Below are 56,494 nucleotides of genomic sequence, written 5' to 3'. Positions count from 1 at the left end.
CCAGACGATCCACGTCCACAGCCACCACAGGCTGCCCGCCTGGTTCATCAGCCATAGCACGACGAACAGCAGCGGCAGGCCGAACGCGGCGCCGAGCAGGACGCCCTTGAGACGGTCGAGGAAGAAAATACCCTTGCTCATGCGGTTGAAGCCGAAGCGTTGCTCGACCACGAATTGCCGGTAGTACTCGAACGGCAGATCGATCACGCTGGTGATCGCGATCACCGCCGCGACCAGCGCGATCTGACCGGCGTAGCCGCGGCCCAGCCAGTCGGAGATCGCCAGATCGAGCGCCTGCACGCCGCCCAGCAGCGTGAGCCCAATCAGCACTGCCGCGCCGACGACGATCTCGATCATGGTGAGGCGTGTGCGTTCGACGGTGTAGTCGGCGGCGCGCTGGTGCGCGGTGAGCGCGATGGTGCCGGCAAACTGGCTCGGCACCTGCTCGCGATGGCCGGCGACGAAGCGGATCTGCCGCGACGCGAGCCACAGCTTGGTGCCGACCATCGCCACGACGGCGACGACGAACAGAACAGTGAAGTACAGGGTAGGCATCCGGGGATTCCGTGGTATCTATGCGAGAATTATATGTTTCTTCCCGCCTGGCGGCGGGGGGATAAGATCAAACCCGGCTTTAACCAATCTCATACGAACATTCGCCGCGGCAAGCGCGCTTCCGGAGAAGCCGTCTGCGCGGCCATCAGGGCTGCCTTCATGACTGACATCCTCGCCTCCACCGAACAGCCGCCGCTCGTGCGCAGCGACATGAATCTCGTCTGGCTGGACATGGAAATGACCGGGCTCGAGCCGGACACCGACCGCATCATCGAAATCGCGGTGGTCGTGACGAATTCGACGCTCGACCGCCTGATCGAAGGGCCGGTGCTGGCGATTCATCAGAGCGACGAAACGCTCGCCAAAATGGATCAGTGGAACCAGAACACGCATGGCCGCTCGGGGCTGATCGACCGCGTGAAGGCGTCGACGGTGAGCGAGGCCGACGCTACCGAACAGATTCGCGAATTTCTTGGCGCTTATGTTCCGCCGGGCAAATCGCCGATGTGCGGCAACTCGATCTGCCAGGACCGCCGCTTCATGGCGCGCTGGATGCCGGATCTGGAACGCTTCTTCCATTACCGCAATCTCGACGTCAGCACGCTGAAGGAATTGTGCCGCCGCTGGCAGCCGGCGATCTACAAGGGTTTCCAGAAACGCGCCATGCACACGGCGCTGGCCGACATCCATGAATCGATCGACGAGCTGAAGTACTACCGCGAGCACTTCCTGATTCCGACGGCGCCGGAAGCGCCGGCGGCGGAGTAACGCAGCTGTGGCTGCGGCGGCGGTTGCGCTGTTAGTGGAGTAACATCGCCGCGGCTTTGAACTCAACCCTGCCGGGGGGCGCGCACCGCGTTCTTCGGCCGGAACGCCTTCACCACGTCGGCGTTCGTTTCCACATACGGGCCGCCGATCAGGTCGACGCAGTAAGGCACCGCGGCGAAAATCCCCGGCACCTTCACGGCGCCCCCCGCGTCTGCGTCACGCAAACCTTCCAGCGTTTCCTTGATCGACTTCGGCTGCCCCGGCAGGTTGACGATCAGCGCCGCGTGATCCGCGGTTTCGCGGATCACCGCCACCTGGCGCGACAGAATCGCGGTCGGCACGAAATTCAGGCTGATTTGCCGCATCTGCTCGCCGAAACCCGGCATTTCCTTGGTCGCTACCGCCAAAGTCGCTTCTGGCGTCACGTCGCGGCGCGACGGGCCGGTGCCACCGGTGGTCAGCACCAGATCGCAAGCCACTTCGTCGACCAGTTCGATCAGCGTGGCGGAAATGGTGGGCGCATCGTCCTGAATCAGGCGGGTGACCACCTGGAACGGCGAGGTCAGGGCGGCGCCGAGCCATTCCTGCAGCGCCGGAATGCCTTTGTCCTCGTAGACGCCCGTCGACGCACGATCGCTGATCGACACGAGACCGATCACGATTTCGTCCGGATGATTACGGACCAGATTGCGCGTTGCCTTATTCGTCGCGGTCGTCATCGTCGTCTTCCAGCGCGTCTTCTGCATCGGAATCGGTGTCGGCAGACGGGCCGTCGGCGTTCTTGATCCACTGGAACAGCTCGCGGAAGTAGCGCGGCGGCTTGCTTTGCTGCGCTTCCTTGCGGGCGTTGCGGATCAGCGTGCGGCCTTGCTGCGGATCGGCGTTCGGGTGCTGGCGGATGAATTCGGTCAGCGCGGCGTCGTCGGCGAGCAGCTTTTCGCGGGTGCGCTCGATCCAGTGCAGCTTGGCCGTTTCCGCCTTGTTGACGCCGTTATAGGTGTCGAGCGCGGTGCGCAGGGCGGCGGTTTCCTCGTCCAGCAGCGAGCGCATCACGCGCCCGACGTACTGCACCTGGCGGCGCTTGCCTTCGTGATCGGTGATGCGGCGCGCTTCGCGCACGGCGTCGTCGAGCTTTTCGGGCATCGGCATGCGTTTGAGCGCATCTTTCGGCAGGGCGATCAGCGCCGCGCCCAGTTCCTGCAGCTCGTGCATTTCGCGCTTGAGCTGGGACTTGCTGGGGCGGTCGTAGCCGTTCTCGTCGACTTCCGGCTCGGCGGATTCGATGGGTTGAATGCGGGTTTTGCGTGTCATACCGATATTGTAGCGTGCCGCGCACGCCGGACCCGCCGTGCTGCTGTGCACAAGTGCGCTCGCCGGCTCCGGCGGACGCGGCGAATGCCAGGTACGGCTTCGCAACCCTTGCTATGATCGCGGGATGCGTGACTACGCAAACGCGCACGCAAATGCACCAGCAAATGCGCACGCAGGTGCGTGGCATGGGCGAACACACAGGGCCGCTCGGCCCCGAACAGGACGGCAACGACAATGGCAGCAGACATGGACGTCAAGCAGCGCTTTTTTCCGCATACCCAGGATGAACTGAAGGAAATCGCCTCGGACATCCTTCGTCACGCGAAGTCGCTCGGCGGCACCGACGCGGCGACCGAGATCTCCGAAGGCGACGGCCTGTCCGTCTCCGTGCGGCGCGGCGAAGTCGAGACGATCGAACACAACCGCGACAAGATGGTCGGCGTGACGGTGTTCATCGGCAACAAGCGCGGCAACGCGAGCACCTCGGATTTTTCGTCGCAGGCCTTGAAGGACACGGTCGCGGCGGCGTACAACATCGCCCGCTTCACCGCGGAAGACGACTGCGCGGGTCTCGCCGAAGCAGACCTGCTCGAAACCGCGCCGCGCGATCTCGATCTGTATCACCCGTGGAATCTGACGGCCGACGAAGCGGTGGAAATCGCCCGTCGCTCGGAAGACGCCGCGTTCGCCACCGATCCGCAGATCAAGAACTCGGAAGGCGCGAGCGTCTCGGCGCAGCACTCGCAGTTCGTGCTGGCTACGTCGCGCGGCTTCCTTGCCGGCTATCCGTACTCGCGCCACTACATCGCCTGCGCGCCGATCGCCGGCAGCGCGCGCAACATGCAGCGCGACGACTGGTACACGTCGACACGCAGCGCGGCCGACCTCGCCGATCCGGAAGCGGTGGGCCGCTACGCCGCGCAACGGGCGCTGTCGCGCATCGGCGCGCGCGGGCTCGACACCCGCAAGGTGCCGGTGCTGTTCGAAGCGCCGCTCGCGGCCGGCATTCTCGGCGCGTTCGTCCAGGCCACGAGCGGCGGCGCGCTGTACCGCAAGACCTCGTTCCTCGTCGATAGCCTCGGCAAGCCGGTGTTCGCGCCGCACGTCCAGGTGGTCGAAGATCCGCACGTCGCGCGTGCAATGGGTAGCGCGCCGTTCGACGAAGAAGGGGTGCGCACGAAACAACGTTCGGTGGTGAAGGACGGCGTGGTGGAAGGCTACTTCCTGTCCACTTACTCGGCGCGCAAGCTCGGCATGCAGACAACCGGTAACGCCGGCGGCTCGCACAATCTGTCGCTGCGCAGCTCGAAGACGCGCCCGGGGGACGACTTCGAAGAAATGCTAAAGAAGCTCGGCACGGGCCTGTTGCTGACCGAACTGATGGGGCAGGGCGTGAACTATGTGACGGGAGACTATTCGCGCGGCGCGTCGGGCTTCTGGGTCGAGAACGGCAAGATCCAGTATCCGGTCGAGGAAATCACGGTGGCGAGCACCTTGCAGGAGATGTTCCGCCATATCGTCGCGATCGGCGCGGATACGATTACGCGCGGCACCAAGGAAACGGGCTCGGTGCTGATCGAACGGATGACGATCGCCGGGCAGTAAGCGGGTCGATCAAGCGCTGGCCGGCTGCACAACGGCGCTGCAAACAGAAACGCCACGCAAGCAATTGCGTGGCGTTTTTTTATGCGTGCACGATGAGTAGCGGCGAAAGACGAATGGCAAATGCGCGAAGCGAACCGCAGACCCTCAGTCAGTCCCGCTGCAACACCCTCAAATGCCCTTGCGCTTATACGTCACGAACGCGTAATCGAAGTCATTCGGCGCGTCGGCGCGATGCGTTTCATGCGCGACTTCTTCCCACTCGCTTTCGTCGAGTTCGGGGAAGGTGGCGTCGCCTTCGAAGTCGGCGGAGATCTCGGTGATGATCAGCTTGTCCGCCTGACGCAAACCTTCCGCATACAACTGCGCGCCGCCGATCAGAAACGCTTCCGGCGCCTGATCCTGGGCGGCCAGCTTCAGCGCGTCTTCGAGCGTGGTGGCCGCGTCGCAGCCCTGAAAGCGCCGTGCGGCATCCCGTGTCACGACAATGTTGCGCCGTCCCGGCAGCGGCCGACCGATCGATTCATGCGTCTTGCGGCCCATGATGATGGGCGCGCCCATCGTGGTGCGCTTGAAGAACGCGAGGTCTTCGGGAAGTCGCCAGGGCAACTGGTTGTCGCGGCCGATCACGCCGTTATTGGCGCGAGCGACGATCAAGGTGAGCGTCGTCATCGAATGGAAAGGGGAACGTAACCAGGATGATTCTACCTGAGGTGCAACGCCGTGCCGCCATGCAAGTCGGCGGAGCACCGGCCGGGCAGCCGGTACCCCGCCAGGCGCCGCATCATTCGTGAGCAGCCTCGTCGGCGACGCTCGGTTCAAACGACGCTTTGTCATCAACGGCGACCAATTCCCGCAGTCCATGGTGACCCATCAGCCGGTACAGCGTGACGCGCGAAATATTCAGATCGATCGCCGCCTCGTTCAAGCGATGACGATGCCGCAGCAGCGCAGCTTCGATCGCGCGTTTCTCGGCGGCTTCGCGCGCCTGCGAGAGACTCATGGTCTCCTGCTCGGTGAACTGCGCAAGGTCGAGGTCTTCGGCGGAAATCAGCTTGTTTTCCGCCATCACGATCGCGCGGCGCACCCGGTTGATCAGTTCGCGCACATTGCCGGGCCAGCCGTAGTTGTACATTGCCTCGATCGCCGATGGCGTAAAGCCGCGGATCTTGCGCGCGCTGTCGGTCTTAAACTTGTGCATGATGTGATGCGCAAGAATCTCGATGTCCTTGCCGCGGGCGCGCAGCGGCGGCTCGTCGACACGCAGCACGCACAGGCGGTGGAACAGGTCGGCGCGGAACCGGCCGTCGCGCATCGCGATCTCGAGATCCACGTGGGTAGCGGAGATGATTCGCACGTCCACGGGAATCGATTCGCGGCCGCCGAGCCGGTCGATCTTGCCTTCCTGCAAAAAGCGCAGCAGGCTCGCCTGGCTTTCCATCGGCAGGTCGCCGATTTCGTCGAGCAGCAGGGTGCCGCCGTCCGCGGCCTCGACCCGGCCGATCTTGCGCTGGTTCGCGCCGGTGAACGCGCCGCGTTCGTAGCCGAATAGTTCGGATTGCAGCAGATGGTGCGGAATCGCGCCGCAGTTGATGGCGATGAACGGCGCCTTGCGACGCGGCGAGCGTTCGTGGATCGCCAGCGCCGTGAGTTCCTTGCCGGTGCCGGATTCACCTGAGATGAACACGCTGGCGTCGGTGTTGGCGACTTTGCGAATCGTGCGGAAGAGTTGCTGCATCGCTTCGCAGGTGCCGACCATTTCATCTTCGTCGTCGGCAGCGGGCGCGGCAGGCGGAATCTCATCGGCATCGCACAGCGTCACCATGCCGAATGCGTGACTGGCGAGGTAGTCGATCGTGGCGTTGGCCACCGGTGTCTTGACGTAGTCGAAGCAGTAGTGGCGGATTAGGCGCCGCACGTTGGCGTCGGCGAGGCGTTCCGAAGTGGCGAGCGCAATCCAGCCGATCTGCTGTTGACGCAGGCTCGCTTCGAGCCCGCCAAGATCGCGCGGCGCAAAGCTGGCCAGGTCGACGATGCCGGCGCATATCACGTCGGGCTTGAGCAGGCGCGAGACCTCATGCGCTGAGCGGGCCACCATCACATGCCAGCCGCGGCTCTTCAGATGAGCGGCGAGCGCCTCGTCCGGCGTGCGCGCGACGTACAGCAGCGACCGATCGGTCCGCGCATGCAGCAGACCGCTCCCATTCGCGGCAGGGGACGCCTCGTGCAAGCGTCCCACAGCGGCTTCCTGAGGTCGCGCCAAAGAGACTTCCGACGGCCGTCCCACGAGGACTTCCGCTGCCCGTGTCACAGAAACATCCGACGCTCGGGCAATCGACAGATGAGTGCCGGAGGGCGGTGTAACGCTGCTCAAATGGGGTGATTCGCGCACGATCAACCTCGTATCGTTGACACGTCAAAAAGTGTAGGGAAAACGCACACCGATCACGAAGTTCGGCGTGTCGGGCGTGAGGCCGACCGATACCGAACCGTTGATCGTCAAGTGCTTGTTCACTACGTGATTCAAGCCGAAGGTCAGTGCGGCAGCGGTGGTCTCGCTGCCCGGCACCTTCGAATAGGTTCCGCCTGGCGACTTGGTCTGCGACTCGGGTTCCAGCGCCATGGTGTACGAAATGCTGGCGGAATCCTTGTCTGAGAACGCGAGCGCCACGCCGCCGCCGAATTGCACGACGTCGCCGATCTTGACCGTCGCCGGTTCGGTCTGACCGATGACCGACGAGATGTCCTGGAACGAGCGGGCAATGTTGTAGGTGTACGAAACGCTGCCGAACAGCACGACCGGATCGTAGGTCTTCAACAACGACAGGCCCGCCGTGATGTTCCAGAAGCCGGTGCCGGTGGGCAGCTTGGTGGGGGCGACGAGGTTGGTGTTGTTGGCATCGACCTGCGCCAGCTTGATGCCGAACGGCGACGTACCGGTCGGCGCCTTGATGCGCAGGCTGCCGACCACATCCGGCAGATTGTTGGTTTCCTTCAGGAACTGGTAGTAGATCCCGAAATTGACGTCGCCAATATTGCTCGAATTTGCCGAGGCATCCGAGACCGTATTCGCCGCTCCGCCGGCTCCGCCGACGATGAAATTGCTGTGCCGGTAGACATAGGGCACGTCGACGTCGACGCTGATGCGGTCGGTCAGACCGTAGCGCGTGTCGAGGTCGGCCATCACCTGGTGCGACTTGGTCTCGCCGAGGTTGATGTTGCCGAGGAAAATCGCGTCGAGCGCGAGGAAGCCGGACAGTTGCAACTGGCGGCGATCGTAGTAGGTATCGTTGATACCCCAGTCGAGGGTCAGCTTGTGCTCGAACAGCGGCGTGTGCTGCTGGCTTTGCACCACTGCGTCTTCCGATTGGGTGCGCACCGGTTGCGCGGCCTTCTGCGTCTGGCCGATCGCGCCGCTGCCGTCGGTCGCGGCCGGCAGGCCGCCACCACCACCGCTGCCTTCCGGCACGGGCGGCGTGACCGGCACACCTGTCGCGGTACCCGTGGCGCCCCCCGGCGCGGGAGTACCCGGGTTCACCTGGGCAAGCGGTGGCAACGGCACAGGCAGGCCGTCTGCGCCAGGCTGCTCGGCGACCGCCGCGCTGCCGGCCTGCTCACCGTAACCCGGTGCGCCGCGGCCGCGCTGCGACATTTCGAGGTTCGTGACCTGCCGTTCGAGTGAGATGATCTGCTTTTGCTGCTCGCTGACAACACGCATGAGCGTGTTCAGCCGTTCTTCAACCGATTGATCGGCGAGCGCTTGCGCGCTGGCCCCCTGCGATAGCGCAAACAGCATGACGGCGGCTGGAATAGCCGCTAACGCCATGCGCGGCGCCCCGTTCTTTGAGAATCTGATCATTTTTGTTCCCCCGGTATTCTGACTGCGCGTCGCATGTCTCCTTGTGCATCACGCGGTCGTTTGGTACTTCGGTCTCCTTCCTGGTCGGGTGGCGGCCCGTGTTATCTCCTTACCGTGTTTTGCAGGGCTTGTAGGACGCCAATCTGGCGCAGCATCGAGGCCGACATCGGCTGCGTCTGCAAATGCAGTTGCAACTGGTTGGCGACTTGCTGGTTATTGCCTGCGATCTGCAAGAGTTGGGCAATCTTGCCGGCCTGCAGCGCACTGGACGGCGCGATGGTTTGGGTCGCGATACCGCTGGGCGTCTGCAACGAAATCGAAATGCCGCCGTTGGCGAGACTGACGGAGGCTTTCACCGAGCCGTTCGAATTGCTTGCGGCGGCCGACGTTGCGTTGTTATAGGACCCGCCCGCCAGGCTGCCAGGCGAGGCGTCGAAATCGATCAGCGCCTGGTTCGTCCCGAGGTTGCCGTTGCCGGCCACCTGGGTAATCTGCGAGACGCCGTTGACGCTGACGTTCTGCCCGCCGGTTGCGCTGGCGTTGCGGTTGGCGCCGCTGCCGCCGCCCATGTTCGGACCGGTCACGGAGGCCGTTGAATTGAACTGGACGTTCGGCTGGTTGGGCGTGTTTGTACCGATGGCGAGCGAGCCCGAGGCGACAGCGGTGGCGCCGTTCGGCAACTGCCATTGCGACAGCAGGGTGATAACGACACCCGAAATGATGTCCCCAACGATGCCTTTGCCGGTCTGGTTGGCGAGGATGGCGTCGTCGACAGGTTGGAGCTTGAGCGCGCCGACGTCTTCAAACACCGTAGATGTCTGCTCGGCAGCGTGTGCGACTGATGCGAGGCCGCACGTTGTGAAACACAACGCACAGCCAATGGTGAGTAAGTTTCGGTCCATGATGAGTCAGAACAACTCTGCCTTGATCAAACCGTATTCAACAAAGGGAGTCGCAGCCGTGCCGTTTTCCAGTGCACGTTCACGCAGCTTGAGCGCGAGCGACTCGTTGCCTTGCAAGAGCGGAGAATCCTCCATAAATGGCTTGCCGACGACCGCGAATACGAGGCCGTTCCATTTCTTGACGAAGTCGTCTTCCATGACGATGCGGTTGCCGAGCGCCGGGTCGGCAATGAAGACGCGGCTGTCTTCCGCGTGCTTGACGATCACGAAGTGCTCGTAGCCGTCGCTGTTCATCAGCACGAGCACAGGAATCTGCAGGTGATAGAGCGCTTCAGGGGTCACGCGGAAACCCCGGCCACGCAGGCCGATCGTTTCGACGAACTTCTTCATGTCAAGCATCGAGAAACCGTTCTTGACCACCACCTCTGGTGTCGAAAACACCATCATGCGTTGGATCATTTCGGGTTCGGGAATGTCGATGCCGTAGCCGTACTTCAGCAACGTGGCCAGAGCGGCCGAGCCGCAGCTGTAGTCGTAACGCTGCGAAACGATGTGGTTGTAGCGGATCTCGCGGATCGAACGCACGTTCACGTCGAACGGCACGCCCGCTGCTGCGTTCATGGAAAGGGCACTCTGCGCGTGAACCGTCTGCGAAAGCACGAGTCCAGCGAAGAGTGTCAGGAAAAAGCCGTGCGTTACCCTGCTCACCCCGAACATGGTATGTCCCCCCCTGCGGAGACAGCCGGCCAGCACGAGGCTGACCGGTGTCTTCCTGCGATACTGCTTTAGTTACTGATGCGACACGCTGGCGACTGCAAGGCCGTTGTGTTGCAGGTTGCCTACACCCGACGCGATATTCACCCCAATGTTGCCGCTTGCATTGGACAGAGCGCCTGCACCGAGCATCGACGAACCGGTGAAGTTGCCGCTGACGCTTGCTCCTGCGGTCTGGCAGTTCTGGTCGGATGCGATGACTTCGCCGCCGTCCTTGCCGCCCTTATGACCCCAGCCCATGCCGCTGCTGCTGCTATCCGTGGTGGCCGAGGCGGCGAGGCTGTTGTTTTGCACGTTGCCGACACCCGACGCCACGTTCACCCCGATGTTGCCGGTCGCGCCCTTCAGCACGTCGGCTCCGACGCTGGCGGTGAAGTTGAAGTCACCAATCCGCGCCTTGCCGTCCGACGATTGCGTCGAGTAGATCTGCGCAGTGCCGAACACGGGGCCGACGTCCATGTTGGACAGGGCGGCATCATTGGATTGCGCGTTGTCGACACCGGTGGCCATGTTGACGCCGATATTGCCGTTCGCGGTTTGCAATGCGCCGTCGCCGATCGCAGCAGACATCACCGTCGGTTTTTCGGTGTTGATGTGCTCGGTGATGCTGCCGTAGACATTCACTGTGCCTGCGCTGATGCTGTCATGCGCGCTCCAGCCCCATGCGTTGGCGCTCGCGGAGACATGGCTGGCCTTGTAGTAGCCCGAGGCGCTTTGTTCCGCAGCCTGCGCGAAGTAGCCGGACGAATGTTCCTGTCCCCATGCGGCCTGGTGTCCCGAGGACTGCTCGGCGAAGTAGCCGCCGAAGTTATCCGAGGAGTGCGTGTTCAGTGCGGCGGCGAAGCCTGCCGCTACCCCGCCGAAGATCACGCCATTGCCGCCGCCGAGACCAGCGATAAAGCCGGCTGCCAGATAGCCGTTCGCGCTGTTGTGGGTGTTGACGTGGCTGCCGCCGGCAACCGATGCTTGGTAGCCTTGCGAGAAGCCGCTGCTTTCGCCGAAGCTGTGGCCTTGTGCGTAAGCTGCAGCCGATTGTTCTTGCGAGCCTTCGGCAAACGAGCCAGCGCTGTACGACGAGTGAACCGCGTAGTTCGAGCCACCGCCGCTGCCATTGAACCAGGATTTGGTCGAATCGATCGTCGTGGTTACGTGGCCGCTGGTGTAGCTCTGCGGAGGCGTCTTCATGTTGACGCCACCGATGTCTACATTCTGGGTGTTGTTGACCGTGGCGCCGGAGCTGCTCGACACATTGACGTGGCCGCGCAAGGTAATGAAACCGAATTCGCCAATGTCGGTGTAGATGTTGGTTGCCGTAAAGAGCTCAGCCGGGTCGCAGCCGGCCGTGCATTCGGCGTAAGCCGAGCTTGCTGCCAACGTCGACAGGACGGCCGCTGCAATGAGAGTGCGCTTCATGATGACGCTCCGATAAAGAGTGTGGCTCGTTAGAAAAAGGTGCCCGCCGGGGGACGGAGCACAAAACTGTTTGAACTGACGTTACCTGAGCCGGCTGTCTGGTTGATCTGAACGATCCCACTGACGTTTTTGAGCGCATCCGTACCGATGGATACCTCGCGTACGTCGTGGTTTTCGCCAGACCTTCCCAGACCGCCGCCCTTGGCGGTCGTAGCGGATAGCACCCCATCCGCTACGATCTCCGCTCCAATCGGTCCAGAACCAACTACGGCGCTGTTCCGCTGAAGATTCCCTACACCCGCCGACTGATTCACTTCGATAAGGCCAGAGGTGTTTGAAAATGCGTTACTGCTGATCGTGCTTTTCGCAGCCGCCGTCTTGGCGTTGGTGGCCGCGCCCTGCAAGCTGCCGATCAGGTTGAGAGGCGTGGCTCCGTTGGTGAACACGCCTTGATTCGCTTGTGCGTTATCGAGTCCGGAGGTCTCGTTGATGGCGATGACCCCGAGGCTGCCGCTGACCGCGCCTTTGCCGATAACCGACTCCGCGTCGATCTGGGCCGGCAGCGACTGGGCATGGGCCGCGAAGCTCGCGCAGCCAAGCACTGCCCAGGCAAGCAGGGGCCAGCGCGACTGTTTGCGTGACGGAAGGCGCTTGGCCGGTGCGCGTGACGTTGTCATTTCATGGCTCCTAGAGCTGCGCCCAAGGGGGCGAGTGCACCGCTGACCGACTGGGCAATCGAGCTGCCGATCCCACCTGCGCCGCCGAAGCTGGCGCCCGCGCCGACCGGAACGTTGTTGCCGGCGCCCGCCAGCATGTGTGTGATGCCGTTGGCGCCGACCAGTGCAGGCATATAGCCGTTGCCGGCGATGCCGGCCGTGCCGTGCGCGCCGTTCAGGTCGAGATCGCTCGCCATCGTGCCGATCGCGCCATCGAAGGTCGCTCTCGGGAACGTCTGGACCTGGACTGCGATCGGGTCCTGGCTCTTCGGCACCGGCACGAATGCATCGCGTGGCGTGATGTCGCGCTCGATAATGAGGTTGCCCGGCTGCGTCAACTGCTGCGCGGCGGCACTCGTTACGGCGCCGGCAGCGAGCACGCCGAGCAGCGCGCACAGCACGGCTGCCGAGGGGCGGCTGCTGTTCGGCTTCTGGGTTGAGGCGTTCATGTCAGTTCCTTGCGGGCGGACGATCGGTCGGTGCGGTCTTGGGCAGCGAGCGGCGCGTCGTGCTAATTTCTCTGGTAGCTCGTGACGTTGCCTTGAGCGGAGCGGGCGACGTCGACGGGAACTGGCAACTGCGACGGCGGGGCAATTTCGTCCCACAGCGTTACGCCGTTGCCACTGTTGTTAAAGCCGCGCATCAGTTGCGGCGTTGCTGAAACCATCAACATGCCGCCGAAGCCGCCGCGTTGGTGGGACAGCGCCTGATCGTCCAGCACGAGATCGGTCATAGACGCGGCGTCGGCGGAAATGCTCAGCGCGTTGCCGGCCAGATCGCTGCGGGGCGCGGCGCTGTCGTTCGTGGCGGCCACGGTGTTGTCCACCGCGGCGGCGCTTGTCGTATGCGTGACATCCGCAACCGTCGTGGTCGGCGAGGCCACCGCTGCGAGCGTCGTGCTCGCGAGGGTGGCGGAACCGGCATCGGCGGTTTCGGCCATCGTGGCGGATTGAGGCAGCGCGAATTCCTGTGCATTGACGCCAGCGGACAGCACGGTCAAGGTCACCGCGGCGGCGCATAGTGCGGCGCAAGGTGCAATGCTGCTCAGGTCGATGCGGAAAGCGAGTCGCATGATGTGTCTCCTTGGTGCACAGCATTTAGCGAAACGTGTGCCATGAGTCGCAATCCATTGGTGCGTCTGGATGTGACCCGCATACCGCGGAGTAACAGGTAAGAAATCGGACAAAAACGTTTCAGCGCTGAAACGGCAGGCAGAAAATACCTGTAATTCGTTAAATCCGACGGTATGAAGTACCTTCGGGTCTACGCTAGGAAAAGCGCTTCCACAATGCTTTTATTCATAAGCTGAATAACTATTTATTGGCCGCTTGGCCTTGCTGGGCAAGGGGTCCCCGATTAAATTCGCATAATTGTTTTCCAAGCGGCGCGTGTATAGTAAGCTCTCGAAAACAGCTTCAGATTTAAAAAAGCCCGCTAACGGGCCGTCTCAAACACACACGCCGCTTTCTTGGGGATCAGCTGTCCGCACGGAATGGAATGGCCGTTCGGTTTTTGCTATATCGCGAATCCCGAACGAGTCAGCGTGTCTGAACTGAAGTTCAGGTGCGTGCGTCATCCTTAACGTTCGTTGACGAGAGGATCTGAATAATGGAACCCGCAACGCGGCAACTGATTTACGTTTCACGCGATCCGAGCGCGGAACTGAATACTCGCTTCCATCAGCGCGGCTGGCATGTCGAAGTCGTGGGGTCGGCGCGCGATGTGCGCCGTGCTGTTCGCGCCGGAATGGCGGCGGGCGGCTTGCTCGATCTGTCTAGTGATTTTCAGCCACACGAAATCGCCGCCTTCGAGTCCTGTCTGACCATGCCGAACGTCGGCTGGGTTGCGGCAACCACGCCTGGACAATTGCAGGACGCGGCCTTGCGCCGGCTCGTGCGGGACTATTGTTTCGACTATGTAACGGTGCCGTACTCGGGCGACAGGATCGTGGATTCGGTCGGTCATGCATACGGCATGATTTCGCTCGGCGAGCCGGCATCGAACGACGCTTCGCAAGGCGCCGAAGGTGAAATGGTCGGTTCGTGCGACGCGATGCTGGCGCTGTTCCGCTCGATCCGCAAAGTGGCCATGACCGACGCGCCGGTATTTATCTCAGGCGAGTCGGGCACCGGCAAGGAGCTGACCGCGGTCGCGATCCACGAACGCTCGGCGCGCCGTAATGCGCCTTTTGTGCCGATCAACTGCGGCGCGATTCCCCCACATCTGTTGCAATCCGAACTATTTGGCTATGAGCGCGGCGCGTTCACCGGCGCCAACCAGCGCAAGATCGGCCGCGTGGAGGCGGCCAACGGCGGCACGCTGTTTCTCGACGAAATCGGCGATCTGCCACTCGAAAGCCAGGCGAGCCTGCTGCGCTTCCTGCAGGAGCGCAAGGTGGAGCGGCTCGGCGGCCACGGTTCAATCGACGTCGACGTGCGCATCATTTCGGCAACGCACGTAGATATGACGGCCGCGATGATCGAAGGACGGTTCCGCTCCGATCTGTATCACCGTCTGTGCGTGCTGCAAATCGACGAACCGCCGTTGCGTGCACGTGGTAAGGATATCGAACTGCTTGCGCGGCACATGCTGGAACGTTTCAAGAAAGATGCAAGCCGCCGTCTGCGCGGTTTCGCGCCCGACGCCATCGCGGCGCTGCATAACTACGGCTGGCCGGGCAACGTGCGCGAGTTGATCAATCGCGTGCGGCGCGCCATCGTGATGTCGGAAGGGCGCGCGATCACGGCACGTGATCTCGAGTTGGCCGAGTATGTGGAGATCGTGCCGGTCTCGCTCGCGCAGGCGCGCGAAGCGGCCGAACGCCAGGCCATCGAGCTCGCGCTGCTGCGTCATCGCGGCCGTCTCGGCGACGCCGCGCAGGAACTCGGCATTTCACGCGTGACGCTGTATCGCCTGCTGTGCTCGCACGGCATGCGCCATATGGAAGGCGAACCGCTGGTCACGCCGCACGGCGAATTGCCGGCCTCGGTGCCGCATCTCTGACGGGCGTCGTTGTCCACTTAGCGCCCGCTCAGCGGCCCACTTAGTGGCCCCTTAGCCACCGATATTTTCTCCGCGGCGCGCCTCGACCGGGCGCCGTCGGGCTGCGCTTGTTAAAATCGGGTTTTCCGCTCAATCTCCGTGGCGTGTGTGCCTGACCAGGCGCGCGCTTCGTCGAAGGAACCCGCATGAAACAATACCTCGACCTCGTCCGCACGATTCTCGACACCGGCACGTGGCAGGAGAACCGCACCGGCATTCGCACCATCAGCATGCCAGGCGCGATGTTGCGCTTCGACCTCCAGCAGGGCTTTCCCGCCGTCACCACGAAAAAACTGGCGTTCAAGTCGGCAGTGGGCGAGCTGGTCGGCTTTCTGCGCGCCTCGCGCAGCGCCGCGGATTTCCGCGATCTCGGCTGCAAGGTCTGGGACGCGAACGCCAACCAGAATCCGCAATGGCTCGCCAATCCGTATCGCCAGGGCCCGGACGATCTCGGCGACGTGTATGGCGTGCAGTGGCGCCAGTGGCCGGCCTACAAGGTGCTGGACGCAGGCGCCGCCGCGCAGCTGGCCGATGCCACGGCGCGTGGCTTCCAGGTGGTGACGGAATTCGAGGAAGACGGCAGCCCCAAGGTGCTGCTGTACAAGGCGATCGACCAGTTGCGGCAATGCCTCGACACGATCATGCAGAACCCGGCCGATCGGCGAATTTTGTTTCATGCCTGGAACCCCGCCGTGCTGGACCAGATCGCGCTGCCGGCTTGCCACCTGCTTTATCAGTTCCTGCCGAATGTTGCGCGGCGAGAAATTTCGCTGTGTCTGTACATCCGCAGCAACGACGTTGGCCTCGGCACGCCGTTCAATCTGACCGAAGGCGCGGCGTTGCTGCATCTGGTGGGCCGGCTGACGGGTTATACGCCGCGCTGGTTTACCTACTTCATCGGCGACGCGCACATCTACGAGAACCAGCTCGACATGCTGAAGCAACAGCTCACGCGCGAGCCGTATGAAAGCCCGGCCTTCGCGATCTCGGACCGTGTGCCGGACTATGCGAAAACCGGCGTGTATGAGCCGGAATGGCTGGAGAAGATCGAGCCGTCGGACTTCTCGCTGGTCGGCTACCGGCATCACGAGCCGCTCACGGCGCCGATGGCGGTCTGAACGCGCGCTGAGCATCTGCTCGCAGGCTGCTCAAAGAAAAAACCCCCGCGATGCGAATCGCGGGGGTTTTTTCTTGCCGCTTTCCGGCTATCGGGTTGTCAGCGCATCTAGCTGCGCGCGTAACCTTTAGCCTTTGTGATGCTCGTCACGATTGCCGCCGCTCGAATGCTGGTCGGCGTGCTGCGGTTGCGGCTGGGGGCGCGGCTGCTGCGCCTGCTGCGGACGCGGTTCAGGGCGCGGCTGCTGCACCTGTTGCGGTTGCGGGCGCGGCTCAGGGCGCGGCTGCTGCACCTGTTGCGGTTGCGGTTGAGGGCGCGGCTGCTGCACCTGCTGTGGTTGCGGGCGCGGCTCAGGGCGCGGCTGCTGTACCTGCTGCGGTTGCGGGCGCGGCTCCGGACGTGGCTGCTGCACTTGCTGCGGTTGCGGTTCAGGACGCGGCTGCTGTACCTGTTGCGGCTGCGGACGATATTCCTGACGCGGTTGCTGCTGCGCCTGCTGCATCTGTTGCGGCTGGGGCGCCTGCGGCTGGGCGTGCACTTCAGGTGCGCGCGGCGGCTGCGCTTCTGGCTGGCGCTGAACCTGTTGCTGCGGCCCAGGACGTGCCTCCGGCTGGCGAGCCTGTTCCTGCGGGGCACCGTGCTGCTGCGCCTGCTGGGCCATCGGCGTATGCGGCTGCGTCCATGCAGGCTCGTGCCTTCCTTCTGCGCCCGGTTGCTGACCTGCTTGCATCGGCGCGCCGTGCTGCTGCGCGAAAGCGTTCGGGTTCGCGCCGTTCGCTTGCGGCGGACGGGGCACACCATTGGACGGATGAGCAGCCTCGGTGGGTTGCTGATGCACGTTGGCCATTTGCGGCGGCATGCCTGGCCGCGCCTGTGGTTCGCCGCCGCGTTGCGGTTGACCGTTGACCGGCGCTTCGCCCGGCCGCTGACCAGCCTGCTGCATGCCATTAGGCGCACCCGGCGCACCCGGCACACCCGGTGCACCCGGCGCTGCACCCGGTGTCCGTCCTGCTATATGCGACTGCACGACCCGCACGTTCTGCACCGGCATGGCCCCAGGACCGCCCGCCATGTGAGCCGGCACCGAGGTTCGCACGATCGGCGCGCCCGCGCCTGGCACTCGTCCGCCGCTCTGCGCAAAACGTTGCGCAAGGCTGTCGTGGTACGCCGCCGGCACGGCCGGACTGCGGGTAGCCACGACCGGGCGCGCCATCGCGCCGGCCGGCGGACGGTAATTCGCGTTACGCAGGCCCGGTCCGAAGCTTTCCTTCACCGGCGCGATCCCCGGACCACCCGGATTGATCCGCGCGTTGCGCCACTGCTGCGGGTCAACCTTCTGCGCGAAGCGGCCCACCGATTGACCATGCACGAAGGCCGTCGCCGGCACCGCGGTCACGCCACCCGGCGCGCGATAGTTGATGTACGTGTTGTGAATGTTGGTCACATTCACGTTCGTCACGTTGCGGTTGTAGTTGTTGACGACCGTCGTGTTGTTGACGCGGTTGTAGTAACCCGGGCTCCAATGATCGTGATCGCCCCAGTGCGGGTGCCACGGTTCGCCCGGGCCCAGCGGGAACCACGCGACGCCGGCCGCGACCGCACCGCCAATCGCCAGGCTCACGCCCCAGTCGACTCCGCCGCCACCGCCGCCCACGAAGGCAACCAGTGCGGGTGCGTAGACAGGCGGTTCGCTGACCACGACTGGTCCCGGCACCCACGCCCAAGAGTCGTCGACGTAGGCCCAGCGGCCGTAGTGGTAGGGCGCGAAGCCCCACGGCGCGTCGTCGACCCAGGTCCAGCCCCACGGCGCTTGCCATACCCAATGGCCGTCGTGATAAGGCGCCCACCCTGCGGGTGTCGCACGCGGCACCCACACTTCACCGTACTGCGGGCTGCTGCGCCACGTACCGTTGGCGTCGAGGTCCTGATAGCCGGGGATGTCGCGCGACACATAGCGCGCCGACACCGAGCGGTCTTCCGCTGCGTCGCGGCTCGCTGCCCATTGATCGAAGCCGTCGAGACCAGGCGCGCCGTTGTCGGCGACCTGTTGCAGGTTGGTGCCGGCAAAGCGGATCTGCTGGCCGGCCGCGACCGGCACCTGGCCGCTGTCGCCGTACACGGTCGCGCTGCCGCTGCGCACGGTGACGGTGGTGCTGCTGCCGTCCGGCGCAACGTCGACACGATAGTCGCCGGGGCCGTTCAGGCCGAGCGCCACATTCGGCGTGTCGATTTCATAGGTGGAGCCCGGCGCCAGTTCGCGCAAGCGTGCCGACAACGTGCCCTGCGCGACCTTCAGCTGCGCGCTGTTGTCGTCGAGATTGAGGATGTCGAGGCTGGTGGACTGGCCGAGGCGCACGGCCGTCGAACCGATGTGCAGTTCGGAGCGTGCGTTCTGATCGTTCCACAACTGATCGCCGGAGGTGAGCGGGCGATTGATCTGTGCGTATGACCAGTCGGTTGCGCCGGCCGGTTCGGTGGTCACGGCGCCGGCCGTGTAGTTCAGACGTGCAACACGCCCAGGCGGATCGATGTTCTGTTGTGAAGCAGCCTCTGGCGGCGCCTGTTCGGCTTCCTGCGCGAGGGTGGCTTGCGCCGCGAACAGGAACGCCGCGGCGGCGATCAGTGTGTAGCCGGTGATCCGACGTTTCGATTGTTGGGGTGTGGTTACTGTTCTCATGATTTGGCTCCGACGGACGCGCATTGTGCGACATCCGTGAGAGTCACTCTACCCTTGCGGTTTGTTTCAAGGCCCCCACTTTTGTAAGGCTTCCCCACGAGCGTGTAACAAAAGGTCTCGATAAGGCGTTTCGTAAGCTGAATGCGCAAATTCTGTAATCGCGTCAATCAGTTAAGCGTGTTTCAAGCGGCCAGGAACGCGTCGAAATGGCGGTGGCCTGCCGGGGTGATGCGCAAGATCCGCGGCCGCTCAGTGCGTTCGACCCAGCCATGCGCCGACCACGAATCGAGCAGCGCGGCGCCGAGCGCGCCGCCCAGGTGCGGACGCCGTTCGCTCCAGTCGGGACAGGTGCAGGCGAAGCGGCGCCGGCGGCTCTTCTGGGTGGACATGTCGATGCCCCATTCGGCAAAGCGGGCGGCGCCGTCGGTCGTGGCTTCGAGCGAGGAGCCGTGCAGCGTTAGCAGACCGCGTTCGACCAGCCGCTCGAACACCCGTACCGACAATTCTCCCGCCATATGGTCGTAGCAGGTGCGGGCGTAGCGCATGTCGACCGGCACGGTGCGCACCGGCCGCGGCACGGCCCGTTGCGGCGCGCTGACCTGCGCAACGTTGGCGAGCGCTTCGATGGACGCGGCGATATCCGGCGAGGCGATCCGGAAATAGCGATGCCGGCCGCGCACTTCGAGCGCGAGCAGGCCGCCGTCGGTCAGACGCGCCAGATGAGCGCTGGCTGCCGACGGCGAGAGCCCGGCGATCATCGTCAGTTCACCGGCCGGGCGGGCGCTGCCGTCCATCAGCGACCACAACATCGCTGCGCGGCCGGGATCGGCGAGCAGCGCACCGATGCGGCTCAAGCCGGGGAAGTGATTCTGTTCGTCTGTGAGAGTGATGGGCATCAGGCGTCTCCGGTTGGCGGCGCGGGCAGGGCGCCATGCAGTCCACTGTATCTGGCTGCTGTATTCGATGTTTCAGCTTAGCGTGAATCGTCGAATGCAGTGGCTACGAAAATCCGGCGGGAAGGGGCGGCTGATACGTGCTTCGATGAGGCGCTGTTTCTGCCTTTCGGTGCGGCGATGCCGCTTTGGCGTCGCGTTGGGCCGCCAGGCTAGAATCGAACTCTGTCTTTGCCGGAACACGCTGTTATGAAATTTCTTCTTGCCGCCGCTGCCGCGGTTCTGTTGTTCAGCGCGTGCGCGCAGGGCGGTTCCGGCTCGAGCTCGGGTGCAGGCACGGGCAGCATCACGATGTACGGCACGATCGACGAAGGTATTACGGTTCGCAAGTAAGCGCGAGGCGCGCGGCCACATTTTCAGGTGGCCGAGTGCGGCGATTGGCTGGAATTGATGCATCATTGTCATTCCTGCCACCTCCGGCCATGTGACGATCCAGGCATCGCCACTTTCGCCGTTTGAGGCCTACCGATGCCGCCACCCGCTGCTCCCTCTGCCGCTTCGTCCTTTGCCGGCACGCAAACCGACTCCGGCCACTCCGATCCTCATAGCCGGCGCGCCGCGCGCGTGCTGGCGGTCTGCCAGGCGCTCTACACCTCATCGGTCTCGATCGATCTGACCTTGACCGGTCTGGTCGGTTACACGCTTGCCGATGACAAGGCGCTTGCGACGCTGCCGTTTTCACTGATTACCGTCGCCGCCGCACTGACCACCATCTTCGCGTCGTTCCTGATGGCGCGCATCGGACGGCGCGCGGGCTTCATGCTCGGCGCCGGTGTCGGCGCGCTGGGCGGGGCCGTCTCCGTGTGGGCGATCTTTCATCACAGCTTCTGGGCGTTCTGCGCCGGTACGGCGACCGTCGGCGTGTTCCAGGCGTTCGCGCAGTACTACCGGCTGGCGGCCGCGGATGCGGTGGGAATCGAAGGCAAAGGCCGCGCGATTTCGACGGTGCTCACCGGCGGCGTGGTGGCCGCCGTCTGCGGACCACTGCTCGCCGCATGGAGTAAGGACTGGCTCGCGCCGGTGGCCTTCGCCGGCTCCTATGCGCTCGTCACCGGCTTCGGGCTCGTATCGATTGCCATGCTGGCGCTGCTGTATCGCGACGCCGCACCGTCCGCGAGTGCGGCCGTGACGCACGAAACGGCGCGGCCGCTCGGCGAAATCGTGCGACAGCCGATCTTTGCAGCGGCGCTCGCCAATAACGCGCTCGGCTACGCCGTGATGATGTTCGTGATGACCGCGACGCCGATTGCGGCAGTGGCGTGCGGCCACACGATCGGCGACGGCGCGGCGATCATCCAATGGCACCTCGTCGGCATGTTCGCGCCGTCGCTGTTCTCCGCGCGGCTGATCCGGCGCTTTGGCGTGCTGCCGGTGATCGGTGCGGGGATCGTGCTGTCGGCGCTGTGCGGTGTGTTGGCGCTGCGCTCGACCGATCTGCCGCACTTCTACGCGGCGCTCGCCTGTCTCGGCGTGGGGTGGAATTTCATGTTCGTCGGCGGCTCGACGCTGCTCGCACAATCGTACCGGCCGTCCGAGCGGGCCAAGACGCAGGCGACCAGCGAATTCACGACGTTTGCGTTTTCCGCGCTGGGCTCGCTGTTTGCCGGGCAATTGCTGGCGCGCTTCGGCTGGGCGACGATCAATGCCGCGATCTTTCCGCTGCTGGGGATGGCGGCGTTGGCTACGCTGGCGTATGCGTGGTCGCGGAAGCGGCAACTTGCGGCGGGGGTGTCCTGATGACGGTACGTCATATCGTTTTCGCGGTCGCTCCTGATCTCGTGCTGCTCGATGCATGCGGGCCGCTTGAGGCGTTCTGGCGCGCAGAGTTGACGATGGCGGCTGCGGCGGGCAAGTCCGGCAACGCCGCCGAGCCGGTCGCCTATCGCACGACGGTCGCATCGATCGACGGCGGCGTGCTGCAAACCTTTCCGGGTCTGCCGGTCGTCACCGAACGGCTCGATTCACTCGACGACCAACCGATCGACACGCTGATCGTCCCCGGCGTCCCAATCGACGAACACTGCACGTTGCAGGCGGAACTCGTCGCGTGGATCAGGCGACGTGCGCCGGAGGCGCGGCGCGTCTGCTCGGTCTGCACGGGCGCCTTTTATCTCGCAGCGGCGGGCCTGCTCGACGGCCGCCGGGCAACCACCCATTGGCGGGAAGCGCCGCATCTCGCGCAGCGCTTTCCTAACGTACAGGTCGACGCTGATCCGATCTTTATCCGCGACGTGGGCCATGGCGAAGGAAAGCGCGTCGTCTGGACATCGGCGGGCGTGACGGCAGGCATCGATCTGGCGCTGGCGCTGATCGAAGAAGATGTCGGCCACGCGGTTGCGATGCAGGCGGCGCGGCGGCTGGTGGTGTTCATGAAACGGCCCGGCGGCCAGTCGCAGTTCAGCGCGGCGCTTGCTGCCCAGGCTTCGGCAGGCGGACCGTTCGAAGCGCTGCATAGCTGGATGGCGGGCCATTTGCGCGACGACCTGTCGGTCGAGCGGCTGGCCGAGCGCGCGCAGATGAGTCCGCGGACTTTCGCGCGGCGCTACGTCGACGAGGTGGGCCGCACGCCGGCTAAAACGGTGTCGGCACTGCGTCTGGAGGCGGCCGCGCGGGCGCTGGCGGAGTCGCGCCGGCCGCTGAAGCGGATTGCGCTCGATTGTGGCTTCGGCAGCGAGCAGAATTTGAGGCGAGCCTTCGTGCGGCGCTTCGGCGTGTTGCCGCTCGAGTATCGGGAGCGGTTCGAGTCGGCGGTCGTGCCGCAGCGCGCGGCGGTTTCTGCGCTTGTGGCGGCGAGTTAAACAGGTCGCCAAACGAAAGTAAAACGAAAGAATTGCGCTCGTCCAGGCCGAAATTCGGCCACATGTCCCCACCCGATCCGCGACGGAGTCAATATTGCGCTCGTATAATCGCCTCCTTTAAATGCGTCCGATTGACCGGAGTCAAGATGAGCACCCCTGCCTTAGCGCCCCTGGACCGTTCCGAAACCACCTTCCGCTTTCTCGCCGAGCCCAGCTCGGTCAACTTCGGCGGCAAGGTGCATGGCGGCGCGTTGATGAAGTGGATCGACGAAACCGCGTACGCGTGCTCGGCGGTGTGGTCGGGGCGCTACTGCGTGACGGTCAGCGTCGGCAATATCCGTTTTCGCCGGCCGATCCTGGTTGGCAACCTGGTTGAACTGCGCGCGCGGGTCGTGGCGACGGGGCGCACCAGCATGCACATCCACGTCTCGGTGCAGGCGGGCGATCCGAAGGGCGGCGAGCTGCTGCAAACCACGGACTGCCTGGTGGTGATGGTCGCCGTCAACGAGAACGGCCACCCGGTGCCGGTGCCGGCGTTCGTCCCGGAAACGGATGAACAGAAGCGCCTTGCCAGGTACGCGATGGACGTGAAAGACGCGCTCGACGCGATCGTCGAACTAAAGCCGGAAGAAGTGGCGCAGGGGAAGGTTTAAGCGGCGCCTCGGGCGGCATCGGCACGCCTTGCGGAAGACGTGCCGCCGCTCGCCAGAAGCATGCACAACAGGGCGCGCGAACATTGCGTCCGCGCGGCCTGCTATTTGCAATCACGTCAGCGAATCTGCCAGACCGGCCAGGCTCCTGCCGATCCCGCCGGCGATCACCCCGCCGAATGCCCGACCATATCCTTCGGCTGCACCCATTCGTCGAACTGCTGCTCGGTGACATAGCCGAGCTTGAGCGCTGACGCCTTCAGCGTCGTACCTTCCTTGTGCGCCTTCTTTGCAATCTGCGCGGCCTTGTCGTAACCGATGTGCGGATTGAGCGCCGTCACCAGCATCAGCGATTCGTTCAGCAATGTCTCGATGCGCTCGCGATTCGGCTCGATCCCCACTGCACAGTTGTCGTTGAAACTGTGCGCGCCGTCGGCGAGCAAACGGACCGATTGCAGCACGTTGTGCGCAATCATCGGCCGGAACACGTTCAACTCGAAGTTGCCGCTCGCACCGCCGATATTCACCGCGACGTCGTTGCCGAACACTTGCGCGCACAGCATCGTCAAGGCTTCGGATTGAGTCGGATTGACCTTGCCCGGCATGATCGAGCTGCCCGGTTCGTTCTCCGGAATCGACAGTTCGCCGAGGCCGCAACGCGGGCCACTTGCAAGCCAGCGGATGTCGTTGGCGATCTTGTTCAGGCTCGCCGCCACCGTCTTCAACGCGCCGTGCGCGAACACCAGCGCATCGGCCGCGGCCATCACTTCGAATTTGTTCGGCGCGGAGACGAACGGCAAGCCGGTCAGTTTGCCGATCGCGGCCGCCACCTTGTCGGCGAACTGTGGATGCGCGTTCAAACCGGTGCCGACCGCCGTGCCGCCCTGGGCGAGTTCGTACAAATGCGGCAACGCCGATTCCACGTGACGGATGCCATGATCGAGTTGCGCGACGTAGCCCGAAAACTCCTGGCCGAGCGTCAGCGGCGTAGCGTCCTGCAGATGCGTGCGGCCGATCTTGACGACGTCGGCGAAGGCTTTTGCCTTGCCGTCGAGCGTTTCGCGCAGCGTCTTCAGCGCGGGCAGCAGATGCTTGACGATCGCATAGGCGGCGGCCACGTGCATTGCAGTCGGAAACACATCGTTCGACGACTGGCCGCGATTCACATCGTCGTTCGGATGCACCTTGCGCGCTTCGCCGCGCTCGCCGCCGAGCAGCTCGCTCGCGCGATTCGCGATCACCTCGTTGAGGTTCATGTTGGTCTGCGTACCGGACCCGGTTTGCCAGACCGCGAGCGGAAATTCTTCAGGATGCTTGCCGTCGATGATCTCGTCGGCCGCCTGCATGATCGCCTTCGCCTTGTTTTCGTCGAGCACGCCAAGACCCTGGTTGACCTCGGCGGCGGCGCGCTTGATGACCGCCAGCGCAGTGATCAGTTCGGGCGATTGCTTTTCGGACGAAATGCGGAAATTCTGCAGCGAGCGCTGGGTCTGCGCGCCCCATAGACGAGCGTTCGGTACGGCGATTTCACCGAACGTATCGCGCTCCATTCGTACGTCTTCAGCCATGGTTTAACTCCGCTTCTTAAAGTTCTGCGTTGACAGGCAATAAGGAGAATAGACCCGTTAGCGCGTTCCGGTAAAAACCCGCCTGGGGGTCGAAGATATAGGTGCGGCGCGTGCCGTCTTCGACGTCGGTCCAGACGAGCGGCGAGAGGGGCGCACCGATCGAGCGCAGATAGGCGAGTTGCGCCGCGTCGGCGAGCGTGACGTGGTAGCTGGCTTCGGGCGCAATGGCGCGTTCGAAGATCTGCGCGACCTGTTCGGCGAGTGCCGGGCTGTGGATGACCAGCGTCTGCTCGGTGTTCAGATTGGCTGAGCGCGGATCGAGATTCATCGAGCCAATCACCAGGATCTTGTGGTCGATGACATAGGTCTTTGCGTGCAGGCTGGCTCGCGAGCTGGACCCACCGAAACCGACGCGCCGCTCTCTCTGCTGCGATTTGAATTCATACAATTCCACGCCCTGTTGCAGCAGCGGTACGCGGAAGGGGCTATAGCCGGCCTGCACCGCTACCGCATCGGTTGCGGCGAGCGAGTTGGTCAGCACCGCGATGCGCACGCCGCGATGCGTCAGTTCGCCGGCCGCCTTGACGCCGCTCTGGTGCGGTACGAAATAGGGCGAAATAATCAGAAAATCCTTCTGTGCGTCGTGCATCAGCTCGCCCAGCCGCTGCATTGGCGGGCTGACGTAGTCCGGCGATGGATGTTCGATTTTCTCCGGCAGGTCCGCCTTGAATTCGGCCGGCGCCCACGTCAAGCCAAGTTGATCCTGGGCAATCTGCGTGGCGAGCGGCGTAGCGTTCAGCGGTTTCGCGTTGTACGGGTCGGCGTTGGTGCGCCAGTGCTGGCGTAAATCGTCGCGCGTCTGGTCGAGTTCCTTCGCATCGAACTTCTGCTTGTTCAAAGCCCGCAGCGGATAGGCGATGCTGCTGTTCCAGTAGTCGTCGAAACTGGCGGAGACGTCGGCGACGACCGGGCCGGCGGCCAGCACGTCGAGGTCTCGGAACTGCAGCGTTTCGCTCGCGCTGAAATATTCGTCGCCGAGATTGCGGCCGCCGACGATAGCCAACTGGTTGTCGGTGATCATCGACTTGTTGTGCATGCGGCGCGTGAAATGGCCGATCTGCGTGAACACGTTCGTCGTGCGTTCGAATACGCCTTCCTGCGCGCTGCCGAACGGATTGAAAACACGGACCTCGATGTTGTCGTGCGAGTTCAGACCCGCCATGGTCTGGTCGATATCCTTGAAGTTCAGATCGTCGACCAGCATGCGCACTCTCACGCCGTGATCGGCCGCATAGAGCGCTGCGCCGAGCAGCAGCTTGCCGGTGGTGTCCTCGTTGGCGATGTAGTACTGCATGTCGAGGGTTTTCGTCGCCGCGCGTGCGAGCGCAATGCGCATCTGCAAGGCGTCGGTGCCGCTAGCGAGCACCCGGAAACCGGTCTGACCCGGGTGCGCGGCTTCGAGTGGCGCAAGGGCCGTGTGAAGCGGCGTTGTTTCAGTGGCGGGCAGTGCGTGGGTGACCGGACGGTCGAATGCGGTGGCGGGCGGCTTGGTCGCGCAAGCGGTCAGAAATGCCGTTGCGCAACACAGCAGGAAGAAATGTCTCGTCGTCTCCCACGAGGTCTTCCTGCTGGGCGTGATGAATGCGCACTTGCGATGCGATGCGGTCTGATCTTGATTTTGATTTTGATGCCACGACACGCCGGCTCTCCCTGGGTTGCACGCTTCTCATCGCGGCAGCGCGGGTAGCGCGCTTACGCTGTCGAGAAATGCATTCTAAGGGGAATCAGGCGTGCGGGCTTTCGATCTTCCGTGTGGCTACGACGCGCGTCGCAGGTTCGTGGTTATCCGCGTTCGACGTTCAAGGCGCGCTCGCCATCCGGATGCGTCGATCCTTTCGCGGGACGTCCTGCCCAATGCCCCGCGAGCAGCGAGCCGGACAGGTTATGCCACACCGAAAACAACGCGCCCGGCAACGCCGCGATCGGCGTGAAATACAGCTTGCCGAGTGTTGCCGCGAGTCCCGAGTTCTGCATACCCACTTCGATAGCGAGCGTGCGGCAGACGGCTTCGTCGAAGCCGAGCAGACGGCCGCCCCAATAGCCGCCGAGCAAACCGATACCGTTGTGCAGCACCACGCCCAGCATGACCACGAGGCCCACCGATGCGATGCTCTTCTGCGTGCCGCCCACCACCGCGCCGATGATCAGTACGATTGCGACCATCGAAATCAGCGGCAAGATCGGTTCGATCTTGCGCACCGCCTTGTTGAACAACTGATTGACGATGAGGCCGACCACGATCGGCAGCGCGACGATCTGCAGGATGCTCATCAGCATGCCGTGCACGTCGACGGCAATCGATGCATCCACATAAAGACGCGTGAGCAGCGGCGTCGCGAATACGCCGACCAGCGTCGACAACGCGCTGATCGTCACCGATAGCGCCACGTCGCCGCGCGCCAGATAGATCATCACGTTCGACGCCGTGCCGCTTGCCACGCTGCCTACCAGTACCATGCCGGCGGTCAGATCTGGCGGCATGCGCAGTGCCTTGGCGATGACCCACGCGGCGAGCGGCATCACGAGGTAATGCAGCACGATGCCGGCAACGACCGGCGCGGGTCGTGTGAAGACGCGCTGGAAATCGGCCACCGAGAGCGTGACGCCCATGGCCAGCATGATGATCGTCAGGAGGGTGGTGACGTGCGGCGCAATACCGGTGAACGAGGCGGGCGAGAAGTATGCGGCAATCGAAACGAGCACGGCCCAGAGCGGAAATAAACGGGTGACGCGGGCAAGCATGACGGGTGGTCCTTTGTTATGTTTTGTAGCGAGATTCGGCGGTCGGTCGGGTGGCATGGCGCGAGGCGCGGTGCATGCTCGGGGCGCCGCTCGCGAGGAGCGGCGGATGCTGGCGGCGGGTGTCGGGCCGCCAGGCGGCGCGGGCCTTCGTGAGGCGCGCGCGTGGCATCGCGCGGGTGCGCGCGGTTTTGCCAGAGCGCGCATTTTACCGTTCGCGGCGTGTTTGCCGGGAAACGATGGTTGCGGGCGCAACCATCCGCGACATGCCGGGTTAAGGCCGACCGCAGGCTCACCTCAGGTGACTTCAGGTGACTTCAGGCCGAAGGGGCAGGCGGCGTGCCCGGCATAACCGGCACGCGCCGCAAGCTCAGTTTGTGAAAGCGCAGTGTCATCAGCAGTGCGACGCTCGCGAGGCCGGCTGCGAGTCCCCACCACAAACCGCGCGCACCCAGCCCGAAGTGAAATGCCATCACGTAACCGGTCGGAAAGCCGATGACCCAGTAGCCGAACGTCGCGGCGATCATCGGCACGCGCGTGTCCTTCAGACCGCGCAGGCAACCTGAACCGACCGTCTGCATGCCGTCGACGATCTGAAAGATCGCCGCCACGCCGAGCAGCGAACTCGCCAGCGTGACGGTGGCGGCGTTGGCCGGGTCGTCGAGATGCAGGTACAAGCCGACGATCCAGTGCGGCGCGGCGATCAGCACGATGCCCGACAGCGTCATGAAGCCGACGCCGAGCGCGAGCGCGACGAAGCCCGCGTGGCGCGCGGCGAGCGGCTGTCCTGCGCCGGACCAGTAGCCGACCCGCACATTGGCTGCCTGACCGATCGCGAGCGGCACCATGAAGGCCACCGAGGCGACGTTCAAGGCGATCTGATGCGCGGCCAGTTGCGATTCGCCGAGCAGGCCGACCATCAGGCCGGTGGCGAGGAACAGCGTCGATTCGACGCCATAGGTGATCGCAACCGGCCAGCCGATGCCGAACAGCTCGCCCATCAACGGCACGTTCGGCCGCGTCGCGACGACGAAATGCTTATAGCGTGGCCGCAGATGCAACAGGGCCATCAGCACGAGCGCGCTCAGCCAGACGGTGATCGAGGTGGCCGCCGCCGACCCGAGGAAACCGAGGCGAGGCAGTCCGTAGACGCCGTGAATCAGCCCGTAGTTGAGAAAGCCGTTGACGAACACACTGATGAGCGACACCCACAGGAGCCGCTTGGCCGCGCCGATAGCCGGCAGGAACGAGCGCATCAGGCCGACGCCGATCAGGCTGCCGAGCGAGCCCCAACGCAGCACCGCCGCGTATTCGCCGACGTTGTGCGCGAGCAGCGCGGGTTCGCCGAAGGCCAGCAGGATCGGCGTGGCGAACGACAGCAGGAAGAACGCGGGCACCGACAGCAGCACCGACAGCACAAAGCCGGTCCAGTAGATATGCGGCACGCGGCCTTCGTCCTGCGCGCCGCGCGCATGCGACACGCTGACGCTGACGGAGGTAAGCACGCCCTGCAGCAGCGTCACCACAACGAAGAACAGATTGGCGCCGAGGCCGCCGGCGGCGAGCGCGTCGGGGCCGAGCGAGCCGAGCAGGATCGTGTCGGTGACGCCCATCGCCATTTGCGAAAGTTGCGCGATGGCGAGCGGCGCGGCGAGCCGGGCGGTGTCGGCGGCGTGGCGGGTCAGGGTCGGCGGCCGGGCGGCCACCCGGGTGAAGCCGGATTGAGTCATGGAGCGCTTGGAAGCGGAAGGGGCGACAGCGTGGCGGAGGGCGCAGCCCGGCCGATTCGCGGGGCGTGCGTGCTGCCGGTGAGGCAGCGATGCGGCGAAATGCGCGGGCTCACCGGAGCGTAGGGCGGCTGTCAGCCGATTGTTTGTCTGTCGAAACTGACAGCTTATTGCTTAGGCGCGGGGATGTCGATGGAATGGGCACGATTTTGGTGCGCGCGGTCCCCCGAGTTCTCGGACTCGGCGCGTCAGGCCTCGTGCACCGCGATGCGCGTATCGCCCAGCAGCACGACCTGGCCCGCGCGGATTTTGCAGGTTTTACGCGTTTCGACCCGGCCGTCGACGGTCACCGCGCCGTCCGCGACCATCATTTTTGCCGACCCGCCGCTGTCCGCAAGCCCCGTTATCTTCAGGAGACTGTGCAGTTCGACGTAGTCGCCGGTCAGTGTGAAATCAAGGTTGGGCATGGCGTTTGCGCCTTCAAGCAAAGGGTTCGCATCATAAGCCACAAGCTTGCCCTAATGAATAGTCGGCGTGTAGTCCGTGTACTGCCGGAGCGTTTTCGGGCGATTGCAAGCAGATGTTATGTAGTTGTCAGAAAATGAAACGTTCCGTAACACCGGTCGTCTATTACGAACTTCACTCGTAAAGTGCGGGTCTGTAGGAAAGCTTGCTGGATTTTTCCCGGCAACGAATAGACCGGGCGAGGTGCGCATGGCATGAAGCACACGTCAATGTGCTGCACCGGATACGGCGCTCGCGTCACAACAACCTTAGAGAGGATTTAGCCATGACTCAGATTCGTACGCTCCTGATCGGTACCGCCCTGACTGCTTTTGCTGCCACCGCGGCGTTCGCGCAGACCGCGCAACCGGCCGCCGGTGTGAACGGCCAGGCACAGGTCCAAACCCAAGGCGCCGACGTCGCGCCTGCGGCTCCGGCCGCGCAAGGTGTGCAGCCGGTGACGCCGGCGCCGACGCGTCTGACGGCATCGGGCTCGACCGATCCGCTGGTCCAGAAGCGCGACGCCAACGCGCAGGCTAACGCCGAATACAAGGCGTCGAAGAAGGCATCCAAGGCGGAGTTGGCGCAACAGCAAAAGGCTGCCAAGTCGCAGTACAAGCAGCAGGTGCGCGACGCCAAAATCAACCAGAAGGCTGACAAGCAAACAGCCAACAACGAAATGAAGATGAACATGCAAGGCCAGGCGTCCGATCAGGACAACGGCGCCGACGTGAAGCACTAAGCCTGAGTTGTTCTGATGAACCACAAGGCGCGGCGACAAGCTTAGCCGCTGCCTCAACCAGCCTTGCCGCGGGGCGTCGTCAACGTCTCGCTGTGTCTTGGCAATGAAATGGCCCGGAGCGCGTATGCGTCCGGGCCATTTCTTTTGGGATGCGGTACGGAAAAAAGGGTCGCTTGTCTCCGATACTTGTATGGATATACAGTATGCGTCGCCGCGTCAATTCCACCTCAGACCCGAATCCACTGTGCTCTCCGTCGCTGAATCTTCGCCTCCGTCTGCTTCCGGTACAGATAACGATACCGCCGCCTGGCTGGCCAAGCTCAACCACGCGCAACGCGAAGCCGTCGAATATGGCGCAGACAGCCCTGACGCGCCGCCGGGCGCGCTGCTGGTGATCGCGGGGGCCGGCTCCGGCAAGACCAACACGCTGGCGCACCGGGTCGCCAATCTGGTGGTGAAGGGCGCCGATCCGCGCCGTATTCTGCTGTTGACCTTCTCACGCCGCGCCGCGCTCGAAATGACCCGCCGTGTCACGCGCATCGCCGGAGCGGCGCTCGGTACGCGGGCTGCGCTGGCGCAAGGGCTGACCTGGTCCGGGACCTTCCATAGCGTCGGCGCGCGGCTTTTGCGCGAATACGCGGACCTGATCGGCCTCGCGCCCGCCTTCACGATTAACGACCGCGAGGATTCCGCCGACCTGATGAATCTCGTGCGCCACGAGCTCGGTTTGTCGGCGAAAGAGCGGCGCTTTCCGGCCAAGGGCACCTGCTTTGCAATCTACTCGCGCGTGGTGAATACCGGCGCGTCGCTTGCCGACGTGCTCAACAGCGCCTTTCCCTGGTGCCGCGAGTGGGAAGCCGATTTGCGTATGCTGTTCGCCGCGTACGTCGAAGCCAAGCAGAAGCAGAGCGTGCTCGATTACGACGATTTGCTGCTCTACTGGTCGCATATGGCCGCGGAGCCGGCGATCGCGGCCGATCTGTCGGCGCGCTTCGATCACGTGCTGGTCGACGAGTATCAGGACACCAACCGCCTGCAGGCGTCGATCCTGCTCGCGCTGAAACCCGACGGCCGCGGCCTGACCGTGGTCGGCGACGACGCCCAGTCGATCTATTCGTTTCGCGGCGCGACCGTGCGCAATATTCTCGACTTCCCGGCGCACTTCAATCCGCCCGCGAGGCAGATCACGCTTGAGCGCAATTACCGCTCAACCGGGCCGATTCTGGCGGCGTCGAACGCGGTGATCGAGCTCGCCAGCGAGCGCTATACGAAGAATCTGTGGACCGACAAAGCGTCGGCGCAGCGCCCGCGTCTGGTGACGGTTGCCGACGAAGCGGATCAGGCGCGCTATATCGTCGAACAGGTGCTCGAAGCGCGCGAGCAGGGCATGAAGCTCAAGTCACAGGCGGTGCTGTTTCGCGCCGCGCATCACAGCGCCGCGCTCGAAATCGAACTGACCCGGCGCAACATTCCGTTCGTGAAGTTCGGCGGCCTGAAGTTTCTCGATTCGGTGCACGTCAAGGATGTGCTCGCTGTGCTGCGCTGGGCGGAGAATCCGCGCGACCGTGTTGCGGGTTTTCGCGTCGTGCAATTGCTGCCGGGCATTGGTCCTGCCACCGCTGCGAAGGTGTTGGACGAGGTTGTGGCGCGGGCGCGTGACAGCGATCCGGCCGATTTCACCCACAGCGCCGGTGGCGCGCTGGCCGCCTTTGCTCCGCCCGCTCGCGCGCAGGAGGACTGGCATCCGTTCGTCAAGCTGATGTCGAGCGTGTACGGGAGGCAGACGCCGTGGCCGGGCGAGTTCGAAATGGTGCGGCGCTGGTACGAGCCGCATCTCGAGCGCAACCATGAGGACGCAGCGATCCGTCATGCGGACGTGCTGCAGATGGAAAGCATCGCGGGCACCTATGCGTCGCGCGAACGCTTCCTGACCGAGCTGACGCTCGATCCGCCCGACGCCACCAGTGACGAATCGGGCGTGCCTTTGATCGACGAGGACTACCTGATCCTGTCCACGATCCATTCGGCGAAAGGTCAGGAGTGGCGCAACGTGTTCGTGCTGAATGGCGTCGACGGTTGCATTCCGTCCGATCTCGGCACGGGCAGCGAAGAGGAAATCGACGAGGAACGCCGCCTGTTATACGTAGCGATGACGCGCGCGAAGGAAGACCTGCATATCGTCGTGCCGCAGCGCTTTTACGTGCACAACCAGACGCATATGGGTGACCGTCATGTGTGGGCGTCGCGCACGCGCTTCATTCCGGCGCATCTGATGCCTTTGTTCGACGCCTACGCCTGGCCGCGCGTGCCCGTGCCGAGCGCGCCGACAGCGGCGGGACTGGCCGCGGCGGCGCAGGCGAAGATCGAGATCGGCGCGAAGCTCAGAAAGATGTGGGACTGAACCTGCCTTTACCGCGACTGCCGTTGTTGCTGTTGCGGCGCCGGACGCGGCGGCACAAAGAAATTGCGTAGCCAGGCGGCGAGGCGTGAGAACACGTCATACGGTTCTTCGACGAAGATTTCCGGCTTCAGCAGACGCAGATATTCCATGATCTGCTGCGCTTCCTGTTTCTGGAACGAGCCGTGCGAAATGCCGAGGCGCAGGAGTCCGCGCAGTTCGCCGAGCTTTTCGCGCGCCGTGCTGCCCACGCTTGTTTCGCAGGCCACTTTCGCTTCGTAGACGCGCTGACGCAGCGATTCCACCAGACGCCAGGCCGGCGTCTGCATGACTTCCTCGAGCGCCTGAATGTCCTGCGCGGCGCTCTTGATCTGCGCCGCGAGCGGATCGATCAGCACTGCGTCGCCTTCCGCTTCCTTGACGATGGCCGCCGCCCAGTCGCGGCACTGCTTGGTGAGCTCTTCCGGCGTCCATTCCGAGCGGGCCGCAAAGCCGAAACCGAATTCTCCCGCCTGCCTCATCAGAATCGCGACGACGTCCGGGAATTCCTTGTCCAGTGTGCGTTTTGCCCATGCGTACTGGCCACCCTGCAACATCCGCTGAACCGCGTGTTCGGTTAGCGGCACCATGTTGTCGAGCAGCTTAGCGCGCAAAAAATCCTCAAACGACGGCGTCGCGAACTGCGGATCGAGCTTCAGCGAAACCCGCAGAAAAGCGTCGAAGTCCTTGCGCAGCGTCGCAATGGTCTCGTCTTTGAGCGTGAGGGTGATTTGACCCATGTGTTATCCCGTTTGGTCCTGCCGCGCTGCATTGTCATGTCGGCGGTTCGCGCACTAACCCCGTGAGACGCGACGCCCGTGCTGGCGCGGTTGAATCCTGCCTGTTGCCGCGTAACCAGCGGGACGTATCCCGATGAGCGGACCTCGACTTCATATCGGCGGATTCAGGGAAAACTTAAGGGTGTGGGGGGCGTTGGCGACGGCTTTAGAGGGATGCGTCGCCTGCGAGGGTGGCGCGCGGCGGGCAGCGCCCTGTGGCGAGGCCGCCGCGCTTGGCGTCTATGGGCAACGTGGGCGCCGTTTGCACGGGATGTCGGCCTCGAGCAGTGCTATGAGCTGCGCCTATTTAAGCACAACGCCTTGCCAGACAAAAAAGACTGCCAGGCCGACCGCGATAGTTAGGAGCGGTCGCCGCGTCAGCGCGCTGACGACGATGGCGGCCAGCGCCCCGACCAGTTGCGGATTGCGCCAGGTCAGTTCGGCGTCGGCACCGTGCGGCGAGACCGCCATCGGGACGATGATCGCCGTCAGTACGGTAACGGGCACGAAGCCGAGCGCGGTGCGCACGAGCGGCGGAAACACCAGCCGGTCGCCGAGCACGAAGACCGCGGCGCGGATCACCCACGTAATGGCGGCCATGCCGAGGATCAGAACGACGTAGTTCATCGCGATGCCTCCATGGTTTCCTTCGAGGTTTTCCTCGGGGTGTCCCGGCGGGGGCCCTGTGGGCTTTCACGCGACGCTGCTCGCGAGGATTCGGGATTGCCCCGCGCGCCTCGCCCAAAGCGCGGCGCCGACAGCAGGACACCGATGGCGACGCCCGCGAACACGGCGCCGAGCAGGCCGAGCTTGTACGGCCACGCCTGCCAGAAGAAAGCCAGCGTGCCCGCGGTCGCGGCCGCCGCGATATAGCGCACTGCAACGAGCTGCGGCACGACGATCGCGATGAACGTGGCGACCATCGCGAAATCGAGCCCGAGCGACTGCAGGCCCGGAAAGGCCGCGCCGAACAGCAGGCCGGCGACGGTCCAGAGCTGCCAGTTCAGGTACATGGCCAGACCCGCGCCAAAGAAGTAGTGCGGGCCGACCGTGCCGGGCTCCCGATGCCGGTAATGCTCCCACGCGACCGCGAAGACTTCGTCGGTGAGCAGCGCGCCGAGCGCCCAGCGCCAGCGAGAGGGCAGGTGCGCTACGTGTGGCGCGAGCGTCGCGCTATACAGCACGTGACGCAGGTTGACGACGAGCGTGGTCGCCCAGATCACCGCAAAACTCGCGTGGCCGGCGATCAGGCCCAGCGCGATGAATTGCGCCGAACCGGCGAACACGACGAGCGACATCAACTGTCCGTGCCATAGATGCAACGGGCCGGATGCGACCAGGGTGCCGAAGATCACGCCGAAGGGCGCTGCGCCGACCATCATCGGGATGATGTCGCGCGCGCCGGCGGTGAATTCTTTTAAGTGGCCTGCGCTTGAGGGCTGGCCTAGGTTGGAATGGGTCAATCTTGCCTCCTTGATTCGGGAAGCATAGCGACTGGTGGCAGACGGGGCTTGTACGTTCTTGCGGTGGTCTTGCGGTAGATGGGGGCGAAGCGTGCGTCAGTTGCCTTGCCAGCGCCCCGGCGGCACGCCGAACATGCGGCGGAAATGGCGCGTGAAATGGCTTTGATCCGTGAAACCGCTCGCCGCGGCGACATCCGTTACGGAAACGCCCGCTCGCAATGGCGCGAGCGCGCGCTGCAAGCGCACCTGGTTGCGCCATGCGTGGGGCGGCAATCCGGTGGTCTGCGTGAAAAGGCGCGCGGCGTGGAAGGGCGAGAGTCCTGCTGCCCGTGCGACCTCGGCTAACGTGACAGCTTCGGCGAGGTCGCCGGTCAGGCGCTCCTGCATTGTCGCGACGCGGGCGTCGTCGGCGGCGAGGCGCCACGCTTCCGGCTGCGTTTGCGCGTAGCGGACCAGCAAGGTGGATAGCGCGTCGAGCATCGCGGCCTCGGCGGCGAGCGGATCGTCGCCGGCCTCCAGCAGGCAGTGAGCGCGTGCCAGACGCTGCGCCAGATCGGGATCGCGGATGACGCCCGGCGCGAACCACGGCAATGCTTGCGGCTTGCCGGCAACGTCGTTGGCAAGCTCGTGAATGAAATCCACCGGCGCATACATCACGCGATAGCGCCAGCCCGCCTCGACAGCCTTGGAGCCCGTGTGCAATTCGCCGGGATTGATGATCGGCACGCTGCCTGCTTCGGCGACATAGTCCGAGCCGAGATACCGATAGCCCTCGGCGCCGGCGACGATCACGGGAATCGTGTACGCATCGTGCCAATGCGGCGAGAACTCGTGATCGTGATATTCCGCCGTGAGCAGATCCGCGCCGGGCAAAAGCGGCGTGCGCCAGTAGCGGGCGGAATCCTGGAAACGATGGGCGGTCATGGTGAAAGTCTGGCGATCCTTCGGTCCGGCATGACCGGTCAGTGTAGCGCGCCGCGGCCGTTGCGGTCACGCATGCGTGTACGTTCTTGCGTAGTGAGCGTGGCCGCGGGGCGGCGATTACTTGACAGGAATCGTCGTGCCGGCCGGCATCGGCACGGCGCTCACGCTGTTTTTCGCGCTGCCGCTGACTACACGATCGCTGTACGTCATGTACACCAGCGTGTTGCGCTTCGCGTCGACCACTCGCACCACATGCAGCGATTTGAAAATCAGCGACATGCTGACCGAGAACACATCGGATTGCTGCTTCACGGGGCCGGTGAAATGAATCGCTCCCACTTGCCGGCAAGCGATCGATGCTTCGGTCGGATCTTCGGCGATGCCGAGCGTGCCCTTGACGCCGCCCGTGCGTGCCCGCGAGACATAGCAGGTCACGCCCTGGACGAGCGGATCGTCATAAGCCTCGACGACCACGCGGTCGGAGCCGGTAATGCGGAAGTTGGTATTGACGCTGGCGACTTCTTCGCTGTGAACGAGTGGGATGGAAAGGGCTGTGGCGGCTGCAAGCGCAAGGCGCATCACGGTGGGTTTCATGGGAGGGCCGGGAATGAGTGCTTGGGTTGGGCGCGAGAGATCCGCGCCGATAAAGCACCATCGTATAACGGTGTGGCCGCCAGAGGGTCAGTGCAAATGCGCCAGGTCATGCGCTATCTTCCGGCCGGAGCCGACCACGTCGCCCCTCGATTCAAGCCACCGGATCCGGCATTGAAATAGGGCAGACCAAAAGGCCAGACCAAAACAAAAAGGCCCGCACGAATGCGGGCCTTTCAAATTTTTGGCTCCTCGACCTGGGCTCGAACCAGGGACCTACGGATTAACAGTCCGGCGCTCTACCGACTGAGCTATCGAGGAACAGCAGTACAACTTGATCTACATAAAAAAGCCCGTATTGGTTAACGGGCTTTTGCAATTCTTGGCTCCTCGACCTGGGCTCGAACCAGGGACCTACGGATTAACAGTCCGGCGCTCTACCGACTGAGCTATCGAGGAACAGAACAACAAACAGCAGAGAAGCGAAATTGTAGGAGGTGACTAGGCGCCTGTCAATACCCTGCATTCATCTCGATTTGGTCCGAATGCAACGGCAGGGGCGGGCGCGGCGCCGCTCAGCGTACGAGCAGGGCCAGCTTTTCCTTCACGTCCTTGAATTCGTCGGCTTCCGGCAGCGGCGCTTTGGTCTTGGTGATGCTCGGCCAGTTCTTCGCGAGATCGGCATTCAGCTCGGTGAAGTGCTGCTGGTCGCCCGGCACGTCTTCTTCGGCATAAATGGCGTTCACCGGGCATTCGGCCACGCACACGGCGCAGTCGATGCATTCATCGGGGTCGATCGCGAGGAAGTTGGGACCTTCGCGAAAGCAGTCCACCGGGCACACATCGACGCAGTCGGTATAGCGGCACTTGATGCAGCTTTCGGTCACAACGTGAGTCATTCAGGCAGCTCCTGCATGCGGAATCAGGGGAGGCGAAACGCCAAAAGCGCTATTGTAACGTAACGTCAAGAGCCGCATGCAGCATCGGGCAACGGCTTTTATACGTTTTTGTGATTAGTTTATGGCGTCCGGCGAGCGCCGCCCGCCGACGCGCTGAATCCGGATGCATTCGGGTAACATGCGTCAGGTTGGCGCGCACGGGGCGCGCCGCACGCGCATGGGTTGACGCGGTTGGTCGAGCCAAGCCTTCCGTTTTTCCTGCAGTCCAGTTCGCACCATCATGATTATTACTTCGCTGCTCGACACCGATCTGTACAAGTTCACGATGATGCAAGTGGTGTTGCATCACTTTCCCGCGGCGAATGTCGAGTACCGGTTTCGCTGCCGCACGCCGAATGTCGACCTCGTGCCGTATATCAGCGAGATTCGCGACGAAGTGCGCAAGCTCTGCGATCTGCGCTTCACCGACGACGAGCTCGACTACCTGCGGCGCATGCGCTTCATCAAGGGCGACTTCATCGAGTTTCTCGCCCTGTTCCATCTGAACGAGAAATACATTTCGATTTCCCCCTCGCCGAAGGGCAATGGTGAAATCGACATCGAGATCAAGGGGCCGTGGCTGCACACGATCCTGTTCGAGATCCCGATGCTCGCGATCGTCAACGAAGTCTACTTCCGCAACACCCAGCAGAAGCCTGACTACAGTGAAGGGCGCGGCCGTCTCGTCGAGAAGATCAAGCTGCTCGGCGCCCGCCCGGAATTCGCCGACTGCAAGATTGCCGACTACGGCACGCGCCGCCGCTTCTCGAAGCAATGGCACGAAGAAGTGATTCTCACGCTGAAAGACGGCCTCGGCGAACAATTCGCCGGCACCAGCAATGTCTTTTACGCGATGAAGCACAGCCTCACGCCGCTCGGCACGATGGCGCATGAATACCTGCAGGCGTGTCAGGCGCTCGGTCCGCGGCTGCGCGATTCGCAGATCTTCGGCTTCGAGATGTGGGCGAAGGAGTATCGCGGCGACCTGGGTATCGCACTGTCGGACGTGTACGGCATGGAAGCCTTCCTGCGCGACTTCGACATGTACTTCTGCAAGCTGTTCGACGGCGCGCGCCACGATTCCGGCGACCCGTTCGACTGGGGCGAGCGCTTGCTCAAGCACTACGAGGCGAACCGCTGCGACCCGCGCACGAAGATCCTCGTGTTCTCCGACGCACTCGACATTCCGAAGGTGCTGCAACTGTACGAGCGTTTCCGCGGCCGCTGCAAGCTGGCATTCGGCGTAGGAACGAATCTGACAAACGACCTGGGCTACAACCCCTTGCAGATCGTCATCAAGATGGTTCGCTGCAACGGTCAGCCGGTGGCGAAGCTGTCGGATTCGCCGGGCAAGAACATGTGCGACGACAAGGCCTATCTCGCGTATCTGCGTCAGGTGTTTGGCATTGCGCAACCCGAGGAAGACGCGGCGAAGTAAGGTGGCGTCTGCGCGGCGCGTGTGCGACTCATGTGTCGATGTCTTGTGCCGATATTTTGCTGGGATCTCGCAGAGATCGTGCTCGCCGCGTGGCCGATACGCTGCCTTAGGCCGTTCGGCCAGGGTGTTCGCGCGCAGGGTGGCCGGTATAATTCCCGCCATATCGCACGGCTGTCGACACGAGGATTTCGCATATGGACACATCGATTGCCCGCCGCAACATCCTGGCGCGCATCCGCGCGGCACAAGGGCGCGAGCCTGAGCCCTCCGCTGCCGAGCGCGAGGCGGCTGCGGATTATCTGGCGCGCCATCCCGAGGGTCCGCGTCCGGAGATGCCGGCCGATCTGACCACGCGCTTCATCGAAGAAGCGCAGAGAATGGCCACCACGGTCGACACGGTCGACTCGCTGGGCGACGTGCCTTCCGCCGCGCATCGCTACCTCACTGAACACGCTTTGCCGCTGCAAGCGATCGCATGGCAAACCCTGCAAGATCTTCAATGGGCCGAAGCCGGCCTTCACGTCGAATTCCGCAAACCTGAAGACGGCGACGTAGTCGGTCTCACTGGCTGCTTCTGCGCGACTGCGGAGACGGGCACGCTTGTTCTGTTGTCCGGACCGGAAACCTACGCATCGGCAGGCTTGCTGCCGGAAACGCATATTGCAATCGTGCCGGCTTCGCGCATCGTCTCAGGACATGAAGAGGCATTTGGGCTGATCCGCAGCGAACGCGGTGAACTTCCGCGCGCGGTCAATTTTGTCTCCGGGCCGTCGCGCACCGGCGATATCGAACAGACTATCGTGCTTGGCGCACATGGGCCGTATCGGGTGCATGTGATCGTCGTGCGTGGCGCTTGAGCGTGGCGAGCGGCCAGGCCTCCGGCCGCGCACCGTCACTCGCGCAAATAAGGACTTCAAGAATATGAAACGACATGCCGTGTGGGCGAGCATGACGCTCGCTGCTGCTCTGACGTTGGCCGGGTGGCCTCAACTAGCATCGGCGGCTACGCTTGATGGCGCGACGCTGTCGGCGATGTGGGGCCTGCCGTTTGCGGGCGTGCTGTTGTCGATCGCGGTGTTTCCGTTGGTCGCACCGGCATTCTGGCATCACCATTTCGGCAAGATCGCGGCAGCGTGGGCACTGCTCTTCCTGGTGCCGTTTGCGCTTACCTTCGGCACGGGCGTCGCATTCGGAACCTTGGTGCACGCGGTGCTCGAAGAATACATTCCGTTCATCGTGTTGCTGACGGCGCTTTATACGGTCGCGGGCGGCATCTGCGTGCGCGGCAATCTGCATGGCACGCCGCGCCTGAATACTGCAATTCTCGCGCTCGGCACGCTATTGGCCAGCATCATGGGCACGACCGGCGCGGCGATGCTGCTGATCCGCCCATTGCTGCGCGCAAACGACAATCGCAAGCACGTCGTTCATGTGGTGGTGTTCTTCATCTTTCTGGTCGCGAACGCGGGTGGCTCGTTGTCGCCGCTCGGCGATCCGCCGCTCTTCCTCGGCTTCCTGCAAGGCGTCAGTTTCTTCTGGACCACCACGCATCTGGCGGTGCCGATGCTGTTTGTCTGCGTCGTGCTGCTGGCCGCGTTCTATGCGTTGGATTCGTACTATTTTCATCGGCGTGAAGAAGAGCGTTCGCGCTTTCTCGATCCGACGCCGGATTCGCCGCCGCTAGGCGTCGACGGCAAGATCAACTTCCTGCTGCTTGCGGCCGTGATTGCGCTGGTTCTGATGAGCGGACTCTGGAAATCCGACGTCGTGTTCGACGTTTTCGGTACGCACGTCGCGTTGCAAAATGCCGTGCGCGACGTCGCGCTGATCGGCGTCACCTTGCTCTCGCTGGCGTTGACGCCGCGCGCGGCACGCGCCGGCAATGACTTCAACTGGGCACCGATCGAAGAGGTCGCCAAACTGTTTGCGGGCATCTTCGTGACGATCGCGCCGGTCATCACAATCCTGCGCGCCGGCGAGGCGGGCGCGTTCGCCGGCATCGTCCATCTGGTCAACCCGTCCGGCCAGCCCCACGACCTGATGTATTTTTGGGCGACTGGCCTGCTATCGTCGTTTCTCGACAATGCGCCGACCTATCTGGTGTTCTTCAACCTGGCCGGCGGCGACGCGCAGACACTGATGACCACCGGCGCCACGACGCTCGCGGCGATCTCGGCCGGCGCGGTGTTCATGGGCGCCAACACGTATATCGGCAATGCACCGAACTTCATGGTGAAAGCGATCGCGGAGTCGCGCGGCGTTCGCATGCCGAGCTTTTTCGCGTATCTCGGCTGGTCGGTTGTGGTGCTGGTGCCGCTGTTTCTCGTCACCGGCTGGCTGTTTTTTTGACGCCTGGTTTCACGCTTATTCTGACGCCGAGGTCGTTGGACTCGACGCGCTATCCGGAGAATTGCAATGCAGAAGATCCTCGTCGCCCGCCCGATCTTTCCCGATGTGATCGAACGGCTCAAACAGTATTTCGATGTCGACTGGCACCAGGGTGAAGTCTTGCCCGCAGACGAGTTGACGCGCCGTCTCGCGGATAAAGACGGCGCGCTGACCGCGGGCGATCCAGTCGGCGCGGCGACGCTCGCCGCGGCGCCGCGTCTGCGCGTGGTGTCGAACATGGCGGTGGGCTACAACAACTTCGACATGGCTGCGTTCAACGCGGCGAACGTGCTCGGCACCAACACGCCGGACGTGCTGAACGAATCGACCGCCGATTTCGGCTGGGCGCTGATGATGGCCGCGGCGCGCCGCATCGCCGAATCGGAGCACTGGCTGCGCGCGGGCAAATGGCAGAAGTGGACCTATGACGGTTTTCTCGGCACCGACCTTTACGGCTCGACACTTGGCGTGATCGGCATGGGCCGGATCGGACAGGCGCTGGCGCGTCGCGCCAAGGGTTTCAACATGCAGGTGATTTATCACAACCGTTCGCGTGTCGCGCCGGAGATTGAGGCGGAGTTGAACGCGCAATACGCGTCCAAACAGGACCTGCTGCAGCGCGCCGATCACGTGGTGCTCGTCTTGCCGTACACGAAGGAAAACCACCATACGATCGGCGCAGCCGAATTCGCGCAGATGAAGCCGACCGCAACGCTCACCAACATCGCACGCGGCGGCATCGTCGACGATGCCGCGCTGGTCGAAGCGCTCCGCACGAAACAGATTGCCGCAGCGGGCCTGGATGTTTACGAAGGCGAGCCGCGTCTGAATCCGGATCTGCTGACGGTGCCGAATGTCGTACTGACACCGCATATCGCCAGCGCGACCGAAGCAACGCGCCGCGCCATGGCGAACCTCGCCGCGGACAATCTAATCGCGGCACTGGGCGAAGGTCCACGTGCCGGCCGGCCGCCGAATCCGATCAACCCCGAGGTCATCGGCAAGGCGCGTTCATGACAATGATTCTGGTGGCGGCCGTTGCCGTGCTGGCGGTCGCCTTGGTCATCGCGTTGGCGTTGCTGATGCGCGGTAGTCGCACTGACGGAAGCGAGCAGTTCGAGATTCTCAGCGAACGTATCGATACGGCGGCGGATGCGCAGTCGCATGCTTATGAGCGGCTCGAGCGGCAACTGCGCAACGACATCACGGAAACGGCGCGCGTCTCGCGCACCGAGCAGAGCAGTGGGTTCGCGCACTTCCAGCAAACGCTGGCATCGCAATTCAGCAGTATGACGACGGTGCAGGGCGGCAAGATCGATGGCTTCGCGCAGCAACTCGACGCCGTGCGTCACAGCTTGCAGCAGCAGGCGCAGCAGGCACGCGATGAGCAGGGGCGCACGCTCAAGCAGTTCGGCGACACGCTGACCCTGCAACTGGGCCAGCTCACCGAGTCGAACGATCGCCGCTTCGCCGAAGTGCGTGCGACCATCGAGCATCGGCTGAAAGACATCGAGGCGAACAACTCGACGAAGCTCGACGAGATGCGCCGCACCGTCGACGAAAAATTGCACGCCACGCTCGAACAACGCCTGGGCGAATCGTTCAAACTGGTGTCCGACCGGCTGGAGCAGGTGCATCGCGGTTTGGGTGAAATGCAGACGCTGGCGGCGGGTGTCGGCGATCTGAAGAAAGTGCTCACTAACGTCAAAACGCGTGGCACGTGGGGCGAAGTGCAGCTCGAAGCATTGCTCGAACAACTGCTCACAGCGGATCAATACGCAAAGAACGTCGCGACGATACCGAAGAGCGCCGATCGCGTCGAGTTCGCGATCAAACTGCCGGGCCGTGCGGAGGTGGGTGGTCCAGCCACCCCGGTCTGGCTGCCGATCGACGCCAAGTTCCCGCGCGAAGACTACGAGCGGCTGATCGAGGCCCAGGAGCGCGCCGATCCGGTTGCGGTGGAGGAGGCGTCGCGCGCACTCGAAGCGCGGATTCGCGCCGAGGCACGCACGATTGCAGAGAAGTACGTGTCGCCGCCGCACACCACTGATTTCGCGCTCCTGTTTCTGCCGACCGAAGGTCTGTACGCAGAAGTCCTGCGTCGGCCGGGCCTGACGGACCTGCTGCAACGCGACTATCGCGTGACGATTGCCGGCCCGACCACGCTGACCGCCTTGCTCAATAGCCTGCAAATGGGCTTCCGCACGCTGGCGATCGAGCAGCGGTCGAGCGAAGTGTGGCAAGTGCTCGGCGCGGTGAAAACGGAGTTCGGGAAATTCGGTGACGTGCTGGCCAAGACCAAGGCGCAGCTTGAAACCGTCACGCGTTCGATCGAAGCCGCGGAGACGCGCACCCGCGTCATGAACCGCAAGCTGCGTGACGTCGAGGCGTTGCCGGGTGAAGAGGCGAGCGGGTTGCTCGGCGATGCGCTAACGGGTGTGGATCCCGACGAGCAGTAGAGCCGGATGGTCGTCGGCTCGAACTCAAACTCAGTAAGCAGCTGCTGCGGCCAACTGTTCCAGCGCGTCGCCCGTCAGACGCACGACGCGCCAATCCGGCATCACTGTCGCGCCCAATTTTTCGTAGAAGCTAATGGCCTGCTTGTTCCAGTCGAGCACGGTCCATTCAAAGCGTCCGCATTGCCGCTCGACTGCCAGTGCCGCCAGCCTCGCGAGCATCGCGGCGCCTAGCCCGCTACCGCGCTGACCCGGTTGCACGTAGACATCTTCGAGATATAGTCCGCGCTTGCCGGCGAAGCTCGAGTAATTGTGGAAGAACAGCGCATAGCCGACGATGCGTCCTTCGTTTTCCGCCACCAGTGCTTCGATCGAGGGCCGCGCGCCGAACAGCGCGTCGCGCAATCCGTCTTCGGTCGCGACGAATACGTGCGTGAGACTCTCGAATTCGGCCAGCTCGTACGTCAGCGCGAAGATAGCGCCCGTATCCGCAGGCGTCGCGGCGCGGATCGTGGCGGGCATTACGCTTCTTCCGGCGCGTCGGTCAGTTGGATTTCGATACCGCCAAAGCGCGACGCCACCCAGTTGTAGGCGTGGCACGCAATCCACAGCAGGATGAAGCCGAGAATCGCGTTCAGCAGCAGCGCACTGAACACGGTGCTCAGTTCGACCGAGCCATAGCGGATGAACGCCACCAGCACGCCGAGCAGCACGATCGGCACCGAGAATGTCAGGTACACGAGGATAAGCGCTTTGGCCGTCTGTCCCGGTGCAATGAACGAGATCTGTTTTTTCATGTAAGTCAAACCCGTGTGTCGTAGTGGTAATGGGTAAAGCGTGCAAATGAGGCTGAAAGCGCGGCCGTAAAACGCCGCCACGCAAGCGTTCGGTCAGGCGTCAGATCAGGCCGTCGAACAACATGATATCGACGTGCTCGCCCTCGCCAATATCGGCTTCATCGTGCCCGAGAACGATGAAACAATTTGCTTCGCTCATCGAACTCAGCACGCCGGAGCTTTGCGAGCCGGTCGGCGTGACATGCCATTGGCCGTGCGCATCTTGCCCGGCGACGCCGCGCTGGTATTCGGTGCGGCCGGCGCGCTTGCGGATGGCCTGGCGGCTGGCGGCGCGCAAGACCGGCAGCGGCTGCGGCGTAGCGCCGGACATCAGCAGCAGCGCTTCGCGCACGATCTGGTAGAACGTCACCATCACGGCCACGGGATTGCCCGGCAAGCCGAAGAATAACGCGGGTAGCCCGAGACCCGGATGCGCGCCGGACCAGACGCGGCCAAAAGCGAGCGGCCGGCCCGGACGCATCGCGAGACTCCAGAAGGCGACGTCGCCGAACGTCTGCAGCAATTGCTTGGTGAAATCCGCCTCGCCGACCGAGACGCCGCCCGACGTCAACACCACGTCGGCGCTGGCTGCGGCGCTGCGCAATGCAGCCTCGAGCGCCGCGGGTTCGTCGCGCACCACGCCCAGATCGAGCGTATCCATGTTCAGGCGCCGAAGCATCGCAAACAGCGTGTAGCGGTTGCTGTCGTACACCGAACCCGGGTCGAGCGGTTCGCCGAGCGAGCGCAATTCGTCGCCGGTTGAGAAAAACGCGACGCGCAAGCGCCGCCGCACGTTGACTTCGCCAATGCCGAGCGAAGCCAGCAAACCGAGGTCCGACGCGCGCATGATGCGGCCGGCGCGTAGCGCGGCATGGCCGCGGGCGAGGTCTTCGCCGGCGAGGCGCCGGTTGGCGCCGGCTCGCAAGGCGTTGGCCGCAAAACGGATCGAGGTGGAATCGGCGCTGCGCTCGACAAGCTCCTGCGGCACGACGGTGTCGCAGTCAGCCGGCATGCAGGCACCCGTCATGACGCGTACGCATTGCGTCGTGTCGACGTGGCCCTGGAACGGATGACCCGCCAGCGCTTTGCCGGCGATCGTCAAATTGACCGTGGATTCACTCGTTGCCAATGCCGCGCTATTGAACGCGTAGCCGTCCATGGCCGAATTGTCGTGCGACGGGACGTTGATCGGCGAAACGATATCGGCTGCGAGCACGCGGCCGAGCGCATCGCGCAAGGGCACGCGTTCGACCGCCGTGACGGGCGTTGCCCATTGACGGACGATCGCCTGGGCGGCCGAAACAGGTAGCGCATGAGGATCGTACTGCGCGACGCAGCTGGAAAATTCGTTAAGCGTGGTCATGAAGGGCTGGACGTCGCGATCGGCGGCGGAAGCGGCTGTTGCCGTGCGGCCGGAGCGGGATTTCAACCGGGGCCTCAGCAACGCTCGAGGTCGGCGAGTTCTTGTAACGAATTGATATTGTAAAACGCGCGCTCGTCGGTAAAGGCGACTTCGACCGTCTTGTGGCGCGCGTACCACGCGCGAACCTTACGCTCGCCGGCGTCGAGAAAGGCCGCCAGGTCGTCGGCGAGACTCGTGCGCAGCAATGCGAACACGGGATGGAGCGAGACGTGGCCTTCGGCGTTCGTGGTCGTGACGGTGGCGATGTCGGCCTGATGCGAGCTCAGTGCCTGCGTGAGATGGGCGGCGAGATCGGCGGGCAGCCCGGGCGTGTCGCAGGGCGCGCTTAGCACGTACGCGGTGCCGGCCGCGCGCAGACCGGCGAGCAGGCCCGCCAGCGGTCCGGGGAAGCCGGGCAGGGTGTCCGCAAACACCTTGGCGCCGAACGGCGCGCCCAGCGCCGTATAGACCTCAGGGTGACGATTGGCGCTGATCAGGAGGGCGCCGGTTTGCGGTGCGAGCCGCTTCAGCACGTGAGCGGCGAGCGGCTCGCCGTGCAGCGTTTGCAGACCCTTATCGACGCCGCCCATACGCACGCCGCGTCCGCCCGCGAGGACCAGACCGGTGATGTGTTCGCGAGCCGGGTTCATGGGCGCGGCCGACTTAGCCGCCGATGTACGACATTTCCACGCGGCGGGCGTCCTGCGCGCGCGGTGCGGCTGCATTGCTGCCGCGCAATTGCGAATAACGGTCGCTGCGGCTTTGCCAGATTTCGGCGACGGCGGTGGCGATGGCGGCGTCGCTCGCGCCGCTGCGCAGCAACCCACGCAGATCGTGACCGGACGAGGCGAACAGGCACAGATACAGCTTGCCCTCGGTCGACAGACGCGCTCGCGTACAACTGCCGCAAAACGCGCGCGTCACGCTCGAAATCACGCCGATTTCGCCACCGCCATCCACGTAACCCCAGCGCTGGGCGGTTTCGGCTGCGCTGTGCGCTTCGAGCGGCATGAGCGGGAAATGCTCGGCGATGCGCGTCACGACGTCGGCGGAAGGCAGCACCTCGGTCATGTTCCAGCCGTTCGACGTGCCCACGTCCATGTATTCGATAAAGCGCAGCACCGCGCCCGAGCCTTTGAAATGCCGCGCCATCGGCACGATTTCGCCGTCGTTGGTGCCACGTTTGACGACCATGTTGACTTTCACCGGCGCGAGTCCCACCGCTTGCGCCGCGGCGATCCCGTCCAGCACGTCGGCGACCGCGAAGTCGGCGTCGTTCATGCGGCGAAACAGAGTGTCGTCGAGCGCGTCGAGACTCACCGTCACGCGGGTCAGGCCGGCGTCTTTCAGGCTGCGCGCCTTGCGCTCCAACAGCGAGCCGTTGGTGGTCAACGTCAGATCGAGCGGGCGGCCTTCCGGCGTGGTGAGTTGCGCGAGCCGTTCGATCAGGAATTCCAGATTTTTGCGCAGCAGCGGCTCGCCACCCGTAAGACGGATTTTCTCGACACCGTGCGCGACGAAGAGCCGCGCCAGCCGTTCGATTTCTTCGAAGCTGAGCAGTGCGCTATGCGGCAGGAACGCGTAATCCTTGTCGAACACCGCGCGCGGCATGCAGTAGACACAGCGGAAATTGCAGCGATCCGTCACCGAGATGCGCAGATCGCGCAGCGGGCGCGCCAGCGTGTCGTGCAGCGCGCCGCTGGGCGCCTGCACGGGGCCGGTAATGACCGGCACCGCGCTGAGATCGGCAACAGGGATGATGCGTCGGGACATGAATTGCTTCGCTTGATGCTTCGTTTCGGGCTGCTTAAGTGCCGGGCCTGGTGCTGCGACCGGTGCTGCGATTGGAACCTAGATATTCATTCTAGCGGAAATGCATCCGGCGGCTGCCGGCGCCAGGACGCCGTCCGGGTATACGGGGAGGGGCATAAAGCCCGTAATCGGACGGGGCCGCGGCGCCCATAAAACAAAAAGCCCGCCGGTGAGGGCGGGCTTTTTGCTTGGCGGCGGTTCGCTTACTGCGGATGCTTACCGGTTTCCACCATTTGCATCGGCGCGGTTTCGACCGGCGGCAATGCCTTACGCTCGCGACCTACGCGAACCGGCTTGGCCGCTTGCGCAGCCGCTTCCTGCGCGGCCCGCAGCTTGTCGGCGTCGGTGTTCACCCAGACGAGACCGGCTTGTTCCAGCACCGGCTTCAGGGCTTCAGCCGACACACCGGCATTACGTGGCGCTTGCGGCGCAGCAACTGCAACGGGCGTCGGCTCAATTGCTGCCGGTTCAACGACCGCTTCAACTGCCGGTGCGACCCCTGCCGCGACCGGTTGCGCTTCGAAGATATCGGCTTGCCGTGCCGGCTGGGCGGCCGGCGCTTCGACCACTGCTGCCGGAGCCACCGTTTCCACCGGAGCCGGTGCGGCTTGCGCTTCAACTACCGGAGCAACTGCCGGCGCTTCGACCCGAGTTTCAACCGGAGCTTCAAAGCGGGCGACCGGTTCGGCGAGCGAAACCGTCTCGCTGGCAGCCGGCGCAGCTTGCGCGGCTTCAACCGGCGCGGCAACGGCTTGCGCCACCGGCGCTTCCACGGCCCGCTCGACCGCAACCGGTGCAACCGGCGCTTCTGCGACCGGCACAACCGTTTCCGTCTTCGCAGCCTGCTCGGCGGCCAGCGCCGGCGTTTCGGTTACAGCGTGCAGTTCGCTGACCACAACGGTTTCCGTCGCGACAGCAGCAACAACCACTTCCACCGGCTTGACTGCAGCCGCTTCGTTGACTTCAGCCTTGTGCTCGACCGCTTGGTGCGCGGTGCGCACCGGTGCGTCATCGGTCACATTGATGTTGTCGCCTTCACCTTCCGCAACGTCCGCAGCCAGGTTGCCGTTCACGTCTTCTTCACGCTCACGACGACCACCACGACGGCCGCGACGGCGACGACGGCGCTCTTCACCTTCACGCGCCACTGCTTCCTGATCGACCGGCATACCGTTTTCGCCCAGGGCGGTCTGGTTTTGCGCCAGCTCTTCCGCCGTTTGCGCGTCGCTCTGCGTCAGTGCATCTGCGGCTTCCGGCTGCTGCTTGCGGCGTTCGCCACGTTCAGCGCGCTCGCCACGCTCACGGCGTTCGCCGCGTTCCTGGCGTTCACCACGTTCGGCGCGCGGTGCGCCCTCGACGGTTTCCGCACGATCGCTGCCGCGATTGTCGCGGTCACGGCCCTCGCGACCTTCACGCGGCTCACGAGCCTCGCGCGGTTCGCGGCCTTCACGGGCCTCACGCGGTTCACGCTGCTCACGGTTAGCGCGCGGCTCGCGCGATTCACGTGCTTCACGCGGCTCACGACCTTCGCGTGCTTCACGCGGTTCGCGTTCCTCGCGACGCTGCGACGGTTGCTGACCCTGAGCCTGACGGCCGCCGGTCGCGCCTTCGCCACGGCCCGTTGCATCGCGGCCGCCTGCGCCGCTACGGCGGTTGCGGTTGCGATCGCCGCCGCGTTCGCCGGTGCGCTCACCGCGCTCCGTGCGTTCGCCGCGTTGCGGACGCGTCTGCTTTTCGGTCGTAGCCGGTGCGACAGGCGCCGGCGCGGCCGGCTGCATGCCGAACAGATTCTTCAACCAGCCAATAAAGCCGCCGCCGGCCGGAGTGACAGCCACCGGTGCCGGGGTTACTGCCGGACGGACCGGCGCGCTCGGGGCCGGCTTCTCAGGCGTGATGCCCTTGACCGCGGCTTCCTGCTTCGGCTTCACTTCCTCGGCGCGCTTGCTGTAACCGGTTTCCGATTCCAGTTCACGGGCCGCTTCTTCGGCCATCTTCCACGAAGCGCGCGGCTCGTCGAGGCGCGCATCGTCGTGACGCAGGCGCTCGAGCTTGTAATGCGGCGTGTCGAGATGCTTGTTCGGGATCAGAACGACGTTGACCTTGAAACGCGATTCGATCTTGTTGATTTCGGCGCGCTTTTCGTTCAACAGGAAGGCGGTCACTTCGACCGGCACCTGGCAATGGATCGCCGCGGTGTTTTCCTTCATCGCTTCTTCCTGAATGATCCGCAGCACTTGCAGCGCGGACGATTCGGTATCGCGGATGTGGCCCGTGCCATTACAGCGCGGGCACGTCACATGGCTGCCTTCCGACAGAGCCGGGCGCAGACGTTGACGCGACAGTTCCATCAGGCCGAAACGCGAGATCTTGCCCATCTGGACGCGTGCACGGTCGTGCTTCAGCGCGTCTTTCAGGCGTTGCTCGACTTCGCGCTGGCTCTTGGCCGATTCCATGTCGATGAAGTCGATCACGATCAGGCCGCCCAGGTCGCGCAGGCGCAACTGGCGGGCCACTTCGTCGGCGGCTTCGAGGTTGGTGCGTGCCGCCGTTTCCTCGATGTCGGCGCCCTTGGTGGCGCGTGCCGAGTTCACGTCGATTGCGACCAGCGCTTCCGTGTGGTCGATCACGATGGCGCCGCCCGAAGGCAGCGGGACCGTGCGCGAATACGCGGTTTCGATCTGGTGTTCGATCTGGAAGCGCGAGAAGAGCGGCACGTCGTCGTGATACCGCTTCACCTTGCTGACATTATCCGGCATCACGATATCCATGAAGGCGCGAGCCTGGTCATGGATTTCGGTGGTGTCGATCAGAATTTCGCCGATATCCGGCTGGAAATAATCACGAATCGCGCGAATAACGAGGCTCGATTCGAGATAAATCAGCATCGGCTGGCCGCTCGAACCGCTTTGCGACGCGGCTTCGATGGCGCGCCACAGTTGCATCAGGTAGTTCAGGTCCCACTGCAGCTCTTCGGCGGAGCGGCCAATACCGGCCGTGCGCGCGATGATGCTCATGCCTTCCGGCAATTGCAGTTGCGCCATGGTTTCGCGCAGTTCCTGGCGGTCGTCGCCTTCGATCCGGCGCGATACGCCACCGCCGCGCGGGTTGTTCGGCATCAGAACCAGATACCGGCCGGCGAGCGAGATGAAGGTGGTGAGGGCCGCGCCCTTGTTGCCGCGTTCTTCCTTTTCGACCTGAACGATCAGTTCCTGGCCTTCGCGGAGGGCGTCCTGAATGCGCGCGGAGCGCATGTCGACGCCGTCACGGAAATACTGGCGGGCGACTTCCTTGAACGGCAAAAAGCCGTGGCGGTCCTCGCCGTAGTTGACGAAACAGGCTTCGAGCGACGGCTCGATGCGGGTGATGATGCCCTTGTAAATATTGCCTTTGCGCTGTTCGCGGCCGGCGGTTTCGATGTCGATATCGATGAGTTTTTGCCCATCGACGATGGCGACGCGCAGTTCTTCCTGCTGCGTCGCGTTGAACAACATTCGTTTCATTGAACGGCTCCAGGCGGCTTAGCTAGCCCTCAGCTGCGCGGTTGTCAGTCGCGAGAGCCACGAGGGCAGCGGCATGCCGCGCCTTATTGTGTTTTCACAAGCACGCTGGAGCGGGAAAAATGGCGGGAGAATTGCCTGAGAGGGCCCGGCCCCATTGAAAAATGGGCGCGGTGCCGCAGGGCACATGCGAACACGGCTTCAAATAACGACCCGACACGCCGCGGGTTCTGCCAGCAGACCTTCATAAGCCTTTCGTCCACTCGCGCCGGTGCGCCAACTGGGCGCGTGACCGGAGGGCCGGAGGCTGCGGTCATGCCGCAGCGGGAAGTTCGCGCAGTCGGCGCGTCTTTTCTCGCTGGGGGTGTCTCGCCTCATTTTGACGTCGCCATGTCTTGTATTTTCTACAAGACGCCTCGGGCGCACGCCGTATTTTCGCAACTCGCAGCTTCCTACAGCAGGGCGTCAGACCGCCCGATACCGAAGCTGAAAGTTAAATTCTTTTTTACCAAAATTCCGTTACCGTCGAAGCCGACCTTGACCGAACGCGCCTGTGGGCGCCGTCCCTGCCGGGCACTGACTTCGTGCGTGCAACATGTTGCATCTCATTTTCAGGGTGAGCAACCAGACCCCGGCGCAAGTAAAATAACGATTTATCGCTTGCACCTGCGCAATCCGCCCGAATTCCGGACACTGCGCCGGCCGCCGCAGACTGCTGGGCAAATTATATTCATAATGAAAGAGTTAGGCAAAATATCCCAGAAATCGGTCGCAAGCGACCAGGTCTCGATGATCGAGATCGATGACAGTGCGGCCGGACAGCGCATTGATAACTTCCTGTTGCGCGTCTGTAAGGGCGTGCCCAAAAGCCATATTTACCGCATCCTGCGTAGCGGCGAGGTGCGTGTGAATAAGGGCCGGATAGACGCGCAGTACCGCCTCGAGCTGGGCGATCTGGTGCGCGTGCCGCCTATTCGCGTCGCTCAACCGAACGAGGCGATCGCTCAGGTGCCAGTGCCGAGCGCCGATTTCAAAATTATTTTTGAAGACGAGCACATGCTCGTGATCGATAAACCGGCCGGCGTGGCGGTCCATGGGGGCAGCGGCGTGGCGTTCGGCGTGATCGAACAGATGCGCGAAGCGCGGCCCCAGGCGAAATTCCTCGAATTGGTGCATCGGCTGGACCGTGAGACCTCCGGCATCCTGATGCTAGCCAAGAAGCGCTCCGCGCTGGTCAATCTGCACGAGCAGATTCGCGAGAACAAGATGGATAAGCGCTACTATGCGTGCGTCCACGGCGAATGGGCGAGCGACTGGGGCCGCCGCCGCGCGGTCAAGGAGCCGCTGCATAAGTATTTGACTGCGGACGGCGAGCGACGCGTGCGTGTCCAGGCCGACGGCCTCGCGTCGCACACGGTTTTCAATCTGATCGACCGCTGGCCGGAGTACGCGCTGCTCGAGGCGGAACTGAAGACCGGCCGCACGCATCAGATCCGCGTCCATTTGCAGCATCTGGAACTGCCGATCGTCGGCGATGCCAAATACGGCGACTTTGCGCTGAACAAGGCGCTGGCGCGCGCTAACGCGAAGCCAGGTCTAAAACGCATGTTCCTGCACGCATACCGCCTTAAGCTGACGCATCCGGCAACTGGCGCGCCCGTGCAGTTCGAGGCGCCGCTGCCGGCCGAATGCCGCAGTTTCGTGGCGCAGCTCAATGAATTACGTGAATCACAAAATGGGTCAAACCCGGAGACGACACCGCATGGCTAGAGAGCAATTTGATCTGATCGTCTTCGACTGGGACGGAACGCTAATGGATTCGACCGCGCACATCACGCGCAGCATCCAGTCGGCGTGCCGCGATCTCGGTCTGCCGGTACCCGCCGATGAGGCCGCCAGCTATGTGATCGGCCTCGGCCTGCGCGACGCGCTGCAAATCGCCGCGCCTACGCTCGATCCGTCCGACTACCCGCGTCTGGCGGAGCGCTATCGCTTCCACTATTTAGTGAAGGATCAGACCACCGAGCTGTTCGTCGGCGTGCGCGAGATGCTGCAAGAATTGCGCGATCTGGGTTATCTGCTGGCGGTGGCGACCGGCAAGAGCCGCGTCGGGCTGAATCGCGCGCTCGACCAGTCGCGTCTGACGAGCCTGTTCGACGGCACTCGTTGTGCGGACGAAACCTTCTCGAAGCCGCATCCCGCGATGCTGCACGAGCTTACGCGTGAACTGGGGCAGGATCCGGCGCGCACGGTGATGGTAGGGGATACGACGCACGATCTGCAAATGGCGATCAATGCGGGCGTCGCGGGCATTGGTGTCACATACGGCGCGCATCCTGCCGGCTCGTTGACGGCTTTGTCGCCGAAATTTGTCGCCTCGAGCGTGACCGACCTGTCCGGTTGGCTGCGAGAGAACGCATGAGCACGGGTATAACCGAGGCGGCGACGGAAGCGGTTCGCATTTGCGCGTCCGAAGAACTGGTCGATGGCGGCGCCGGTGTACGGCGCGCGGCCAGGCTCGGTGGTGGCGACGTCGTGGTATTTTTTGTTCGCTATGATGGCCGTGCATACGGCTATTTGAATCGCTGCGCCCACGTGCCCATGGAGCTCGACTGGGCCGAAGGGCAGTTCTTCGAATCGTCCGGTTTATACTTGATGTGCGCCACACATGGCGCGATTTACGCGCCAGATACGGGCAAATGCGTCGGCGGCCCGTGCCGTGGCGGCCGCTTGCGCCCCGTCCAGGTTGATGAGCGGGATACACCTGAAGGCCGTGCCGTGTTCTGGCTGCCGGACGGCGAACTGCGCCCGGCCACCCCCTGATTTTTCTCCTCTTCGATCTTTCCACTGCACCGCATGTCCGACAATTTGACTCCCGAACCGAAAGAACCGTCCCTGACAGGCCGCCCCCGCACGCCTGCCGATGAGCCGGGCTGGGAGCGCGCCGCGCTCGAGCGCATCGCGCTTGCGGCCATCACCGAGCAACGCGCGGCACGGCGCTGGAAGATCTTCTTCCGGTTTGTGTTCCTGATCGTCCTGCTGCTGGCGGTATGGGGCGCGTTCGATTTCTCGGGCGACAAGGTAACGACCACTGGCCGGCATACGGCCATGATCACGCTTGACGGCGAAATCTCCGCTGATACGAACGCGAACGCGGAAGATATCAACACCGCGCTGGAAAGTGCGTTCGACGATGCGGGTACGGCAGGCGTGATCCTGCGTTGCAACAGCCCGGGCGGCAGCCCGGTGCAGGCGGGCATTATCTACAACGAGATTCGCCGGCTGCGCGCCAAGTATCCGTCGATCCCGTTGTATGTCGTGGTCGGCGACATGTGCGCGTCGGGCGGCTATTACGCGGCCGCGGCGGCCGACAAGATTTACGTGGACAAGGCGAGCATTGTCGGTTCGATTGGCGTGCTGATGGATAGCTTCGGCTTTACCGGCTTGATGGACAAGCTGGGGATCCAGCGCCGCCTGCACACTTCGGGTGAGAACAAGGGCTTTTTCGACCCGTTCTCACCGGAAACGCCGAAGATGGACGAACATGCGCAGGATATGCTCGACCAGATTCACGCACAGTTCATCGACGCCGTGCGTCAAGGTCGCGGCAAACGCCTGCACGAAACGCCGGACATGTTCTCAGGCCTCTTCTGGACGGGGCAGAAGAGCGTCGAGCTGGGGCTTGCAGATGGTCTCGGCGACGCGGATTACGTTGCGCGCGATCTTTTCAAGGCGCCGGATATCGTCGACTACACGGTCAAGGAGAGCATTACGGACCGCGTGGCGCGCAAGTTCGGTGCGGCAGTCGGCAGTGGCGCCGTTCACGCGATGGCGCTTGGCGGGAAGATGAGCTTGCGGTAATTCAATATGGAAAAAGCCCCGTGCGATCGAGTGCTGATCGCGCGGGGCTTTTTTTGCTTTTTGCCGTTAGTAAACAGCGACCGATCGGCAAGCTGATCGGTTCGAGCCGCGGCAGCGGTCAGACGGCGAGGATCAGGAAAATTGCCGGCCGTTTGTGGAGATCGATAGCCGGTTTCTTTTTCCAGTCGGCCACAGTACGGCTGGCGATGGTTTCCGTTTCCAGCGTCAGATCGACGGCGACGCAGACCAATGTGGAGGGCGCGCACGTCGCCAGCAACGTGTCGAGCAGCGGCTTATTCCGATAGGGCGTCTCGATAAATATCTGCGTTTGTTTGGCTTTGCGCGACTGCTGTTCCAGGTCGCGCAGGCGCTTGGCCCGTTCAGTGGCGTCGACCGGCAGATAGCCGTGGAACGCAAAACTCTGGCCATTCAGGCCGGAAGCCATCAACGCCAGCAGAATCGAGCTCGGCCCGACAAACGGCACGACCTTCACGCCGCGCTCATGCGCTCGGCGCACCAGCAGGGCGCCCGGATCGGCGACCGCCGGGCAACCGGCTTCGGAAACTAGGCCGGCATCCGTCCCCGCCAGCAAAGGCGCGAGCAGTTTGTCGATCTCACCGGCCGGCGTGTTGACGTTCAGTTCGCGAATCTCGATTTCCTGGATCGGTTTTTCGGTGCCGACCTTCTTCAGGAAAGCGCGGGTGGTTTTCGCATTTTCGCCGATGTAATAGCTGAGCGAGGCCGCGCGGGCGCGCACCGGCGCGGGCAGGACGGCGTCGAGGGCGTCGGCATCGCCTTCGCCGAGTGTGTTCGGGATCAGATATAAGGTGCCGCTCATTGCGCCCCCAGGAGTGGATAGCCCACCGCAAGCAGCATGCGCGACAGTGCAATCAGCGGCAATCCGATCAGCGCGGTCGGGTCGTCCGAGTGAATGGCTTCGAGCAGCGCGATGCCGAGGCCTTCGGATTTTGCGCTGCCTGCGACGTCGTAGGGCATTTCGGCAAGCAGATACGCCTCCAGCGCGGCGTCCGGGAGGTCGCGGAATTGCACGCGAGTGATGATGTCGGCGGTTTGCGCCGCCCCCGAACGGCTGTCGAATAGGCACAGCGCACTATGAAACAGCACTTCGCGGCCGCGCATTGCCTGCAACTGGGCGAGCGCCTTGTCATGCGAGCCGGGCTTGCCGATCTGCAGG

At 63.7% G+C, this 56,494-nt stretch carries 51 protein-coding genes, 2 tRNA genes and 1 pseudogene (2 of these 54 running past the window's edge); 19 read left to right on the top strand and 35 right to left on the bottom strand.

Translation table 11 applies throughout. The features are described from left to right. Window positions 1-555: the beginning of a M48 family metallopeptidase gene (locus tag M0D68_RS25040; protein WP_093640607.1), read on the bottom strand. 705 nt of this gene lie to the left of the window's left edge; the window shows 555 of its 1,260 coding nt (coding positions 1-555); its start codon is at window positions 553-555; its stop codon lies beyond the left edge, outside the window. Between the two features lie 159 nt (window positions 556-714). On the opposite strand from M0D68_RS25040, the gene orn reads away from it, so the two are divergent. Then, window positions 715-1,323 carry an oligoribonuclease gene (gene orn / locus M0D68_RS25035; protein WP_200621396.1) on the top strand — a complete coding sequence of 203 codons (609 nt, stop codon included), beginning with the start codon at window positions 715-717 and terminating at the stop codon, window positions 1,321-1,323. Window positions 1,324-1,385: 62 nt separating this feature from the next. Here orn and mog read toward each other — a convergent pair whose 3' ends face one another. Both mog and yjgA read right to left on the bottom strand, forming a co-directional pair. Further along, window positions 1,386-2,042, bottom strand: coding sequence for a molybdopterin adenylyltransferase (gene mog, locus M0D68_RS25030; RefSeq protein WP_200621397.1), 657 nt, complete (start codon window positions 2,040-2,042; stop codon window positions 1,386-1,388). Continuing rightward, the gene (gene yjgA / locus M0D68_RS25025) at window positions 2,023-2,634 is read right to left on the bottom strand and encodes a ribosome biogenesis factor YjgA (protein ID WP_093640688.1); all 612 of its coding nucleotides are present in this window, start codon (window positions 2,632-2,634) and stop codon (window positions 2,023-2,025) included. Before yjgA ends, mog begins: the two co-directional genes overlap by 20 nt. Window positions 2,635-2,868: 234 nt before the next feature. On the opposite strand from yjgA, the gene pmbA reads away from it, so the two are divergent. Next, window positions 2,869-4,239 carry a metalloprotease PmbA gene (gene pmbA / locus M0D68_RS25020; protein WP_054036131.1) on the top strand — a complete coding sequence of 457 codons (1,371 nt, stop codon included), beginning with the start codon at window positions 2,869-2,871 and terminating at the stop codon, window positions 4,237-4,239. A gap of 168 nt (window positions 4,240-4,407) precedes the next feature. On the opposite strand, the gene M0D68_RS25015 is transcribed toward pmbA, so the two are convergent. From M0D68_RS25015 to M0D68_RS24975, 9 genes are all read right to left on the bottom strand, one after another. Then, a complete protein-coding gene (locus tag M0D68_RS25015) occupies window positions 4,408-4,908 on the bottom strand; it encodes a dihydrofolate reductase (protein WP_200621398.1) in 501 nt (166 codons plus the stop codon). A 112-nt stretch (window positions 4,909-5,020) separates the two neighbouring features. Beyond that, window positions 5,021-6,628, bottom strand: a complete 1,608-nt coding sequence (locus M0D68_RS25010) for a sigma-54 dependent transcriptional regulator (protein ID WP_093640684.1) — start codon at window positions 6,626-6,628, stop codon at window positions 5,021-5,023. Between the two features lie 24 nt (window positions 6,629-6,652). Continuing rightward, window positions 6,653-8,095 carry a hypothetical protein gene (locus tag M0D68_RS25005; RefSeq protein WP_234487017.1) on the bottom strand — a complete coding sequence of 481 codons (1,443 nt, stop codon included), beginning with the start codon at window positions 8,093-8,095 and terminating at the stop codon, window positions 6,653-6,655. Between the two features lie 101 nt (window positions 8,096-8,196). Next, complete coding sequence (locus M0D68_RS25000; RefSeq protein ID WP_266209517.1) at window positions 8,197-8,904, bottom strand: peptidase C39; 708 nt, start codon at window positions 8,902-8,904, stop codon at window positions 8,197-8,199. Window positions 8,905-9,003: 99 nt separating this feature from the next. Then, a complete protein-coding gene (locus tag M0D68_RS24995; RefSeq protein ID WP_234487016.1) occupies window positions 9,004-9,618 on the bottom strand; it encodes a C39 family peptidase in 615 nt (204 codons plus the stop codon). Between the two features lie 168 nt (window positions 9,619-9,786). Then, window positions 9,787-11,184, bottom strand: a complete 1,398-nt coding sequence (locus tag M0D68_RS24990) for a hypothetical protein (RefSeq protein ID WP_200621401.1) — start codon at window positions 11,182-11,184, stop codon at window positions 9,787-9,789. A gap of 29 nt (window positions 11,185-11,213) precedes the next feature. Beyond that, window positions 11,214-11,861, bottom strand: coding sequence for a hypothetical protein (locus M0D68_RS24985; protein ID WP_093640586.1), 648 nt, complete (start codon window positions 11,859-11,861; stop codon window positions 11,214-11,216). Next, window positions 11,858-12,349, bottom strand: coding sequence for a hypothetical protein (locus tag M0D68_RS24980; protein ID WP_234487015.1), 492 nt, complete (start codon window positions 12,347-12,349; stop codon window positions 11,858-11,860). Before M0D68_RS24980 ends, M0D68_RS24985 begins: the two co-directional genes overlap by 4 nt. A gap of 62 nt (window positions 12,350-12,411) precedes the next feature. Further along, on the bottom strand, window positions 12,412-12,972 hold the full coding sequence (locus tag M0D68_RS24975; RefSeq protein ID WP_093640583.1) for a hypothetical protein: 561 nt from the start codon (window positions 12,970-12,972) through the stop codon (window positions 12,412-12,414). Window positions 12,973-13,508: 536 nt separating this feature from the next. Here M0D68_RS24975 and M0D68_RS24970 point away from each other — a divergent pair. Both M0D68_RS24970 and M0D68_RS24965 read left to right on the top strand, forming a co-directional pair. Continuing rightward, window positions 13,509-14,903: a sigma-54 dependent transcriptional regulator gene (locus tag M0D68_RS24970; RefSeq protein WP_093640579.1), complete on the top strand. Its 1,395-nt coding sequence runs from the start codon at window positions 13,509-13,511 to the stop codon at window positions 14,901-14,903. A gap of 185 nt (window positions 14,904-15,088) precedes the next feature. Then, window positions 15,089-16,060 (top strand): thymidylate synthase, encoded by a 972-nt coding sequence (locus tag M0D68_RS24965; RefSeq protein ID WP_200621402.1) that lies wholly within the window; start codon window positions 15,089-15,091, stop codon window positions 16,058-16,060. Window positions 16,061-16,186: 126 nt separating this feature from the next. On the opposite strand, the gene M0D68_RS24960 is transcribed toward M0D68_RS24965, so the two are convergent. After that, window positions 16,187-18,736: a DUF6600 domain-containing protein gene (locus M0D68_RS24960; protein WP_266225641.1), complete on the bottom strand. Its 2,550-nt coding sequence runs from the start codon at window positions 18,734-18,736 to the stop codon at window positions 16,187-16,189. Between the two features lie 182 nt (window positions 18,737-18,918). Beyond that, window positions 18,919-19,632 (bottom strand): helix-turn-helix transcriptional regulator, encoded by a 714-nt coding sequence (locus M0D68_RS24955; RefSeq protein ID WP_093640570.1) that lies wholly within the window; start codon window positions 19,630-19,632, stop codon window positions 18,919-18,921. 246 nt (window positions 19,633-19,878) lie between these two features. On the opposite strand from M0D68_RS24955, the gene M0D68_RS24950 reads away from it, so the two are divergent. The 4 genes from M0D68_RS24950 to M0D68_RS24935 all read left to right on the top strand — a co-directional run bounded on the left by M0D68_RS24950 (window position 19,879) and on the right by M0D68_RS24935 (window position 23,140). Further along, a complete protein-coding gene (locus tag M0D68_RS24950; protein ID WP_167378466.1) occupies window positions 19,879-20,022 on the top strand; it encodes a hypothetical protein in 144 nt (47 codons plus the stop codon). A 135-nt stretch (window positions 20,023-20,157) separates the two neighbouring features. Continuing rightward, window positions 20,158-21,426: an MFS transporter gene (locus tag M0D68_RS24945; RefSeq protein WP_200621404.1), complete on the top strand. Its 1,269-nt coding sequence runs from the start codon at window positions 20,158-20,160 to the stop codon at window positions 21,424-21,426. Continuing rightward, complete coding sequence (locus M0D68_RS24940) at window positions 21,426-22,487, top strand: GlxA family transcriptional regulator (protein WP_200621405.1); 1,062 nt, start codon at window positions 21,426-21,428, stop codon at window positions 22,485-22,487. Before M0D68_RS24945 ends, M0D68_RS24940 begins: the two co-directional genes overlap by 1 nt. Before the next feature lie 146 nt (window positions 22,488-22,633). Beyond that, on the top strand, window positions 22,634-23,140 hold the full coding sequence (locus tag M0D68_RS24935) for an acyl-CoA thioesterase (protein ID WP_093640561.1): 507 nt from the start codon (window positions 22,634-22,636) through the stop codon (window positions 23,138-23,140). A gap of 164 nt (window positions 23,141-23,304) precedes the next feature. On the opposite strand, the gene fumC is transcribed toward M0D68_RS24935, so the two are convergent. The 5 genes from fumC to M0D68_RS24910 all read right to left on the bottom strand — a co-directional run bounded on the left by fumC (window position 23,305) and on the right by M0D68_RS24910 (window position 29,698). Continuing rightward, window positions 23,305-24,705, bottom strand: coding sequence for a class II fumarate hydratase (gene fumC, locus M0D68_RS24930; RefSeq protein ID WP_200621406.1), 1,401 nt, complete (start codon window positions 24,703-24,705; stop codon window positions 23,305-23,307). Window positions 24,706-24,721: 16 nt separating this feature from the next. Further along, entirely contained in the window at window positions 24,722-26,344 is a 1,623-nt protein-coding gene (locus M0D68_RS24925; protein WP_244862836.1) for a phospholipase D family protein, read from the bottom strand. 203 nt (window positions 26,345-26,547) lie between these two features. Next, window positions 26,548-27,507, bottom strand: coding sequence for a bile acid:sodium symporter family protein (locus M0D68_RS24920; protein ID WP_200621408.1), 960 nt, complete (start codon window positions 27,505-27,507; stop codon window positions 26,548-26,550). 314 nt (window positions 27,508-27,821) lie between these two features. Then, entirely contained in the window at window positions 27,822-29,234 is a 1,413-nt protein-coding gene (locus M0D68_RS24915) for an MATE family efflux transporter (RefSeq protein WP_093640550.1), read from the bottom strand. Window positions 29,235-29,479: 245 nt separating this feature from the next. After that, window positions 29,480-29,698 carry an RNA-binding S4 domain-containing protein gene (locus tag M0D68_RS24910; RefSeq protein ID WP_200621409.1) on the bottom strand — a complete coding sequence of 73 codons (219 nt, stop codon included), beginning with the start codon at window positions 29,696-29,698 and terminating at the stop codon, window positions 29,480-29,482. Window positions 29,699-30,021: 323 nt separating this feature from the next. Between M0D68_RS24910 and M0D68_RS24905 the strand changes: the two genes are divergently transcribed. Beyond that, window positions 30,022-30,477, top strand: coding sequence for a hypothetical protein (locus tag M0D68_RS24905; RefSeq protein ID WP_200621410.1), 456 nt, complete (start codon window positions 30,022-30,024; stop codon window positions 30,475-30,477). 190 nt (window positions 30,478-30,667) lie between these two features. Beyond that, the gene (locus M0D68_RS24900; protein ID WP_200618358.1) at window positions 30,668-32,878 is read left to right on the top strand and encodes an ATP-dependent helicase; all 2,211 of its coding nucleotides are present in this window, start codon (window positions 30,668-30,670) and stop codon (window positions 32,876-32,878) included. 8 nt (window positions 32,879-32,886) lie between these two features. Here the strand turns inward: M0D68_RS24900 and M0D68_RS24895 are convergent, their stop codons facing one another. From M0D68_RS24895 to fdxA, 8 genes and pseudogenes are all read right to left on the bottom strand, one after another. Then, window positions 32,887-33,654, bottom strand: coding sequence for a DUF4088 family protein (locus M0D68_RS24895; protein ID WP_093640544.1), 768 nt, complete (start codon window positions 33,652-33,654; stop codon window positions 32,887-32,889). A gap of 342 nt (window positions 33,655-33,996) precedes the next feature. Then, complete coding sequence (locus M0D68_RS24890; RefSeq protein ID WP_200618359.1) at window positions 33,997-34,320, bottom strand: AzlD domain-containing protein; 324 nt, start codon at window positions 34,318-34,320, stop codon at window positions 33,997-33,999. Between the two features lie 122 nt (window positions 34,321-34,442). Next, a pseudogene (locus M0D68_RS24885) lies at window positions 34,443-35,156 on the bottom strand (AzlC family ABC transporter permease); the annotation flags it as partial. 96 nt (window positions 35,157-35,252) lie between these two features. Further along, window positions 35,253-36,080 carry an AraC family transcriptional regulator gene (locus tag M0D68_RS24880; protein WP_093640538.1) on the bottom strand — a complete coding sequence of 276 codons (828 nt, stop codon included), beginning with the start codon at window positions 36,078-36,080 and terminating at the stop codon, window positions 35,253-35,255. A 117-nt stretch (window positions 36,081-36,197) separates the two neighbouring features. After that, window positions 36,198-36,674 (bottom strand): CreA family protein, encoded by a 477-nt coding sequence (locus M0D68_RS24875; protein ID WP_093640536.1) that lies wholly within the window; start codon window positions 36,672-36,674, stop codon window positions 36,198-36,200. 242 nt (window positions 36,675-36,916) lie between these two features. Continuing rightward, window positions 36,917-36,992 (bottom strand) — tRNA-Asn (locus tag M0D68_RS24870). A gap of 62 nt (window positions 36,993-37,054) precedes the next feature. Further along, a tRNA-Asn gene (locus M0D68_RS24865) sits at window positions 37,055-37,130 on the bottom strand. A 116-nt stretch (window positions 37,131-37,246) separates the two neighbouring features. Further along, complete coding sequence (gene fdxA / locus M0D68_RS24860; RefSeq protein ID WP_054036179.1) at window positions 37,247-37,570, bottom strand: ferredoxin FdxA; 324 nt, start codon at window positions 37,568-37,570, stop codon at window positions 37,247-37,249. A gap of 280 nt (window positions 37,571-37,850) precedes the next feature. Here fdxA and pncB point away from each other — a divergent pair, with 280 nt between their 5' ends. The 5 genes from pncB (at window position 37,851) to M0D68_RS24835 (ending at window position 43,894) form a co-directional block, all read left to right on the top strand. Then, the gene (gene pncB / locus M0D68_RS24855) at window positions 37,851-39,047 is read left to right on the top strand and encodes a nicotinate phosphoribosyltransferase (protein ID WP_093640533.1); all 1,197 of its coding nucleotides are present in this window, start codon (window positions 37,851-37,853) and stop codon (window positions 39,045-39,047) included. Between the two features lie 194 nt (window positions 39,048-39,241). Continuing rightward, window positions 39,242-39,904 (top strand): lactate utilization protein C, encoded by a 663-nt coding sequence (locus tag M0D68_RS24850; RefSeq protein WP_093640530.1) that lies wholly within the window; start codon window positions 39,242-39,244, stop codon window positions 39,902-39,904. Window positions 39,905-39,968: 64 nt separating this feature from the next. Beyond that, window positions 39,969-41,396, top strand: coding sequence for a sodium:proton antiporter (locus M0D68_RS24845; RefSeq protein WP_200618360.1), 1,428 nt, complete (start codon window positions 39,969-39,971; stop codon window positions 41,394-41,396). A 66-nt stretch (window positions 41,397-41,462) separates the two neighbouring features. Beyond that, on the top strand, window positions 41,463-42,452 hold the full coding sequence (locus tag M0D68_RS24840; protein ID WP_093640524.1) for a D-glycerate dehydrogenase: 990 nt from the start codon (window positions 41,463-41,465) through the stop codon (window positions 42,450-42,452). After that, on the top strand, window positions 42,449-43,894 hold the full coding sequence (locus tag M0D68_RS24835; RefSeq protein WP_200618361.1) for a DNA recombination protein RmuC: 1,446 nt from the start codon (window positions 42,449-42,451) through the stop codon (window positions 43,892-43,894). The genes M0D68_RS24840 and M0D68_RS24835 overlap by 4 nt, the downstream gene beginning before the upstream one ends. A 30-nt stretch (window positions 43,895-43,924) precedes the next feature. Here M0D68_RS24835 and M0D68_RS24830 read toward each other — a convergent pair whose 3' ends face one another. The 6 genes from M0D68_RS24830 to M0D68_RS24805 all read right to left on the bottom strand — a co-directional run bounded on the left by M0D68_RS24830 (window position 43,925) and on the right by M0D68_RS24805 (window position 51,441). After that, window positions 43,925-44,413 carry a GNAT family N-acetyltransferase gene (locus M0D68_RS24830; RefSeq protein WP_200618362.1) on the bottom strand — a complete coding sequence of 163 codons (489 nt, stop codon included), beginning with the start codon at window positions 44,411-44,413 and terminating at the stop codon, window positions 43,925-43,927. Beyond that, window positions 44,413-44,688 (bottom strand): hypothetical protein, encoded by a 276-nt coding sequence (locus M0D68_RS24825; RefSeq protein WP_054036190.1) that lies wholly within the window; start codon window positions 44,686-44,688, stop codon window positions 44,413-44,415. Before M0D68_RS24825 ends, M0D68_RS24830 begins: the two co-directional genes overlap by 1 nt. 100 nt (window positions 44,689-44,788) lie before the next feature. Further along, the gene (gene glp / locus M0D68_RS24820) at window positions 44,789-46,090 is read right to left on the bottom strand and encodes a gephyrin-like molybdotransferase Glp (protein ID WP_093640675.1); all 1,302 of its coding nucleotides are present in this window, start codon (window positions 46,088-46,090) and stop codon (window positions 44,789-44,791) included. Between the two features lie 74 nt (window positions 46,091-46,164). Further along, window positions 46,165-46,779 (bottom strand): molybdenum cofactor guanylyltransferase MobA, encoded by a 615-nt coding sequence (gene mobA / locus M0D68_RS24815; protein WP_200618363.1) that lies wholly within the window; start codon window positions 46,777-46,779, stop codon window positions 46,165-46,167. 13 nt (window positions 46,780-46,792) lie between these two features. Next, window positions 46,793-47,902, bottom strand: a complete 1,110-nt coding sequence (gene moaA, locus M0D68_RS24810; RefSeq protein WP_200618364.1) for a GTP 3',8-cyclase MoaA — start codon at window positions 47,900-47,902, stop codon at window positions 46,793-46,795. 242 nt (window positions 47,903-48,144) lie between these two features. Then, on the bottom strand, window positions 48,145-51,441 hold the full coding sequence (locus M0D68_RS24805; RefSeq protein WP_266225640.1) for an Rne/Rng family ribonuclease: 3,297 nt from the start codon (window positions 51,439-51,441) through the stop codon (window positions 48,145-48,147). Between the two features lie 732 nt (window positions 51,442-52,173). On the opposite strand from M0D68_RS24805, the gene M0D68_RS24800 reads away from it, so the two are divergent. The 4 genes from M0D68_RS24800 to M0D68_RS24785 are packed head-to-tail and all read left to right on the top strand — an operon-like array spanning window position 52,174 to window position 55,299. Beyond that, a complete protein-coding gene (locus M0D68_RS24800) occupies window positions 52,174-53,208 on the top strand; it encodes an RluA family pseudouridine synthase (protein WP_200618437.1) in 1,035 nt (344 codons plus the stop codon). Next, window positions 53,201-53,860: an HAD-IA family hydrolase gene (locus M0D68_RS24795; protein ID WP_200618366.1), complete on the top strand. Its 660-nt coding sequence runs from the start codon at window positions 53,201-53,203 to the stop codon at window positions 53,858-53,860. Before M0D68_RS24800 ends, M0D68_RS24795 begins: the two co-directional genes overlap by 8 nt. Further along, entirely contained in the window at window positions 53,857-54,261 is a 405-nt protein-coding gene (locus M0D68_RS24790) for a Rieske 2Fe-2S domain-containing protein (RefSeq protein ID WP_200618367.1), read from the top strand. The genes M0D68_RS24795 and M0D68_RS24790 overlap by 4 nt, the downstream gene beginning before the upstream one ends. Before the next feature lie 33 nt (window positions 54,262-54,294). After that, window positions 54,295-55,299 (top strand): S49 family peptidase, encoded by a 1,005-nt coding sequence (locus tag M0D68_RS24785; protein ID WP_200652966.1) that lies wholly within the window; start codon window positions 54,295-54,297, stop codon window positions 55,297-55,299. 118 nt (window positions 55,300-55,417) lie between these two features. Here the strand turns inward: M0D68_RS24785 and M0D68_RS24780 are convergent, their stop codons facing one another. Both M0D68_RS24780 and M0D68_RS24775 read right to left on the bottom strand, forming a co-directional pair. Beyond that, entirely contained in the window at window positions 55,418-56,137 is a 720-nt protein-coding gene (locus tag M0D68_RS24780; protein ID WP_200618368.1) for an SAM-dependent methyltransferase, read from the bottom strand. Continuing rightward, window positions 56,134-56,494, bottom strand: partial view of a Maf-like protein gene (locus M0D68_RS24775; protein ID WP_200618369.1) — the 3' portion only. 257 nt of this gene lie beyond the right edge of the window; the window shows 361 of its 618 coding nt (coding positions 258-618); its start codon lies beyond the right edge, outside the window — the gene reads right to left on this strand; its stop codon occupies window positions 56,134-56,136. The genes M0D68_RS24780 and M0D68_RS24775 overlap by 4 nt, the downstream gene beginning before the upstream one ends.

This window comes from Paraburkholderia sp. SEWSISQ10-3 4, assembly GCF_030464785.1.
Taxonomy (GTDB): Bacteria; Pseudomonadota; Gammaproteobacteria; order Burkholderiales; family Burkholderiaceae; genus Paraburkholderia; species Paraburkholderia aspalathi.
The sequence above is the reverse complement of the archived record's forward strand: the minus strand, read 5'-3'. Positions and strand labels throughout refer to the sequence as shown.

What these genes read in the sequence shown, in the direction of transcription:
- orn (WP_200621396.1), top strand. Translation starts at nt 715, where the DNA reads ATGACTGACATCCTCGCCTCCACCGAACAGCCGCCGCTCGTGCGCAGC.
- mog (WP_200621397.1), bottom strand. Translation starts at nt 2,042, where the DNA reads ATGACGACCGCGACGAATAAGGCAACGCGCAATCTGGTCCGTAATCAT.
- yjgA (WP_093640688.1), bottom strand. Translation starts at nt 2,634, where the DNA reads ATGACACGCAAAACCCGCATTCAACCCATCGAATCCGCCGAGCCGGAA.
- pmbA (WP_054036131.1), top strand. Translation starts at nt 2,869, where the DNA reads ATGGCAGCAGACATGGACGTCAAGCAGCGCTTTTTTCCGCATACCCAG.
- M0D68_RS25015 (WP_200621398.1), bottom strand. Translation starts at nt 4,908, where the DNA reads ATGACGACGCTCACCTTGATCGTCGCTCGCGCCAATAACGGCGTGATC.
- M0D68_RS25005 (WP_234487017.1), bottom strand. Translation starts at nt 8,095, where the DNA reads ATGATCAGATTCTCAAAGAACGGGGCGCCGCGCATGGCGTTAGCGGCT.
- M0D68_RS24995 (WP_234487016.1), bottom strand. Translation starts at nt 9,618, where the DNA reads ATGAACGCAGCAGCGGGCGTGCCGTTCGACGTGAACGTGCGTTCGATC.
- M0D68_RS24990 (WP_200621401.1), bottom strand. Translation starts at nt 11,184, where the DNA reads ATGAAGCGCACTCTCATTGCAGCGGCCGTCCTGTCGACGTTGGCAGCA.
- M0D68_RS24985 (WP_093640586.1), bottom strand. Translation starts at nt 11,861, where the DNA reads ATGACAACGTCACGCGCACCGGCCAAGCGCCTTCCGTCACGCAAACAG.
- M0D68_RS24980 (WP_234487015.1), bottom strand. Translation starts at nt 12,349, where the DNA reads ATGAACGCCTCAACCCAGAAGCCGAACAGCAGCCGCCCCTCGGCAGCC.
- M0D68_RS24975 (WP_093640583.1), bottom strand. Translation starts at nt 12,972, where the DNA reads ATGCGACTCGCTTTCCGCATCGACCTGAGCAGCATTGCACCTTGCGCC.
- M0D68_RS24970 (WP_093640579.1), top strand. Translation starts at nt 13,509, where the DNA reads ATGGAACCCGCAACGCGGCAACTGATTTACGTTTCACGCGATCCGAGC.
- M0D68_RS24965 (WP_200621402.1), top strand. Translation starts at nt 15,089, where the DNA reads ATGAAACAATACCTCGACCTCGTCCGCACGATTCTCGACACCGGCACG.
- M0D68_RS24960 (WP_266225641.1), bottom strand. Translation starts at nt 18,736, where the DNA reads ATGAGAACAGTAACCACACCCCAACAATCGAAACGTCGGATCACCGGC.
- M0D68_RS24955 (WP_093640570.1), bottom strand. Translation starts at nt 19,632, where the DNA reads ATGCCCATCACTCTCACAGACGAACAGAATCACTTCCCCGGCTTGAGC.
- M0D68_RS24950 (WP_167378466.1), top strand. Translation starts at nt 19,879, where the DNA reads ATGAAATTTCTTCTTGCCGCCGCTGCCGCGGTTCTGTTGTTCAGCGCG.
- M0D68_RS24945 (WP_200621404.1), top strand. Translation starts at nt 20,158, where the DNA reads ATGCCGCCACCCGCTGCTCCCTCTGCCGCTTCGTCCTTTGCCGGCACG.
- M0D68_RS24940 (WP_200621405.1), top strand. Translation starts at nt 21,426, where the DNA reads ATGACGGTACGTCATATCGTTTTCGCGGTCGCTCCTGATCTCGTGCTG.
- M0D68_RS24935 (WP_093640561.1), top strand. Translation starts at nt 22,634, where the DNA reads ATGAGCACCCCTGCCTTAGCGCCCCTGGACCGTTCCGAAACCACCTTC.
- fumC (WP_200621406.1), bottom strand. Translation starts at nt 24,705, where the DNA reads ATGGCTGAAGACGTACGAATGGAGCGCGATACGTTCGGTGAAATCGCC.
- M0D68_RS24920 (WP_200621408.1), bottom strand. Translation starts at nt 27,507, where the DNA reads ATGCTTGCCCGCGTCACCCGTTTATTTCCGCTCTGGGCCGTGCTCGTT.
- M0D68_RS24915 (WP_093640550.1), bottom strand. Translation starts at nt 29,234, where the DNA reads ATGACTCAATCCGGCTTCACCCGGGTGGCCGCCCGGCCGCCGACCCTG.
- M0D68_RS24910 (WP_200621409.1), bottom strand. Translation starts at nt 29,698, where the DNA reads ATGCCCAACCTTGATTTCACACTGACCGGCGACTACGTCGAACTGCAC.
- M0D68_RS24905 (WP_200621410.1), top strand. Translation starts at nt 30,022, where the DNA reads ATGACTCAGATTCGTACGCTCCTGATCGGTACCGCCCTGACTGCTTTT.
- M0D68_RS24900 (WP_200618358.1), top strand. Translation starts at nt 30,668, where the DNA reads ATGGATATACAGTATGCGTCGCCGCGTCAATTCCACCTCAGACCCGAA.
- M0D68_RS24895 (WP_093640544.1), bottom strand. Translation starts at nt 33,654, where the DNA reads ATGGGTCAAATCACCCTCACGCTCAAAGACGAGACCATTGCGACGCTG.
- M0D68_RS24890 (WP_200618359.1), bottom strand. Translation starts at nt 34,320, where the DNA reads ATGAACTACGTCGTTCTGATCCTCGGCATGGCCGCCATTACGTGGGTG.
- M0D68_RS24880 (WP_093640538.1), bottom strand. Translation starts at nt 36,080, where the DNA reads ATGACCGCCCATCGTTTCCAGGATTCCGCCCGCTACTGGCGCACGCCG.
- M0D68_RS24875 (WP_093640536.1), bottom strand. Translation starts at nt 36,674, where the DNA reads ATGAAACCCACCGTGATGCGCCTTGCGCTTGCAGCCGCCACAGCCCTT.
- fdxA (WP_054036179.1), bottom strand. Translation starts at nt 37,570, where the DNA reads ATGACTCACGTTGTGACCGAAAGCTGCATCAAGTGCCGCTATACCGAC.
- pncB (WP_093640533.1), top strand. Translation starts at nt 37,851, where the DNA reads ATGATTATTACTTCGCTGCTCGACACCGATCTGTACAAGTTCACGATG.
- M0D68_RS24850 (WP_093640530.1), top strand. Translation starts at nt 39,242, where the DNA reads ATGGACACATCGATTGCCCGCCGCAACATCCTGGCGCGCATCCGCGCG.
- M0D68_RS24845 (WP_200618360.1), top strand. Translation starts at nt 39,969, where the DNA reads ATGAAACGACATGCCGTGTGGGCGAGCATGACGCTCGCTGCTGCTCTG.
- M0D68_RS24840 (WP_093640524.1), top strand. Translation starts at nt 41,463, where the DNA reads ATGCAGAAGATCCTCGTCGCCCGCCCGATCTTTCCCGATGTGATCGAA.
- M0D68_RS24835 (WP_200618361.1), top strand. Translation starts at nt 42,449, where the DNA reads ATGACAATGATTCTGGTGGCGGCCGTTGCCGTGCTGGCGGTCGCCTTG.
- M0D68_RS24830 (WP_200618362.1), bottom strand. Translation starts at nt 44,413, where the DNA reads ATGCCCGCCACGATCCGCGCCGCGACGCCTGCGGATACGGGCGCTATC.
- M0D68_RS24825 (WP_054036190.1), bottom strand. Translation starts at nt 44,688, where the DNA reads ATGAAAAAACAGATCTCGTTCATTGCACCGGGACAGACGGCCAAAGCG.
- glp (WP_093640675.1), bottom strand. Translation starts at nt 46,090, where the DNA reads ATGACCACGCTTAACGAATTTTCCAGCTGCGTCGCGCAGTACGATCCT.
- mobA (WP_200618363.1), bottom strand. Translation starts at nt 46,779, where the DNA reads ATGAACCCGGCTCGCGAACACATCACCGGTCTGGTCCTCGCGGGCGGA.
- moaA (WP_200618364.1), bottom strand. Translation starts at nt 47,902, where the DNA reads ATGTCCCGACGCATCATCCCTGTTGCCGATCTCAGCGCGGTGCCGGTC.
- M0D68_RS24805 (WP_266225640.1), bottom strand. Translation starts at nt 51,441, where the DNA reads ATGAAACGAATGTTGTTCAACGCGACGCAGCAGGAAGAACTGCGCGTC.
- M0D68_RS24800 (WP_200618437.1), top strand. Translation starts at nt 52,174, where the DNA reads ATGAAAGAGTTAGGCAAAATATCCCAGAAATCGGTCGCAAGCGACCAG.
- M0D68_RS24795 (WP_200618366.1), top strand. Translation starts at nt 53,201, where the DNA reads ATGGCTAGAGAGCAATTTGATCTGATCGTCTTCGACTGGGACGGAACG.
- M0D68_RS24790 (WP_200618367.1), top strand. Translation starts at nt 53,857, where the DNA reads ATGAGCACGGGTATAACCGAGGCGGCGACGGAAGCGGTTCGCATTTGC.
- M0D68_RS24785 (WP_200652966.1), top strand. Translation starts at nt 54,295, where the DNA reads ATGTCCGACAATTTGACTCCCGAACCGAAAGAACCGTCCCTGACAGGC.
- M0D68_RS24780 (WP_200618368.1), bottom strand. Translation starts at nt 56,137, where the DNA reads ATGAGCGGCACCTTATATCTGATCCCGAACACACTCGGCGAAGGCGAT.